Raw genomic sequence first — 56,496 nt, 5'->3', positions numbered from 1 at the left:
TGAAGGTCGTCGGCAAGCAGCGGCTGGACGTGCCGGGCGGTGCCCGTCCGGACGTCGGCGGGCAGATACAGAAGGTCGTGATCTCGGGCGAGCGCTCCGGGATCACCTCACCGGCGTACGTCTACCTGCCGCCGGAGTACTTCCAGGAGCGGTACGCGAAGAAGCGTTTCCCCGCTTCGGTGGTCCTCACCGGCTACCCGGGCACCGCGGAAAACCTGATCAAGGGCCTCAAGTACCCGAAGACCGCCTACCTCCAGGCCAAGGAGGGGAAGATGCAGCCGATGATCCTGGTGATGCTGCGGCCGACCGTGGCGCCGCCGCGGGACACCGAGTGCGTCGACATCCCCGGCGGCCCGCAGACGGAGACCTACTTCGCCGAGGACCTGCCGAAGGCGGTCTCGGAGTCGTACCGCGTCGGGACCGAGGCCCGGAACTGGGGCTTCATGGGCAACTCGACGGGCGCGTACTGCGCGCTGAAGATCGCGCTGCACCACCCGGACCGGTTCGCCGCCGGGGCGGGCTTCTCGGCGTACTACCGGGCGGCCGAGGACGTGACGACCGGCGACCTCTTCCACGGCGACGACTCCCTGCGCAAGCGCGCGGACCTGCTGTGGAGCCTGGACCACCTGCCGCAGGGGAAGTCGTCGTTCCTGGTGACGACGTCGAAGCAGGGCGAGGGGAACCTCAGGGGCACGCTCGACTTCATCAAGAAGGTGAAGAGCCCCGCGCGGGTCTCCTCGATCACCCTGAAGAGCGGCGGCCACAACTTCACCACCTGGAACCGGGAGATCCCGCCGGGGATGGTCTGGATGAGCGGCAAGCTCACCGGGGCGTGACCGCGGGTGGGGGCGTGACCGCGGGTCGGGGCGTGACCGCGGGTCGGGGCGTGGGCCTCACTCCGCGGCGCTCGCCCGGCGCAGCGCGCGGTGGACCCCCTCGGGGGTGAGGACGCCGACGGGCCGGCCGTCCTCGCCGGTGACGGTGAGGCGGCCGTCGTCGTGCTGGAGCAGCGCGGCGAGCGCGTCCTTGAGCGAGGTCCCCAGCGGAACGGGTGCCGGGCCGCCGTCCCCGTCCGCCGTGGCCCGGTCGGGTACGGGGTCGAGGTCCGCGGCCGTGACCGGCGTGACGGCGAGCCGCTTGAGCCCCCGGTCGCTGCCGACGAAGTCCGCCACGTACGGGGTGGCGGGGGAGCCGAGCACGGTGGCCGGGGTGTCGAACTGCTCGATGCGCCCCTGCCCGTACACGGCCATGCGGTCGCCCATGCGGACGGCCTCCTCGATGTCGTGGGTGACGAGGAGGACGGTCTTGCGGACGGTCGCCTGGAGGGCGAGGAACTCGTTCTGGAGCCGCTCGCGGACGACCGGGTCGACGGCGCCGAACGGCTCGTCCATGAGGAGGACCGGCGGGTCGGCGGCGAGCGCGCGGGCCACGCCGACGCGCTGGCGCTGGCCCCCGGAGAGCTGCGCGGGGTAGCGCGAGCCGTACGTGGCCGGGTCCAGGCCCACCAGGTCGAGGAGTTCGGCGGCACGCGCGCGTGCGGCGGCCTTCTTCCAGCCCAGGAGCGCGGGGACGGTCGCCGTGTTGTCGAGGACCGTGCGGTGCGGGAAGAGCCCGACCTGCTGGATGACGTAGCCGATCTTGCGGCGCAGGGCGACCGGGTCGACGCCGGAGACGTCCTCGCCGCCGACGAGGATCCGGCCCGAGGTCGGCTCGACGAGCCGGTTCACCATCATCATCGTGGTCGTCTTGCCGCAGCCCGACGGCCCCACCAGGGTGACGAGTTCGCCCTCGGCGACCTCGAAGGAGAGGTCGTCGACGGCCGTCGTGCCGTCCGCGTACCGCTTGGTCACGTGCTCGAACCGGATCATGGTTCCCCATTCTGGCCCCTGCGCGACGGCGGTGTGTGAAGGGTGTGTTGCCGCATTGTGGCGGGTCCCGGCGATTGTCGGCGGCGGGGGTTAGGGTCGACAGACAAACGTTCGGAGCACGTCGACGACCCGGGGGGAGGGGCTGATGGGCACGCCGAACTGCCTGGTCACGAACGACTGGATCTGCGGGGAGTATCTGCGCACGCGGAGCGAGGAGTTGGCGGACGCCACCCTCCAGCATGTGGGAATCACCGTCGCGTCCGTGCTGCTCGCCCTGCTCGTCGCGGTGCCGCTCGCCCTGCTCGTGCGGGCGCGGCCCCGCTTCAAGGGCCCGGTCCTCGGCCTGACCACGCTGCTCTACACGGTGCCGTCGCTCGCCATGTTCTCGCTGCTCCTGCCCGTCTTCGGCCTCTCCGCCGCGCTCGTCGTCACCGGCCTCGTGCTGTACGCGCTGACGATCCTCGTGCGGAACACGCTGGCGGGGCTCGAAGCGGTCCCCGCCGAGACGCGCGAGGCCGCCCGGGGCATGGGGTACGGCACCTGGCGGCTGCTCTGGGAGGTCGAACTCCCGCTGGCGCTCCCGGTCCTGATGGCCGGCGTCCGGATGGCGACGGTCTCCACGATCGCGCTGACCACGATCGGCTCGGTCGTCGGCCGCGGCGGCCTCGGGAACCTCATCGAGGACGCGCTGCCCACCTTCTTCAAGGCGCAGGTGCTCGCCGCCTCCGTGCTGTGCGTGCTCCTCGCCGTCGTCGCCGACCTGCTGCTCCTGGGCCTCCAGCGGCTCCTGACCCCGTGGGCCCGGGTCCGCAGCGCGCCGGGGGGTGCGTGAGATGGGCATCCTGTCGGGCGCCTGGTCCTGGCTCACCACCGGCGCGCACTGGACCGGCGACGAGGGCATCGGGCAGCGGCTCGCCGAGCACGTGTACGTGAGCGGGGCCGCGCTGCTGATCGCCGCCGCGCTCGCGCTGCCGCTCGGCCTCTGGCTCGGCCACATCGGCCGCGGCGGCGCCCTCGCGGTGAACGTGTCGAACGTGGGCCGGGCGGTCCCCGTCTTCGCGGTGCTCGCCCTCTTCATGGTCTCGCCCCTGCGCAACGCCGGGTACGTCCCGACGGTCGTCGCCCTGGTGCTCTTCGCGATCCCGCCGCTCCTCACCAACGCCTACGTGGGCGTCCGCGAGGTCGACCAGGCCGCCGTGCGGGCGGCGCGCGGCATGGGGATGACGGGCGGTCAGACCTTCCTGCGGGTCGAACTGCCGCTCGCGAGACCGGTGGTGATGACCGGTGTGCGCTCGGCGGCGGTGCAGGTGATCGCGACCGCCACGGTCGCGGCGATGGTCGGCCAGGGCGGTCTCGGCCGGATCATCACGGCCGGATTCGCCCTCTACGACACCGCCCAGGTGGTCGCGGGCGCCGTCCTCGTGGCGCTGCTCGCGCTCCTGGTGGAGGGCGTCCTCGTGGGCGCCGACCGGCTGATGGCGGGCCCGGCGCGGGCCGCCGCGCCGGCCGACTGAACTGTGCACGGCTGACGGTTGACGGTTTTCGACGGAGATGGGTGGTCTTGTGAACAGGGTCTCGCGGATCGCGGGTGCGGTGCTGGGGACGACGGCGCTGGCCGTCGCGCTCGCCGCGTGCGGCGGTGACAGCCTGGAGGCGGGCAAGCAGAAGGACGCCTCCGGCGGGTCGTCCGCGGGCGCCGGGACGGAGAAGGGCTCGCTCGTCGTCGGCGCGGCGGCCTTCACCGAGTCGAAGGTCCTCGCCGAGCTGTACGCGCAGTCACTGCGCGCCGCCGGATACTCCACGTCGATCACGACGGTGAAGAACCGGGAGCTGTACGAACCGTCCCTGGAGAAGGGCGAGATCGACGTCGTGCCGGAATACGCGGCGACGATCGCGGAATTCCTCAACGCGAAGGTGAACGGGCCGAAGGCGCCCGAGGAGAAGCCGGTCGCCTCCGGAGACGCGAACGCGACGGTGGAGGCGCTGCGGAAGCTCGCCGAACCGCGCGGACTGAAGGTGCTCGCGGTCGGCGGGGCGGTCGATCAGAACGCCTTCGCGGTGACGAAGGAATTCGCCGAGAAGAACAAGCTGACGACCCTTTCGGACCTCGGCGCGTCGAAGATCAAGGTGAAGATCGCGGCCGGTGACGAATGCGCGGTGCGGCCGTTCTGCGCCCCCGGTCTGAAGAAGACGTACGGGATCGACGTGACCGGTGTCGACCCCAAGGGCGTCGGGACCCCGCAGGCCAAGCAGGCCGTCAAGGACGGGGTCGACCAGCTGGTCCTGACGACCACGACCGACGCCACGATCGAGAACTTCGGCCTCGTCTTCCTGACCGACGACAAGAAGCTCCAGAACGCGGACAACGTACTGCCGGTGGTGAACGCCAAGGACGCCGGGGCGCCCGAGATCGCGACCGCGCTCGACGCCCTCACCAAGGTGCTGACCACGTCGGATCTCGCCGAACTCAATCGCAAGGTCGACGCCGAGCGGGCCAAGCCGGAGGACGTCGCCAAGGCCTATCTGACGGAGAAGGGGCTGCTCGACAAGTAGGTCGCGGGGGAGGGCACTCGGTACGAAACGGAACCGGAAGGGCTGAGGCCCACTTCCGACGGCGAGAAGTGGCCAAGAGATTGCCGGGCCGGGGCTTCACAGGGCGCCTACGCACGGTAAATTTCAGGCCATGCCACGTGGACGCCACCGCCATTCCCCGCCTTTGCACAAACTGCTGCCGCCGTCCGCGGTCGCCGGCGCCGCGGTCGTGTGCGCCGCGGCCGCCTGGCTGCCCGGCGACCTGCTGTTCGTGAGGCTGCTCGCGGTCGCCGCCGCGGCGGCCGCCGTCACCGGTGCCGTCCTCATGCGCGGCTGGGACCGCAGCGCCGGCGCCCGCGTCGCCGAGCTCAGCCGGGCCAGGACCGCCGACCAGTGGAAGGCCGAGGAGCGGGTCGCCGAGCTGGAGTCCGACCTGGAGGAGTCCCGCGCGCTGCGGATCCGGCTCGACGCCAAGCTCCGCGCCAAGCGCGTCGAGCTCGCCGGGCTGCGCGGCGAGCACGCCGACCTCCTGCGCCGGTACGCCACGGCGGAGACCGAGCGCGCCAGCGCCCTCGAAGGCCGCCGCGTCCTCGCCATGGAGACCGCCGCCACGACCCCCGCGGCCGGCGCCGAGGCCAAGGCGCTGCCGGCCGCCGGCTCCACGCCCACCCCGGAGGCGTACCGCAAGGCCGCCCAGGCCCTGCGCGACCTCCCGCGCAACGCCGCCGCGCAGCACGCCAGGCGCACCGCCGAGGCGGCCCGCGAGCGCGACCTCGCCGAGCGGGCCCGCGAGACGGAGGAGCCGCAGGGGAAGCACGCGGCGGCCGCCGGCACCGAGCAGCACAGCCGTACGGCCGCCCCCGCCCTCGCCCCGGCCGCCACCCCGGCGGCACTGCCCGCCGCGTCCGCGCCGACCGGGTCCACGGCGGCATCCGTGCCCGCGCCGACCGGGTCCACGGCGGCATCCGTGCCCGCGCCCCTCGCGCCGCTGCCGAAGCCCGCGTCGCTCCCGGCCGTCCCGGTCGCCGCGGCGATCGTCCCCTACGCGGCCCGCAGGCCCGCCCCGCGCCCCGAGGGCAACTTCGACTTCTTCGGTACGCAGAAGGTGGCGGCGGCCATCGAGGCCGTGCAGCACACCGACCTCGCCGACGTCGTCGGCGACGAGGTCCTCGAAGAGGCGCTCACCGTCGTGCCCGCGTCGGCGTCCGTGCCCCTGGCGCCGCGCACGGTCGGTCAGGTCATCGACCTGACCGCGCACGACGAGACCGAACAGCTCGACGTCGCCGAACTGCGCGGAGCGGTCAACTCCTGACGCGGCGGCACACGAGTGAGGGCCGGGCCCGAGGAATCGGGCCCGGCCCTCGTTCGTGCGCGGCGGTCCCTACTTGTCGATGTCGCCGACGACGAAGAACAGCGACCCCAGGATCGCCACCATGTCGGCGACCAGCGTCCCCGGCAGCAGCTCCACCAGCGCCTGGATGTTGTTGAACGAGGCCGACCGCAGCTTGAGCCGGTACGGCGTCTTCTCGCCCTTGGACACCAGGTAGTAGCCGTTCACGCCGAGCGGGTTCTCGGTCCAGGCGTACGTGTGCCCCTCCGGCGCCTTCAGCACCTTCGGAAGCCGCTGGTTGACCGGCCCCTGCGGCAGCTCCTCCATCCGGTCGAGGCAGGCGTCCGCGAGGTCGAGGGAGTTGTGCGTCTGTTCGAGCAGGCACTCGAAGCGGGCGAGGCAGTCGCCCTCCTCGCGCACCGCGACCCGCAGCGTGTCCTGGAGCTCCCCGTAGGCGAGGTACGGCTCGTCGCGCCGCAGGTCGAAGTCGACGCCCGAGGCGCGGGCGATCGGCCCGGTCACGCCGTACGCGTGCACGGCCTCCCGGCTCAGGACGCCGACCCCGCGCGTACGGCCCCGGAAGATCTCGTTGCCGAGGACGAGCCGGTCGTACACGTCCATCCGCGAACGCACGTCCGCGACCGCCTGCCGCGCCCGTCCGAGCCAGCCGGCCGGCAGGTCCTCCTTCAGGCCGCCGACCCGGTTGAACATGTAGTGCATCCGGCCGCCGGAGACCTCCTCCATCACGGCCTGGAGCTCCTCGCGCTCCCGGAAGGCGTGGAAGACGGGGGTGATCCCGCCCAGTTCGAGGGGGTACGAGCCGAGGAACATCAGGTGGTTGAGGACCCGGTTCAGCTCGGCGAGGAGCGTACGGCTCCACACGGCCCGCTCCGGGACCTCCATGCCGAGCATCCGCTCGACGGCCATGACGACGCCGAGCTCGTTCGAGAAGGCCGACAGCCAGTCGTGGCGGTTGGCCAGCATGATGATCTGCCGGTAGTCCCGCGCCTCGAAGAGCTTCTCGGCGCCGCGGTGCATGTAGCCGATGACCGGCTCGGCCTCCCGGACGACCTCGCCGTCGAGCACGAGCCGGAGCCGGAGCACGCCGTGGGTCGAAGGGTGCTGCGGGCCGATGTTCAGCACCATGTCGGTGCTCTCCGCCGCGCCGCCGATTCCGACCGTCGTCTCCGTCATGCGGGACAGTATCCCCGACCACGCGCGGCCCTCGGAGCCCCACCCGGAACCGGCTGGATCAGCCACAGGAAGTCGCCGAGGCCGCCGCGCGCGGTCAGCTCCGCCGCCTCCCCGGCGGAGGCGAGGGCACGGACGTACGCGGCCGGGTCGCTCGACGCGAGCGCGAGCGGCGGCCGCCCCCCGGAAACCCCGAGCCGCCCGAGCGCCTCCCGCTGACCGACCAACTCGGGCCGCGGCAGCCCCCGGCCCTCCGGCGCCCGCGCGCCCGCCCCGGTCTCCCCGACGGCCGTGGCTCCCGGGTCCCCGAGCGGCCCGCCGGCGTCCATCCCCCCGCCCGCGTCCAGCCCCCCGCACGCGTCCATCGCCACGTGGGCCGTGATGTCGCAGGTCCCGTCCGGTACCGGCGGGACCTCGCGGCCCGCGCGGAAGCCGGTCAGCGTGCCGAAGGGCGGGCGGCTCTCCCGTACGTGGGCGTAGTCGACCGCCACCGCGCGGCCCGCCGCGAGCGCGGCCACCGCCGCCGCCCAGGCCTCGTCCCGGGGCCGGCCGATCTCCGCCCGCGCGCCCGGCTCCCCCAGCGGCCACCAGCGCGCCAGCCACTCCGCGTCGGCGCCCGTCACGGGCGCGGCGAGCCGCTCCGTACCGTCGGGGCCGACCTCCACGTACCGGGCGACCCCCGCCGCGTCGGCCTCGGCGACGTCCACCGGCACGTTGTCGAGCCACTCGTTCGCGAAGAGGAGCCCGCGGACCCCCTCCGGGATCCGGTCGGTCCACGTCACGCGCGGGTCGAGTCCCTCGGGCCGCGCGGCGCGCTCCACCGCGTACGCCCGCACCACGAGGTCGCCGGAGGCCGCCGCGAGGACCCCCGCGAGCAGCTCCCCGCGGCCCGCCCCCACGTCCACGAGGTCGACCTCGTCCGTCCCCAGCTCCGCCGCGACCTCACGGAGCAGCCGCGCCACCGCCCCCGCGAAGAGCGGCGAGGCGTGCACCGAGGTGCGGAAGTGCCCCGCGGGCCCCTCGGGGCGCAGGTAGAAGCCCCCGGGGCCGTACAGCGCCCGTTCCGTGGCCTCGCGCCACCTCTGCCACCCCTGGTGCTCCCGCCGCTGACACGTCTCATCCGTCACGTGCCCCAGTCTCCACCTCGGGGAGTACGGGCTCCGCGCCAAGGATCGACCCCACGGCTGATCCCCGGGCCCTCCGCTCTTCCCTACTCTGGGTGACGTGCAGCGCGTCTACGACTTCCTCCGCAGACACCCGACGGGCGTCGACACCTTCTGGGCCGTCGTCCTCTTCGGGTTCTCCATGCTGTGGGTGGGCACGGCCGCCGACCGGGGCAACAACCCCTTCGCGCTGGCTGCCGTCGCCGCGCTCTTCTCGGTCGTCGTCGCCCTGCGGCGGCGGATGCCCGAGAAGATGCTGCTGCTCACGGTCGCCCTCGGCGTCGTCCAGCTGGTCTTCGACCTCGAGGTGTTCTCCGCGGACTTCGCCATGTTCGTGATCGTCTACACGGTCGCGGCGCACGACGGCCCGCGCTGGGCGTCCCGGCTGGCGCTGGGCGGCGGGCTCTGCGCCGCGCCGCTCGCGATGCTGAGATGGCCGATGGGCGGCGGCGAGACCACCGCGGCCAACGTCTTCTTCCTGATCGTCATGACCGTGCCGTTCGCCCTCGCCTGGGTCCTCGGCGACTCGCTCCGCACCCGCCGCGCGTACTTCGCGCAGCTGGAGGAGCGGGCCTCCCGCCTGGAGCGGGAGCGCGAGGCACAGGCCAAGGTCGCGGTCGCCGCCGAGCGGGCCCGGATCGCCCGCGAGCTGCACGACGTCGTCGCGCACAACGTGTCGGTGATGGTCGTCCAGGCCGACGGCGCCGCCTACGTCATGGACTCGTCCCCCGAGACCGCCAAGCAGGCCCTGGAGACCATCTCCAGCACCGGCCGCCAGGCGCTCGCCGAGATGCGCCGCCTCCTCGGCATCCTGCGCACCGGTGAGCACCAGGAGGCGGGGGAGTACGTGCCCCAGCCGGACGTCCAGCAGATCGAGGAGCTCGTCGAGCAGGTCCGCGCCGCCGGCCTCGCCGTGGACTTCGCGATCGAGGGCAGCCCGCGCCCGCTGCCCAGCGGCGTCGAGCTCACCGCGTACCGGATCGTGCAGGAGGCCCTCACGAACACGCGCAAGCACGGCGGACCCGAGGCGGGCGCGAGCGTCCGGCTCGTCTACTTCGACGACGGGCTCGGCCTGCTCGTCGAGGACGACGGCCGGGGCGCGCCGCAGGAGATGTACGAGGACGGCGGCGCCGACGGCCGCGGTCATGGTCTGATCGGCATGCGGGAGCGCGTCGGGATGGTCGGCGGCACGCTGGACGCGGGACCGCGGCCCGGCGGCGGTTTCCGGATCAGCGCCCTGCTCCCGCTCAAGACCGCCCACTAGAAGAGGTTCCCGAGATGTCCATTCGCGTGATGCTCGTCGACGACCAGGTGCTGCTGCGCACCGGGTTCCGCATGGTGCTCGCCGCCCAGCCGGACATGGAGGTCGTGGCGGAGGCGGGCGACGGGGTGGAGGCTCTGGAGGTGCTGCGTTCGACGGCGGTGGACGTCGTCCTGATGGACGTGCGCATGCCGAAGCTGGACGGGGTGGAGACGACGCGGCGGATCTGTTCCCAGCCGGATGCCCCGAAGGTGCTGATCCTGACCACCTTCGACCTCGACGAGTACGCGTTCTCGGGCCTGAAGGCGGGCGCGAGCGGCTTCATGCTGAAGGACGTGCCGCCGGGCGAGCTGCTCGCGGCGATCCGCTCGGTGCACAGCGGCGACGCGGTGGTGGCGCCGTCGACGACCCGGCGGCTGCTCGACCGCTTCTCGCCGATGCTGCCGTCGACGGGCAGCGAGACGCGGGCCGCGGACAGCGCGATCCAGCGGCTGACGGACCGGGAGCGCGAGGTGATGATGCTGGTCGCGCAGGGCCTGTCGAACGGCGAGATCGCGGCCCGGCTCGTCCTCTCGGAGGCGACGGTGAAGACCCACGTCGGCCGCATCCTGACCAAGCTGGGCCTGCGCGACCGCGTCCAGGTCGTGGTGCTCGCGTACGAGTCGGGCCTCGTCCGGGCGGGCGGCGGCGCGGCGTAGACGCGGCCGGCGCGGGTCGGGTCGGCACGGGACGGGTCGGGTCGGCACGGGACGGGTCGGGTCGGCGTGAACCCGGCCGGAACCGTCAGGCACCGGCCTGATCGGCGCATCCCCGGCCGGCGCGTCCCCGGCCGCCGCGTCCCCGGTCGGCGCGTCCCCGGCCGGCGCGTCCCCGGCCGGCCGGACCCGGCCTCCCCGGATCCGGCCGGCACCGGCTCGGTCGGCGCGTGTCCGGTCAGCGCAGGACCGACTCCAGGAAGTCGCTGCCGAGCCGGGCGACCACGGCGACGTCGAGCTGGTGGAGCACGTAACGGCCCCGGCGCTGGGTGGTGAGGAGCCCCGCCTTCCGCAGGACCGCGAGGTGGCGGGAGACCTCCGGCGCGGTGATGCCGTGCGCGTCGGCCAGCTCGCCCGTCGTGTACGCGGCGCGGGCGAGGCCGCGGCAGAGCCGCATGCGCATCGGGTGGGCGACGGCCTCCAGCCGCAGGGTGACCTCCGCGGTCGTGGCGGCGCCGCCGAGGTCGCGGGTGGGGACCGGGTACTGGACGACCGGGTGCCAGCCGGGCGCGGACAGTGCCAGGAGGTGCGGCCAGCCGAAGGCCGTCGGCAGAAACGTCACGCCCGAGCCCTCGGCGGTCGTCCGACCCTGGACCAGCTTGTCGACGACGATCCGCGCGCCCCGCTCGTCCTCCTCCAGGACCATCGCGGAGGAGGCGGCGGAGACGGCCTCGCCCAGCCCCTTGCGGCGCATCAGCTCGGTCTTGTGGCGCGCGTCGGCGGCGAGCTGCACGCCGACCCGGCGCCAGGTGTCCGCGAAGAAGGCCTCGTCGCAGTCCTCCAGGAGACGCCGGACCCACGCGCGCGTGGCGGGCGGATCGGCGAGCATCCGCTCGACGAACGCGGCCTGGCGCGGACCGCGCGCGGCGGCCAGGTCGAGGGCGCGGCGGCGCATCCGTTCGTCGACGAGCGGGGAGGGGAGGCCCGTCGTGTAGTACTGCGTCGCGCAGGAGATCTCCAGCGCGGCGCCCACGTACTTCTCGTCGTCCATGCGGTCGAGGTCGTCCAGCTCCTCCCCGAGCGTCTCGCGGGGCCGGGCCGGCAGCAGGATGTCGGAGCGGGTGGAGCGCCACATGAAGTCCGCCTCGTGGAGCCGGTCCGCGAGTCCCGGCTTCAGGGCGGCCGAGGTCGTGGTCGTCCAGGCGTGCAGCCTGGGGTGGTGCGCGGGCTCGGCGAGGGCGTGCAGGGCGGCGCCCAGCTCGGCCAGGGGCGAGGGGCAGAAGACGACGCGCTCCTGCGGCAGTCCGGTGATGTCGATCGTCACGCTCACACCCCCATGGTGCGGGGTGGGGCGGGGGCGGTGTCGCGCCGTTTGACGGGTGCCGTCAATCGGCGCGCCGGGCCGCCCGGGCCCGGCGCACGGTGAGGCCATGAACGCGCTGCACCAGTACCTCTTCGACACGTACCGCGCCGAGCGGCTCGGCGAGCCGATGCCGCCGGCGCCCGGCACCCACGACCTCGCGGTCCTGCGGCGGATCAGGGACCGGCGCCTGGACCGCCGCCGCCTCGAACGGGCCCTGGCGGGCCGCCCCGCGCGCGGCGGCGGGCTCAGGGCCGTCCTGCTCCGGTGGACGCGCCCCGGCTCCTGCTGAGCGGTGCCAGCGGTGCTCAGGGGCCGGTTCCCGCCGCCGCCTCCACCTCCACGCGCGCGAGGAAGTCCCGTACCGCCTCCTTCACGTCCCCGGCCGTCCACTCCAGACCCGGCGCCGTCACCGTCAGCTCCGTCAGGGAGACCCCCGGCGGGCCGCCCGCGCCCGGGGCGAACCAGCGGCGGAAGAGCGCGGTGCCGGTCTCCTCCGTCTGGGCGAGGGCCGCCGCCGTCAGGACGTCGGGGTCGTACGGCAGCCACACCTGGAACTGGTGGGTGTGCGGGACCTCCGGGTGGACCCGGTACCAGCCGGGGCCGGCCTCCGCGAACGCCTCCCGGAGCGCGTCGGCCACCACGCGCGCGTGGGCCACGTACGAGGGCAGCCGGGGCAGCTCGGTCTCCAGGCCCCGGAGCGCGGAGAGCGCCACCGGGTACTGCTGGAAGAGGAGCCCCCCGTACCGGTGGCGCCAGACCCGCGCCTCCTCCATGACGTCCTCGGGCCCGGCGAGCGCGGCCCCGGACAGGCCGCCGAGCGACTTGTAGAACGAGACGTAGACGCTGTCGGCGAGACCGGCGATCTCCGCGAGCGGCCGCCCCATCGGCGTCGGGCACTCCCACAGGCGCGCCCCGTCGAAGTGGACCACCGCGTCCCGCTCCCGGGCCGCCTCGACGGTCTCGACGAGCTCCTCCCAGGACGGCAGGACGAATCCGGCGTCCCGCAGCGGCAGCTCCAGCATGAGCGCCCCGAAGGGCTCGGGGTGGTCGCGCACCTCGTCGGCGGTCGGCAGCCGGGGCTCGTCGGTCGGATGGACCGTGCGGAGCCCGGAGACGGCCCCGAAGGCCCCGCCCTCGTGGAGCTCGGGGTGGGCGAGCGGGTGGAGGGCGACGACCGGGTTGCCGGTGCGCCCGGCCCAGCAGCGCAGGGCGACCTGCTGGGCCATGGTGCCGGTCGGGAAGAAGACGGCCGAGGGGAGTCCGAGCTCCTCGGCGACCCGGCGCTCCAGCTCCGCGACGAGCCCGGAGCCGTACGTCTCCGGTGTCGTCCCGGCGTGCCCCGCCGCCTCCGTCCAGTCGGCCAGCTCGCGCAGCCGCGCGCCGACCGTGCCGTCCACCGAGGTCTCCCACAGCCTGCGCGGGGCGGAGCCCCACACCCGCGCGCGGTGGATCCGGAGGGCTTCCTCGTCGACGGGACTCTCAGGGCTCACAGGTTTCATGGGGCGATCATCACACCGTCACCCACACCCTGTGGACAGCCACGGAGCAGCGCGAAACGCTGGCGTAGCATGACCAGAAATCGTCCGGTACCCACCGAGGACTGGAACGGAAGGCCGTCCCACCGTGAACGCACCAGCAGCGCCAGAGCCCCGGACCGGGGCCTCCAGGGCCCCCGAGCCCCGAGCCGAGGACCGACCCGCCCGGCTCACCGTCGGGGTCGTCGGCGCCGGCCGCGTGGGCCCCGCCCTCGCCGCCTCCCTCCGGCTCGCGGGACACCGTCCCGTCGCCGTCTCGGCCGTCTCCGACGCCTCCCGCCGCCGCGCCGCCGAGCTCCTGCCCGACGTCCCGGTCGTGGAGCCCGCCCGGGTCCTGGCCCTCGCCGACCTGGTCCTCCTGACGGTCCCGGACGACGCCCTGCCGGGCCTCGTCGAGGGCCTCGCCGACACCGGGGCCGTACGGCCGGGGCAGCTGATCGTCCACACCTCCGGGCGGTACGGGACGGGGGTCCTCGACCCCGCCCGCCGGGCCGGCGCGCTGCCGCTCGCCCTGCATCCCGCCATGACCTTCACCGGCACCGCCGTCGACGTCCAGCGGCTGGCCGGCTGCTCCTTCGGCGTCACGGCGCCCGAGGAGCTGCGGCTCGCCGCCGAGGCCCTGGTCATCGAGATGGGCGGCGAGCCCGAGTGGATCGCCGAGGAGGCCCGCCCGCTCTACCACGCGGCCCTGGCGCTCGGCGCGAACCACCTGGTCACCCTCGTGGCCCAGTCGATGGAGCTGCTTCGCAAGGCCGGGGTCGGCGCGCCCGACCGCATGCTCGGCCCGCTGCTCGGCGCCGCCCTGGACAACGCCCTGCGGTCCGGGGACGCGGCCCTGACCGGCCCCGTCGCGCGCGGTGACGCCGGCACGGTCGCCGCCCACGTCGCCGAGCTGCGCAAGCACGCGCCGGGCACCGTCGCCGGCTACCTGGCGATGGCCCGGACGACCGCCGACCGGGCGCTCGCGCACGGCCTGCTCAAGCCCGAACTCGCCGAGGACCTGCTCGGAGTGCTCGCCGCGGACGGCACCGGAACCCCCGGCACCACCGGGACGAACGGCACCGCCGCCGACGGGCCGCAAGGAGACGACCGATGACCCTGTTCTCCCGCAAGGGCGCCGAGGGCGGCCGAGCCGTCCGCCACGAGCCGGCCGAGCTCGTCCCCACCGTCGACGACCTGGCGTACGCCCGCGCCCACCACGGCGCTCCCGGCGGCGGCAACGCCGTCGTCATGACCATGGGCGCCCTCCACGAGGGCCACGCCACCCTGATCCGCGCCGCACGCGCGCGCGTCGGGGCCAAGGGCTTCGTCGTCGTCACCGTCTTCGTGAACCCGCTCCAGTTCGGCGCGGGCGAGGACCTCGACCGCTACCCCCGCACCCTCGACGCCGACCTGGAGCTCGCCTTCGACGCGGGCGCGAGCGTCGTCTTCGCGCCCTCCGTCGACGAGGTCTACCCGGGCGGCGAGCCGCAGGTCCGGATCACCGCCGGCCCCATGGGCGAGCGACTCGAAGGCTCCTCCCGCCCCGGGCACTTCGACGGCATGCTGACCGTCGTCGCCAAGCTCCTCCACCTCACCGCGCCCGACCTGGCCTTCTTCGGCCAGAAGGACGCCCAGCAGCTGGCCCTCATCCGCCGCATGGCCCGCGACCTGAACTTCCCGGTCGAGATCGTCGGCGTGGAGACCGTCCGCGAGCCCGACGGCCTCGCCCTGTCGAGCCGCAACCGCTACCTGTCGGCCGACGAGCGCCGTACGGCCCTGGCGCTCTCCGGCGCGCTGTTCGCCGCCCGGGACCGCCTCGCCGCCCAGGAGGCGCTGCGCGCGCGTGCCACGTCCCTGCCGGGCGAGCCCGGCCGGGCCGGGAACCGCGCCGAGGCGCTCCAGCGGCTCGGCGAGGCCCGGGCCGCCGCCGACGCCCACGCGGTCGCGCAGGCCGCCGAGCCCGGCGGCGCCGACGCCGTGCGGGCCGCCGCCCGGGCCGTCCTCGACGGGGCGGCGAAGGCCGAGCCGCCGATCGTCCTGGACTATCTGGCGCTGGTCGACCCGGCCGACTTCACCGAGGTCGCCGACGACCACGAGGGCGAGGCGGTCCTCGCCGTCGCCGCCCGGGTCGGGACCACGCGGCTCATCGACAACATCCCCCTGACCTTCGGAGCCACCAAGTGACCGGAATACGGCTGGACGCGCCCGCCCCGGGCTGGGCCATCGACGCCGACGTCGTCGTGGTCGGCTCCGGCGTCGCGGGCCTCACCGCCGCCCTGCGCTGCACGGCCGCCGGGCTCCGGGCGGTCGTCGTCACCAAGGCGAACCTCGACGACGGCTCCACCCGCTGGGCCCAGGGCGGCATCGCCGCCGCGCTCGGCGAGGGCGACACCCCCGAGCAGCACCTCGACGACACCCTCGTGGCCGGTGCCGGGCTCTGCGACGAGGAGGCCGTCCGGCTGCTCGTCACCGAGGGCCCCGAGGCCGTCCGCCGGCTCATCGCGACCGGCGCCGACTTCGACAAGACCGCCGACGGCGAGATCGCGCTGACCCGCGAGGGCGGCCACCACCGCCGCCGCATCGCGCACGCGGGCGGCGACGCGACCGGCGCCGAGATCTCCCGTGCCCTCGTCGAGGCGATACGGGACCGGGGCGTCCGCACCGTCGAGCACGCGCTCGTCCTCGACCTCCTCACGGACGCCGAGGGCCGCACGGCGGGCGTGACCCTGCACGTCATGGGCGAGGGCCAGCACGACGGCGTCGGCGCCGTCCACGCCCCCGCCGTGGTCCTCGCGACCGGCGGCATGGGCCAGGTCTACTCCGCCACCACCAACCCGTCGGTCTCCACCGGCGACGGCGTCGCCCTCGCGCTGCGCGCCGGGGCCGAGGTCTCCGACCTGGAGTTCGTCCAGTTCCACCCCACGGTGCTCTTCCTCGGCGCCGGCTCCGAGGGCCAGCAGCCGCTGGTCTCCGAGGCGGTACGGGGCGAGGGCGCCCACCTGGTCGACGCGGACGGGGTCCGCTTCATGCTCGGGCAGCACGAGCTGGCCGAGCTGGCCCCGCGGGACATCGTCGCCAAGGCGATCACCCGCCGCATGCAGGAGCAGGACGCCGAGCACATGTACCTCGACGCCCGCCACTTCGGCGCCGAGATGTGGGCGGAGCGCTTCCCCACGATCCTGGCCGCCTGCCGCTCCCACGGCATCGACCCGGTCACCGAGCCGATCCCGGTCGCGCCCGCCGCGCACTACGCCTCCGGCGGCGTCCGCACGGACCTGCGCGGCCGGACGACCGTCCCCGGCCTGTACGCCTGCGGCGAGGTCGCCTGCACGGGCGTCCACGGCGCCAACCGCCTCGCCTCGAACTCGCTCCTGGAGGGCCTGGTCTTCGCCGAGCGGATCGCCGAGGAGATCACCGCGGCCGCGCCGCGCGTGCCCGGCGCCGCCGTGCCGCACCCGGCGCCCGTGACCCTGCCCCTTCCGGTGGCCGGAGCCCGTACCCGTATCCAGCGGGTCATGACGGCCGGCGCGGGAGTCCTGCGCTCCGAGAGCAGCCTGCGGGAGACCGCCGAGGCCCTCGACGCCCTGCACAGCGACGCGCTCGCCGTCGGCGACCCCGCGCACGAGGCCGACACCAAGGCCGCCGCGCCCGGCGTCGAGTCCTGGGAGACCACCAACCTGCTGTGCGTCGCCCGCGTCCTGGTCGCCGCCGCCCGCCGCCGCGAGGAGACCCGCGGCTGCCACTGGCGCGAGGACCATCCCGACCGGGACGACACCGCCTGGCGGCGCCACCTCGTCGTCCACCTCACCCCGGAGCGGACCCTGGAGGTCCGCACCACCGAGACCTCCGACTTCCCCTCCACCCTCGAAGCACCCGGGAGCCGTAAGTGACCACGCCGAGCACGCCCGAGGAGAGCCGTCCCGAGCCCGTGGACGTCCCTCTGATCCAGATCAGCGCCGCCCCCGCCGACGCGGGCGAAGGCGGCTGCGGCGACGGCTGCGGCTGCGGCGGCGAGGGTGAGGAGTTCGAGTGCGGCCTCGACCCCGCGCTCGCCGAGCTCCTCGCGGACGCCGGTCTCGACCCCGTCCAGGTCGAGGACATCGCCCACCTGGCCATCGCCGAGGACCTCGACGGCGGCGTGGACGTGACGACCGTGGCGACCGTCCCCGAGGATGCCGTCGCGACCGCCGACTTCACCGCCCGCGAGGCCGGCGTCGTGGCCGGCCTGCGGGTCGCCGAGGCCGTCCTGTCGATCGTCTGCACCGACGAGTTCGAGGTCGAGCGGCACGTCGAGGACGGCGAGCGCGTCGAGGCCGGGCAGGTGCTGCTCAGCGTCACCGCCCGCACCCGCGACCTGCTCACCGGCGAGCGCAGCGCCCTCAACATCCTGTGCCGCCTCTCCGGCATCGCCACAGCCACGCGCGCGTGGGCCGACGCCCTGGAGGGCACGAACGCCAAGGTCCGCGACACCCGCAAGACCACTCCGGGCCTGCGCGCCCTGGAGAAGTACGCGGTCCGCTGCGGCGGCGGCGTCAACCACCGCATGTCGCTCTCCGACGCGGCCCTCGTGAAGGACAACCACGTGGTGGCCGCGGGTGGCGTCGCGGAGGCCTTCAAGGCCGTGCGGGAGCTCTTCCCGGACGTCCCGATCGAGGTCGAGGTCGACACCATGCACCAGGTCCGCGAGGTCCTCGACGCCGGCGCCGACCTGATCCTGCTCGACAACTTCACCCCGATCGAGACGGAGGAGGCCGTCGCCCTCGTCGCCGGCCGCGCGGTCCTGGAGTCCTCGGGCCGCCTGACCCTGGAGAACGCGGCGGCGTACGCGGCGACCGGCGTCGACTACCTCGCCGTCGGCGGCCTCACCCACTCCTCCCCGATCCTCGACATCGGACTCGACCTGCGCGAGGTGCGGGCCTGATGCTGCTCACCATCGACGTCGGCAACACGCACACGGTCCTCGGCCTCTTCGACGGCGAGGAGATCGTCGAGCACTGGCGGATCTCCACGGACCCGAGCCGGACGGCCGACGAGATGGCGGTCCTGCTCCAGGGCCTCATGGGCATGCACCCCCTGCTCGGCGTCGAGCTGAGCGACGGCATCGAGGGGATCGCGATCTGCGCGACCGTCCCCTCGGTCCTGCACGAGCTGCGCGAGGTCACCCGCCGGTACTACGGGGACGTGCCGGCGGTCCTGGTGGAGCCGGGCGTCAAGACCGGCGTCCCGATCATCACCGACCACCCCAAGGAGGTCGGCGCCGACCGCGTGATCAACGCGGTCGCGGCGGTCGAGCTGTACGGCGGTCCGGCGATCGTCGTCGACTTCGGCACGGCCACGACCTACGACGCGGTGACCGCGCGCGGCGAGTACGCGGGCGGCGCCATCGCCCCGGGCATCGAGATCTCCGTCGAGGCCCTGGGCGTGAAGGGCGCCATGCTCCGCAAGATCGAGCTGGCCCGCCCGCGGAACGTGATCGGCAAGAACACGGTCGAGGCGATGCAGTCCGGCATCGTCTACGGCTACGCCGGCCAGGTCGACGGCGTCGTGTCCCGGATGAAGCGCGAGCTCGTCGGACCCAAGGGCGACCCCTCCGAGGTCACCGTGATCGCGACGGGCGGCCTCGCCCCGATGGTCCTCGGTGAGGCGAAGGAGATCGACCACCACGAGCCGTGGCTCACCCTGATCGGCCTCCGACTGGTGTACGAAAGGAACGTGTCCCGCAGGTAGGGGGACGGACGATCGCCCGGCGATCATTCCGGCGCGCCGGAATGATCGCTAAGAGAAAATTGTCTGATTAGCGCGTATCGTCGGCCCATGCCCACGCCATACGGATCTCGCGGCGGCATGGCCTTCAGCGCGGACGAGCTGCGTGTGCTCCGCCGCGCCCTTGCCATCGCCCTCCACCCCGCCCCCCTCCAGGTCGAGGACGTCCAGGACTGCCTGCGCCTCGCCGAATCCGTGGACGAGGCGGTACGCGAGGCCGGCCGGCTGCGCGCCTTCCTCCTCGACGACCTGGCCCGCTACCGGCAGGCCCTCCCCGGCTCGCTCACCGGCTACCTGGGGCTCCTCGCGGACGCCCTCGCCGGCGGCTACGACCCCGGTGCCGACGACCTCGCCGCGCTCCGCGCCCTGCGCGCCAACCCGGCCGCCGCCGAGCTCCTGGCGCGCTGCCAGGTCCTCGCCGAGCGTTCCGTGCGCGCCCGCCTCGCCCGGGTCTCCCAGGCGACCGCCTCCGCCGTGGCCGCCGCGCCCGCCGGGGCGGCGATCGGCTCCCGTACGCATCTGCTCGCCCTCCCCGGCGGGCGCGCGGCGGCCGACGGGCCGAAGCCGAACCCGCCGTCCGGTCCGGCCCCCGCCGAGCGCCCGGTGCCCAAGCCCTCCGAGGTGTTCCCGCCGCGCCGACGCCCCGTACCCCCGCCCCCGCCCGAGGAGCGGGTGGCCGGATAGCTACTCTGGACGGCATGGAATACGTATCCGCGCTCGTTCCCCCCGTCGCGATGGCCGCGTTCTTCATCGCCCTCGTCGTCACCATCGTCAAGACCCAGGGCGGCCCGAACAAGGCCAAGGAGGACGCGGTCGTGGACGCCGCCCTCGCCCGCGCCGAGGCCACCCGTCAGGCGGACGGCACCACCCCCTGACACCCCGCGGCCCCCTCGCGCCGGGGCACCCGCACCACCGGGACGTGCGACCTTTCGAGGTTGTGCGTCCTTTTTGTTGCGTTTCCCGAGGTAAATAGCCGCTTATTCACTCTTTGCGAACTATGGTGACAGTGTGCCCCGTCCATTGGGAGAGCTTGAGGACGCCGTCATGACGCGCGTCTGGCAATGGAACCGACCGGTGACCGTCCGGGAAGTTCTGGAGGACCTCCAGCAGGAACGGTCCATCGCCTACACCACCGTCATGACCGTCATGGACAATCTCCATCAGAAGGGCTGGGTGCGCAGGGAAGTCGACGGCCGCGCCTATCGATATACGGCGGTCTCCACCCGCGCCGCTTACTCGGCCGCCCTCATGAACGAGGCCTGGGCCCAGAGCGACAACCCCGCGGCCGCCCTCGTCGCCTTCTTCGGCATGATGTCGCAGGACCAGCGCGAGGCGCTCAACGACGCCATCCGCATCGTCCAGCGCGACCCCGTGCCCGGCGGCGACACCCTCCCCGGAACGGGAACCCCCTAGGGGCGACGGCCGGGGGAGCGATAGCGTCCCCCCATGCCGTCTGAAGCCGTCACCATCCGCAGGGCCCGCACCTCGGACGTTCCCGCCCTGCGCCGCCTCGTCGATCCCTTCATCAAGCGCGGGATCCTTCTCGACAAGGCGACCGTGACCCTTTACGAGGCCATCCAGGAGTTCTGGGTCGCGGAACGCGACGAGGACGCCAGGGTCATCGCCTGCGGCGCTCTCCACGTGATGTGGGAAGACCTCGCGGAAGTCCGTACTCTCGCCGTCGATCCCGAGTTCAAGGGCGCCGGCATCGGTCATCAGGTGCTCGGCAAGTTGTTGCACACTGCACGTTGGCTCGGGGTGCGGCGCGTATTCTGCCTGACCTTCGAAGTCGACTTCTTCGCGAAGCACGGCTTCGTCCAGATCGGCGAGACCCCGGTCGACGGAGATGTCTACAGCGAGCTCCTCCGTTCCTATGACGAGGGAGTCGCCGAGTTCCTCGGTCTCGAACGGGTGAAGCCGAACACCCTGGGCAACAGCCGGATGCTTCTGCACCTCTGACAGGGAACCCGAAGGGGAGCCCTATGTCCGATACGCGCACGTTTCCCGCGTTGCCAGGGTTCTGAACCTCTCCCAGGGGTTTGTGTTTTTCCGGGAAAAGCGGTTTCCTTTCCGCGTACTGCATTTTCGATGAAAGGAAATCCGGTGGCACAGAAGGTTCAGGTCCTTCTTGTCGACGACCTCGACGGCGTCGAGGCGGACGAGACCGTGACGTTCGCGCTGGACGGCAAGACCTACGAGATCGACCTCACCGCCGCCAATGCGGAAAAGCTCCGTGACCTGCTCGAGCCGTACACCAAGAGCGGCCGTCGCACGGGTGGCCGCAGCGCCACCACCCGTGGCAAGAGCCGGGTCTCCGTCGGCGGCAGCGCCGACACCGCGAAGATCCGCGCCTGGGCCAAGGAGAACGGCCACGAGGTCAACGACCGCGGCCGCGTTCCGGCCAAGGTGAAGGCGGCCTACGAGGACGCGAACCGCTGAGGCGAGAGCTGTTGAGGCGCCGGGCCGCAGGCCCGGGCGCTCAGCAGCCGCGCCCGGTGGCACTCCGCCGCGGCGGCGGCCACGAGCCGCACCAGACACGGGGCGTCCGCACGGCCCCAGGGCCCGGAGCGCAGCGCCGGCAGCGAGGACTCGACCTCGCGGCCCGGCTCGGGCGCCCGCAGCCACACAGCGGCACCCGGCGCGCCGGAACCGCCGTGCCCCGGCGGGAGGGGCGCGGTCATCCGGCCGTCGGTGCCGAGGGCCACGAGGTCCAGTGAGATCCCGCCCCACTCGAGCCAGTCGAGCAGCCCCGGCAGCTCCTCCGCGCTCCCCGCGGCCACGAGCAGACGCATCCTGCGCCCCATGAGGGCCACGGGACCCGTCCCCGCGCCGACCCGGCGCAGGACGCCGCGACCGGCGACGGCGGGCAGCTCCAGCACGTCGAACCGCAGCCCGGTGACCAACTGCACCGGGGGCCCCGGAACGGTCGCCCAGCCGAGCCCCCGCTCGTACCACCGCACCAGACCGCCCCCGGCCGCGCCGTCGTCGCCGAACGGCGTGCGGGGGAACGGGACGGTGAAGGCCATGACCGGCCAACTTCGGGCAGGCCTTCTTGGTTACGCCTCCCGATGACGCGGCGCACACGACCCACCGCGTACCGTGTCCGAGATGGGACATTAAGACGCATTCGGCAGCGCAAGGGTGTTCGCTGGTAGCTGAGGGAACCGGGGTGTGCCGCATGGAGTGTCAGTCCCTACGGGTAAGACATTCCTAGTGGAGAGGGGCGACTCGCGGGCTTCGGCGTCTCACGTTCGCCATCGGCGTACTCAAGGCGCGGGTAACTACTTGGCCTGCGGGAACATCGTCTCGCACCATCGGGTTGGAGCATTTGTCGGTTGTTCGGCGGCAGGTCTCCCCGCGGAAGAGGGGTGATCCGGACGGATGTCGGCAGTTGGAATGAGCGGTCCCCGCTTGCGGGACTAAGCTGCGGAAGGACAGGGAGGGGATCGACCCCTAACTGACTGACCGCTCTGAGGAGCGATTAACGATGTTCGAGAGGTTCACCGACCGCGCGCGGCGGGTTGTCGTCCTGGCTCAGGAAGAAGCCCGGATGCTCAACCACAACTACATCGGCACCGAGCACATCCTTCTGGGCCTTATCCACGAGGGTGAGGGTGTCGCCGCTAAGGCCCTGGAGAGCCTCGGGATTTCGCTCGAGGCGGTCCGCCAGCAGGTGGAGGAGATCATCGGTCAGGGCCAGCAGGCCCCGTCCGGGCACATCCCCTTCACCCCTCGTGCCAAGAAGGTCCTGGAGCTCTCGCTCCGCGAGGCCCTCCAGCTCGGCCACAACTACATCGGCACCGAGCACATCCTGCTCGGCCTGATCCGCGAGGGCGAGGGCGTCGCCGCCCAGGTCCTCGTGAAGCTGGGCGCCGACCTCAACCGGGTGCGGCAGCAGGTCATCCAGCTGCTCTCCGGCTACCAGGGCAAGGAAGCCGCCACGGCCGGCGGTCCTGCCGAGGGCACCCCCTCGACGTCCCTGGTCCTCGACCAGTTCGGCCGCAACCTCACCCAGGCGGCCCGCGAATCCAAGCTCGACCCGGTCATCGGGCGCGAGAAGGAGATCGAGCGGGTCATGCAGGTGCTGTCCCGCCGCACCAAGAACAACCCGGTCCTCATCGGCGAGCCCGGCGTCGGCAAGACCGCCGTCGTCGAGGGCCTCGCGCAGGCCATCGTCAAGGGCGAGGTGCCCGAGACCCTCAAGGACAAGCACCTCTACACCCTCGACCTCGGCGCGCTGGTCGCCGGCTCCCGCTACCGCGGTGACTTCGAGGAGCGCCTGAAGAAGGTCCTCAAGGAGATCCGCACCCGCGGCGACATCATCCTGTTCATCGACGAGCTCCACACCCTCGTGGGTGCGGGCGCCGCCGAGGGCGCGATCGACGCCGCCAGCATCCTCAAGCCGATGCTGGCCCGCGGCGAGCTCCAGACCATCGGTGCCACCACGCTCGACGAGTACCGCAAGTACCTGGAGAAGGACGCGGCCCTCGAGCGCCGCTTCCAGCCCATCCAGGTCGCCGAGCCGTCGCTGCCGCACACCATCGAGATCCTCAAGGGTCTGCGCGACCGGTACGAGGCCCACCACCGGGTCTCCATCACCGACGAGGCCCTCGTCCAGGCCGCGACCCTGGCCGACCGGTACATCTCGGACCGCTTCCTCCCGGACAAGGCGATCGACCTGATCGACGAGGCCGGCTCCCGGATGCGCATCCGCCGGATGACCGCGCCGCCGGACCTCCGCGAGTTCGACGAGAAGATCGCCGGCGTCCGCCGCGACAAGGAGTCCGCGATCGACTCGCAGGACTTCGAGAAGGCCGCGTCCCTGCGCGACAAGGAGAAGCAGCTCCTCGCCGCGAAGGCCAAGCGCGAGAAGGAGTGGAAGGCCGGCGACATGGACGTCGTCGCCGAGGTCGACGGCGAGCTCATCGCCGAGGTCCTCGCGACCGCCACCGGCATCCCGGTCTTCAAGCTGACCGAGGAGGAGTCCTCGCGTCTGCTCCGCATGGAGGACGAGCTCCACAAGCGCGTCATCGGCCAGAAGGACGCCGTCATCGGCCTCTCGCGGGCGATCCGCCGTACCCGTGCGGGTCTGAAGGACCCGAAGCGCCCCGGTGGCTCGTTCATCTTCGCCGGCCCGTCCGGTGTCGGTAAGACCGAGCTTTCCAAGGCTCTCGCCGAATTCCTCTTCGGCGACGAGGACGCGATGATCTCCCTCGACATGTCGGAGTTCAGCGAGAAGCACACGGTTTCCCGTCTCTTCGGTTCGCCGCCCGGATACGTCGGCTACGAAGAGGGCGGCCAGCTCACCGAGAAGGTGCGCCGCAAGCCGTTCTCCGTCGTCCTCTTCGACGAGGTCGAGAAGGCCCACCCCGATATCTTCAATTCCCTTCTCCAGATCCTGGAGGACGGTCGCCTGACCGACTCCCAGGGCCGGGTCGTGGACTTCAAGAACACGGTCATCATCATGACCACCAACCTCGGGACCCGGGACATCTCGAAGGGCTTCAACCTCGGCTTCGCGGCCCAGGGCGACACGAAGTCCAACTACGAGCGGATGAAGGCGAAGGTCAGCGACGAGCTGAAGCAGCACTTCCGTCCGGAGTTCCTCAACCGCGTGGACGACATCATCGTCTTCCCGCAGCTGACGCAGGACGACATCCTCCAGATCGTCGACCTGATGATCAGCCGCGTCGACGAGCGCCTCAAGGACCGGGACATGGGCATCGAGCTCTCCCAGTCCGCGAAGGAGCTCCTCGCGAAGAAGGGCTACGACCCCGTGATGGGCGCCCGGCCGCTGCGCCGGACGATCCAGCGCGAGATCGAGGACACGCTCTCCGAGAAGATCCTCTTCGGCGAGGTGCGCCCCGGCCACATCGTGGTCGTGGACACCGAGGGCGAGGGCGAGGAGCGCAAGTTCACCTTCCGCGGCGAGGAGAAGTCGGCCCTGCCGGACGCCCCGCCGATCGAGGCGACGGGCGGCACGGGCCCGAACCTGTCGAAGGACGCGTAAGCCTTAGCGCCTGAGCTGAGTGCGAGGGGCGGCCCCGGGACCTGAGGGTTCCGGGGCCGCCCCTTTCGCGTTCCGCTTCAGGAAAGGTAGGTCTGGACGTCGGGCGGGAGGTGCTCGGCTCCGCGGAAGGCCAGCCCCATGGCGAAGATCTGCCGTAGGGCGGGGAAAGCCGCCGCGACCGGTGCCAGGGAGCGGGACTTCCGGACGCCGGGGAGGAACTGCAGGCTGCGGACTGCGGGGAGCACGACGTCGGCCGGGCAGGAGTCCAGTGCGTCGACGCTGACGACAAGCGTCTCGAGGCGGGGCAGCGCGGCCATTTCCCGCCAGGAGCCGGCGGTCAGGCCACCGGATCCCATCGAGAGGTGGCGGAGGTCCTGATAGCGGGCGAGCCCTTCCAGACCGTCCTCCGGAAGGAAGGTGAAGTACAGCCACTCCAACGGAGCCGCGGGCGGCAGGTCGGTGAGCCGCCAAGGCGTCTCGGCGGAGAGCGCGAGAGACAGCATTTCGAGGTTCCCGAGCGAGGCCACCGCCTCCAGAGCACTGCTCGATGCCGGTCTGAAGAACAGTTCACGCAGGTTGCCGTGGGCCAGGAGCGCCGTCACACGGTCGTCCGAGACGGCATCCCCGAGGTCGAGCCGCTCCGGGCGGAGACCGAGGCGGAGGACCTCCGCCGCGTGCTCGTCCTGGGGCAGGACGAAGCGCAGTTCGGTCACGTCCAGGCGGGCGATGACCGCTTCGGCGTACGGGCGGGCCTCGAAGCGCCTCCACGCCCAGACGAGCTGCGCTCTGACGCCCAGCGCGGGATGGGTCACGAAGCGGGCCAGGTAGGGGATGGCGGCGTCCACGGTGATGTGACTCGCCGCGATCACCACCATCTCCGCCTCCTCGTCGCTCAGACCCTCCGGCCCCGGCAGCAGGTCGAGCACCAGCCGCCCCACCGCGGCGAGCTCACGTGCCTCGTCCGGGTCGCGCGGAGGGATCACCCGGGCCGTGCGGGCCAGGACCTCCTCCCGCACCTCCAGGGGCACCTCCGTCGCGTGTTCCAGCGCCGTCGCCGCGAGGAGAACCAGGCGGAGCTGTTTCTGGCGGTCCCCGGCCCGGTCCGCGGCCGCCAGCAGTTCCCGGAGGATCTCCGCGCACTCCCGAGGGCGGGCGTGGCCCACCGCCATGCGGATGACGTCCTCCCACTGGTCGTCCGTCGCGTGGCTGACGAGGACGCCGATGTCCCAGCGGTCCACCAGGGCCTTGGCCGCCAGGTAGTCCTGGAAGGTGCGGTGGACGAAGTCGACCGTCTCGGCGGTCGGCTCGCGCAGCAGACCGCTGCGGTGGAGGAGGTGGGTGAAGACCGCGCCGGGCGGATGCCCGGCGGCCTCGGCGACGGCGGGGACCGCTTCGGCGATCATCGACTCCGCGTGGGAGCGGTCCATCTGGAGGCGGCCGTTCAGCGTCAGCCAGTACGCCAGCCGCTGGATCAGCTGGATCTGGGGAGCCTCGTCGAGGACGAGGCCGGACGGGGCGCCCATGTCGCGCTCGCGGTCGCGCCGGGAGAGGAGCATCGACAGCGCGGCCTCGTAGAGAGCCTTGCGGCCGCGGGGCAGGAACCCCCGCCTGTCCCGGTGCAGGGCGCACACGAGACCGCACATGAGGGGGTTGGTGGCGAGCTGCGCGACCTGCTCGCTGGTGCGGAGGGCGTCGAGGAGCGGCTTCTCGTACGGCTCCGCCTCCGGTCCGGCGGCCCGGTGCCAGCGGCGTACGAAGGTGGTGACCTCGGCGCCGGTCATGGGGGAGAGGGTCAGCTCGGTGAAGCCCTCCGGGGTCAGCCAGTCGTCCTGGACGGCCGTGGGGCGCGAGGTCACGAGCCAGCGGTTGCCCTCGTACGTGTCGAGGAGGCCGCGGAGCCACTCGCGGGCGCGTCCGCGCTCGGTCTCGGGGATCTCGTCGATGCCGTCGACGAGGACCAGGCCCCGCCCTGCTGCGAGGACCCGGTCGGCCCAGCCCTCCGGCGGGGTGAGCGGGCAGCCGGCGGAGGCGAGGAAGTCGTCGGGGGAGGGGAGTCGCTCGCCGTGCCGGGTGAGCGCCCGCAGGGGGAGGACGAAGGGAATCCGGCCCTGGAGGTAGTCCATGGCGTCCGCCGGCTCCTCCGCGGCGGCGGAGGTCGTCAGCCATTGGACGAGCGTCGTCTTGCCCGCGCCGGCCGGGCCGCGCAGGAGGATCCTGTCGTGCTGGGCCAGTGCGAGATCGGCGCGGGTGACGGCCTGCTCACGGTCCTGGAGACGGTCAGGGTCCCCGGGCCTCGCCACGGGCCCGGCCCCCGTCGCCTCCAGCGACAGGTAGGCCACGTCCAGCGGCCACCTGTCCGGTGAGTCGCGGAGGTCGATGCCGTAGATGGTGAGCCGGCCGTGCTTCTTCGTCAGGTGGGCGAGGTACCGGCGTTCGAACTCCACGTCTCGGCCGTCCGTCCGCGGTGTCCGGCGGATGATCTCGTCGGCCTTGGCGATGAGCTCGGACTGACCGCGGGTCTGCTCCACCAGGCTGCGGGCGACGAAGGTGGAGCGCTGGGTGAAGAACTCCAGGATGTGGAGGCAGGCCCACTCGGTGAGCGTCTCCAGACAGAGGACGGAGTCCGTGGAGAGGCCGTCGGGGGCCGGGGCCGCCGCGCGCAGGAGCCGGGCGAGGGCCTGGTGTCCGAGCCGGACGGCCTGGACGTCGTCCATGTCGAGGTCGCCGAGTGCCAGGAGGGTGATCCCCAGGGCGTGGGCCATGGCCTCGGCCTCGTCGGCGGGGAACGGGGCCTCGCCGTGGCCGTCCCGGGCGCGTTCGACGAGTGTCGTCGCGAGCTTGTGGACGTCCTTCTCCGTGAGGGTGCGCTTCTCCCCGCGGAAGGAGACGAGGCCGGAGAGCCTCACCTTGGGCGCACTGCCGGTGAGGCCGGCGCCGGGAGGATCGGTGGCCAGCAGCTTTTTCAGCAGGGGGCCGATGGCCGCCGAGGCGAGCCGGGTGCCGATGAGTGCCGGTTCCATGTCTGTCCCCCCGAAGATCACCGAAGCGGCCAGCGTAGTGCCGGAGGGCGTTTCGTGGGGCTCGGTCGCGTGACCCAGGTCCCATCCGGGGGGACGGGCTGGTGACAAGGCGCACAGGCGTTTCGAGGGGTACTAGCCGGAATAGTAGGAACCTTTGGCCCCGGTTCGGGACGTTCAGGAGTCAACCGCCGGGACCTTGGTCCCGAAGGTCCCGAAACGGGCGTCGCCCGTCCCTTCCGGCCGTTGCGGGCCCCCGCGACATGGGATTAAACCGGTTTTCTTGTGTTGATATGTCCGTTTTCGGGGAGAGGGGGCGGGAGCGTCAAGGGTCGATCTTCGCCGGAGATCGCTACGACACGATGTCGTAGATGGGGTGTTTTGGCCGAAATGGGGGTCCGGGTTACCAAGGATGAGCAAGCCCGCCGCACGGCGTCGCCGCACAGCGACGCACAGCCGTTCGCGACGGGTTCCGTTCATCCCCTGACCCGGAGGTCTTCCCCCGCATGTCGAAGCGCGTCATGAACCCCGCCACCCGCGTCACCGTCGCCGCCCTCGCCGCCGCGGGTCTCGGAGCGTCGGTGGTCGCCGGAGCCGGTTCTGCCTTCGCCGCCGAGGGCAAGGCCGCTCCCCAGGCCGCCGCGAAGCTCCCCGCCACCGCCGCCGCGGCCGTCGCCGCCCAGGCCGAGGCCCAGGCGCACGCCGCCCAGGTGAAGGCCGCCGCCGCCAAGGCCCAGGCCGCCAAGGTCAAGGCCCAGCAGGCGAAGGCCCTGGAGGCGAAGGCCGCCAAGGCCGCGGCCGTGAAGAAGGCCGCCGTCGCCAAGCAGGCCGCCGCCAAGAAGGCCTCGGCCGCCTGGGTCAAGCCGGTCACGGGTGGCTACACCCTCACCGCCAGCTACAACCAGGGCGGCGCGATGTGGTCCCACAAGCACTCCGGCCAGGACTTCGCCGTCCCGGTCGGCACCCCGGTCAAGGCCGCGGGCGCGGGCACCGTCGTGAAGGCCGGCCCCAACGGCGGCGGCGACGGCCCGGCGTACGGCAACGCGATCGTCGTGAAGCACGCCAACGGCACGTACTCCCAGTACGCCCACCTGTCGAAGATCCAGGTCCACGTCGGCCAGAAGGTCTCCGCCGGCCAGCGCATCGCCCTGTCGGGCAACACCGGCAACTCCTCCGGCCCGCACCTGCACTTCGAGATCCGTACGACCCCGAACTACGGCTCCGCCGTCAACCCGTCCGCCTTCCTGCGGAACCACGGCGTGAGCATCTGAGATCGAGAAGGAGGAGTCAGCGCCCCTCGTGGGCCTGCTCCAGCATGTCGAGGGCGACCTCGAGGATGGCTTCCTGCCGCTCCTCGGGGTCGCCCTCGACGTTGTTCATCATGAAGAACGTCCCCGCGTGCAGCGTGAAGATCGCGCTGAGCGCCCGCACCTGGTCCTTCACCGAGAAGTCCGGGTCCTGGAGCAGTGCCGTCAGCTCGTGCATGCGCTCCTTGAACGTCATGCCGATGCTCAGCTTGCCCACCGCCGCCTGGTTCTCCTGCATGAAGCGGAAGAGCGGGCGGGCGGCGGCCAGCGCCGCCTGGTAGCGGACGAGCGTCTCGCGCCGGGTCTCCAGCGTGCGCGGCTGCTCCTTGGCCCAGGCGATGAGCTCGTCCATGGGCCGGGTCAGGTCGTCGAAGATCCCGACGAGGATGTCTTCCTTCGTCTTGAAGTGGTAGTAGAGCGCGGCCTTGGTGACGTCGAGGCGTTCGGCGATCTCGCGGAGCGAGGTCTTCTCGTAGCCCTGTTCGGCGAAGAGTTCGAGGGCCACGTCCTGGATGCGCTGGCGGGTGTTGCCTCGGGCCATGGCGGTCTCCACTTTCCACAAAACTTACTTGACGCCCGGCTAGTAACCGGCCTACCTTCCTCAGTGTAGTAACTAGCCGGGCGGCAAGTAAGTCCGAAGAGGCAGGCAGGGGACAGGGACATGGCGACGAAACAGAACACACGGGCGGTCGAGGAGGGGGAGACCGCGGGCGGGCCGCAGCCGCGCAGTGTCCGCGTCGTCCTCCTCGCCCTCATGATCGCGATGCTCCTCGCGATGCTGGACAACATGATCATCGGCACCGCCATGCCGACGATCGTCGGCGAGCTCGGCGGCCTGGAGCACCTCTCCTGGGTCGTCACCGCCTACACCCTGGCCACCGCCGCCTCCACCCCCATCTGGGGCAAGGTCGGCGACATGTTCGGCCGCAAGGGCGTCTTCCTCACCTCGATCGTGATCTTCCTGATCGGCTCGGCGCTCAGCGGCATGGCCCAGGACATGGGCCAGCTCATCGGCTTCCGCACGATCCAGGGCCTCGGCGCCGGCGGCCTCATGGTCGGCGTCATGGCGATCATCGGCGACCTGATCCCGCCCCGCGAGCGCGGCAAGTACCAGGGCATGATGGCCGGCGTGATGGCCCTCGCCATGATCGGCGGACCGCTGGTCGGCGGCACCATCACCGACCACTGGGGCTGGCGCTGGTCCTTCTACATCAACCTGCCGCTCGGCATCGTCGCCCTCGCCATGGTCTCCACCGTCCTGCACCTGCCGAAGAAGCAGCGCGCCACGGGCACCCGGATCGACTTCCTCGGTGCCGCGCTGCTGACCGTCGGCATCACCGCGATCGTCCTCGTCACCACCTGGGGCGGTACGGAGTACGCCTGGGGCTCGGCCACCATCGTCGGCCTGACCGCCGGCGGCCTCGCCGCGCTCGCCGCCTTCCTGTACGTGGAGACCCGCGCGAGCGACCCGATCATGCCGCTGCACATCTTCCGCAGCCGCAACTTCACGCTCATGTCGCTGATCGGCTTCCTCACCGGCTTCGTCATGTTCGGTGCGGTCCTCTACCTGCCGATCTTCCAGCAGTCCGTCCAGGGCGCCTCGGCGACCAACTCCGGCCTGCTGCTCCTGCCGATGCTGCTCTCGATGATGGTCGTGTCGCTGCTCGTCGGCCGGTTCACCACCAGCACCGGCAAGTACAAGATCTTCCCCGTGGTCGGCGGCGCCCTCATGACGGTCGGCCTCTTCCTGCTCTCCACCATGGACACCGGCACCTCGCGGCTCGTCTCCGGCGTCTGGATGGCCGTCCTCGGCGCGGGCATGGGCTTCCTGATGCAGATCACGATGCTCGTCGCGCAGAACAGCGTCGAGATGAAGGACATGGGCGTCGCCTCGTCCTCCACCACCCTCTTCCGGACCCTCGGCTCCTCCTTCGGCGTCGCGATCATGGGCGCGCTCTTCACGAACCGCGTCCAGGACGAGATGGCGGCGCGCGGCGGCTCCGGCCTGACCGAGCACACCGCGCAGCTCGACGCCGCGAGCCTGGCCAAGCTGCCGGAGGCGCTGCGCGAGGCCTACCAGCACGCGGTGGCCGTCGGCACGCACTCGGCCTTCCTGGTCGCCGCCTCGGTCTCCGTCCTCGGCTTCGTCCTCGCCCTCTTCGTGAAGGAGGTCGCACTCCGCGGCGCCGGACCGGCTGCCGCGGAGGCGAAGACGGAGTCCGGCGACGGCGCCCCGAAGGTCGCCGAGACCGTCTGATCGCGCTGGGCGAGACCGTCTGATCGCACTCGCACTCGCACTCGCACTCGCGCTCGCCGCGGCAGAGGTACGGGGAAGGGGCCGGGTCCACTCACAGGACCCGGCCCCTTCCCCGTACCGCCGGCTTCCCTCCCCGTGCCCGCGAGAGCGCGTCGTTCAGTCCACCGGCCGCAGCACGGGGAAGCTCCCCGTGGCCGTCGGCGCGTGGTCCGGCAGCCACAGCACCGCGATGGCGCCGCCCACCCCCTCGGGCGCCGTCGCCGAGGCCACGTTCCGGAAGGTCAGCCGGGCGCCGAGCACCCGGGCCTGGCCCGCCGCGATCGTCAGCCCCAGACCGTGGCCCTGGCCTGCGCGGTCGCTCGTCCCCGTACGGAACCGGCTCGGGCCCTCCTTGAGGAGCGCCTCGGGGAACCCGGGGCCGTGGTCGCGGACCCGGACCACCCGGCCCTCGACGGTGACCTCCACCGGCGGTTTGCCGTGCTTCGCCGCGTTCGCGAGCAGGTTGCCGAGGATCCGTTCGAGGCGGCGGGGGTCGGTGTTCACCCACGAGTCGTGGAAGACCCGGACGACCACCTCGGGGTCGAGCGCCCGCACCCGCCGCTCCACGAACTCGCCGAGCGCGATCTCCTGGAGCTCGGCCCGCTCCGAGGCGCTGTCGAGCCGGGCCACCTCGAGGACGTCCTCGACCAGCGTCCGCATCGCCTGCGCCCGGTCCCGTACGAGCTCGGTGGGGCGCCCCGGCGGCAGCAGCTCGGCCGCCGTGAGCAGCCCGGTCACGGGGGTGCGCAGCTCGTGCGCGATGTCCGCGGTGACGCGCCGCTCGGCCTCGATCCGCTCGCCCAGCGCGTCGGTGAGCGCGTCGACCGCGCGCGCCAGCTCGTCGGTCTCGTCGCGCACGACTCCGCCGATCGCTTCCCGCACCCGTACGTCCGTGTTGCCCTGGGCGACCCGGCCGGCCGCGGCGGCGGCCTTCCGCAGCCGCCGCGAGAGCTGGCCGCCGATGAGCACGCCGAGCGCGCAGCCGCCGAAGACCACGGAGACCGAGCCGATGACGAGCGCCCGGTCCAGGTCCTTCATGATCGCCGTGCTGCGGTCGGCGAAGGGGATGTGCATCGACAGGACGTCCCCGTTGGCGAGCGGTACGGCGGCCCACACGTCGGGCGGCCCGCCGTGCGGGTGCTCCTGCACGTAGGTGCCACGCCGCCGGTCCCGCATCAGCTGGTCGAGCTGGGGCGGCAGCGAGGGGTCGTTGATCTTCGTGCCGAACCGGGGCTCCTTCGGCTTCGCGGTCTCGTACATCCGCTGTGCGAAGAGGAGCCGCTCCATCTGCACCTCGCGCGCGTTGTCGAGCATCGAGATGCGGGCGGCGTTGTGCACGACGACGCTCAGCGTGACGGCGATGAGCGCGCCGACCGCCGCGATGGCCACGGCGATCTTCCAGCGGACGCCGGTGCGCAGGGCGGGGGGTCTCACGAGGCGCCTCCCCGGTCGTCGGATCGGCACGCTCAGCCCTTGAGCTTGTAGCCGAAGCCCCGGACCGTCTCGATCCGGTCCTGGCCGATCTTGGCGCGCAGCCGCTGCACGTGGACGTCGACGACCCGGGTGTCGCCGCCCCAGCCGTAGTCCCAGACCCGCTCCAGGAGCTTGTCGCGGGACAGGACGGTGCCGGGCGCGGTCGAGAACTCCAGGAGCAGCCGCATCTCGGTCGGGGTCAGCGCGACCGGCTTGCCGTCCTTGCGGACCTCCATGCCCTCGGTGTCGACCTCCAGGTCGCCGAAGGAGAGCGGCCCGCAGTCGGCCTGCTCGTCGCCCTGCTCGCCGGCTCCGGCGCCGCCGGCATGGCCGAAACGCCGCAGGACGGCCCGGATGCGGGCCATGAGGACGGCGCCGTCGAAGGGCTTGGTGACGTAGTCGTCGGCCCCCGCCTCCAGGCCGAGGACGACGTCGATGGAGTCGGCGCGCGCCGACAGCATGATGACCGGCACGGTCGACTCGTCGCGGATGCGGCGGCAGAGGCTGACGCCGTCCATGCCGGGCAGCATCACGTCGAGGAGGGCGATGTCCGGCCGCCGCGCCCGGAAGGCGTCGAGGCCGGAGAGGCCGTCGGGCATGGCCGTGACCCGGAAGCCGTCCCGTTCCAGGGCGAGCTGGGTGGCCTCACGGATGACGTCGTCGTCCTCGACGAAGAGGACATGGGTTTCGGCCATCGTGCGTGGGTGTCCTTCAAGGTGGGGGGAGGGATCAGTTCTCGGCGGGTTCGCTCGGGGACGGCTCGACGGCGCCGTCGACAGCGCGGCTGAAGTCGTTGTGCACCCAGTCGTGCTGGGTGAACCTGTTCCCCGCCCAGCGGTACGTGATCACGTCCTCGCCCGAGGGGTACGCGACCGGATCGCCCTTCGCGTACACCTGCTTGGTGATGATCAGATCGCCGCGGTCGATCGTGCCGTAGACGGCCGCGTCCTCCGCCATGAAGACATTCTCGTACCGGTCGCCCTCCTTCCGATACACGTACGTCCCGATGCCGACGGCATCACCGCAGGTCATCACGTTGACGACGACATCGGGAGCGACCCCGGCGGTGAGATTGCCGTAGGAGGCGTCCACCGGATACGAGTCGGCGACGCAGGGCTTCAGGTCGTCCTTGAACCGCTCGCCGATCTTCGGGTCGGCCTTCAGGAGCGCGATCGGATCCACCCGCGCGGCGGAGCGCGGATCGCCGGACGAGGACTGTGCGGCGGGGCTCGGCGCGGCGGCCGCGGTCTCGTCGACCCGGGCCGCGCCCTCGTCGCGGGAGCCCGTACCGCCGGTGGAGCAGGCGGCCACGGACAGCCCGATGGCGACGAGCCCGGCCACCGCCGTGATGCTCGCCGCCTTGACCGTCCGCCGGGGCTTCCCCGGTCCCTCGCCGGGATGCCGGGGCTTCCCCGGCTCCCCGCCGGGACCTCTCCCGGCCTCGGACCCGCTGTCGGCGTCTAGGCTGCCGCGCACCGCCCCAGCCCCCTCTCGTCGCCTCGGCCGTCGGTCCGCTCCCCGGCCCGGCCGCCCAGGGCCCGGGCGTCGAGGTCGCGGCTCTCCAGCTCCTGACGGAGCCGGGCCAGCGCGCGGTGGAGCGTGGACTTCACCGTACCCGCCGACATGCCGAGCGCCGCCGCCGTCTCCTCCGTGCTCATCTGCTCCCAGTGGCGCAGGACGACGACGCTGCGCTGCTTCGGCGCGAGGACCTTGAGGACGTCCATGAGGAGGGCCCGGTCGGCGTGCTGCTCGGTCCGGTCGTCGACGCTCGCGTCCGGGAGCTGTTCGGTGGGGACCTCCTCCAGCTTGCGGGAGCGCCACCACTCGGTACGCGTGTTGATCATGACCCGGCGGAGGTAGGCGTCGGCCAGGGACTTGTCGGCGATGCCGTCCCAGCGGCCGTACGTCCGCGCGAGCGCGGTCTGGAGCAGGTCCTGGGCGTCGACGGGGTCCGGGACGAGCCGACGCGCGCTGCGCAGCAGGGCGTCCTGCCGCGTGCGTACGTACTCCTCGAAGTCGAGCACCTCGCCGTGCCTCATCCGAACCGCCTCCGATCCCCGTGACCGCATGTCCCGCGGGCCGTCCCGCGTGATTCCTCGTTGTCGTCGCCGACGCTACGGAGGAGTTGTCACGGCACTGTGCGGGCCAGCCGTCGGCGGACGCACGGCTACCCGTCGGTTGTGTAACAGCGCTGGTGGAGGGCGCCGAGGGCGCGGCGGGCGCAAAACGGGGGAGGAGGGGCGGTACGGAGGGAAGGACCGCGCGGGCCGGGCCGGGGCGGGCAGGCCGGGTCCGGGTCAGCGGGCCGGGCCGGGCGGGCCGGGTCCGGGTCAGCGGGCCGGGCCGGGCGGGCCGGGGAGACGCCCCCCGAGCCCCCCCCCCCCGGCCCGCGCCCACGGCTCACGTCAGCGGCAGGCGGTACCGGCCGCCGTCCAGCGGTTCGACCAGGCCGTCGGAGACCAGGCCGTCCAGCGCCCGGCCCCGCTGGACCGGCTCGTCCCACACGGCGTCCAGGGCGGCCTGCGGGACCGGGTCCGTCGCGTCGCGCAGGACCGCGAGGAGCCGGCCGCGCACCTGCCGGTCCGTGCCCGCGTACGTCTGGCCGCGCCGCGGCGGGCCGTCGTGGGCCGGCTTCCCGGCCAGCTGCCAGGCGCAGCGCTCGGCGATCGGGCAGCGGCCGCAGTCCTCGTTGCGGGCCGTGCAGACCAGCGCGCCGAGCTCCATGGAGGCGGCGGCCCAGCGGGAGGCCGTCGCCTCGTCCTCCGGGAGCAGCGCCCGGGCGAGCCTGCGCTCGGCGGCCGTCGTCGCGTTCGGCGGGTACTGGACGCCGGTCGCGGCCCGCGCGAAGACCCGGCGCACGTTGGTGTCCAGGACCGCGTGCCGCTGCCCGTACGCGAAGGAGGCCACCGCCGCCGCCGTGTACTCGCCGATCCCGGGCAGCGCGAGCAGCTGCCCGTGGTCGCGGGGTACGTCTCCGCCGTGGCGCTCCGTTATGGCCACGGCGGCGGCGTGGAGCCGCAGCGCCCGGCGCGGGTAGCCGAGCCGCCCCCAGGCGCGCACGGCCTCGCCGGGCGCCTCGGCGGCCAGGTCGGCCGGGCGCGGCCAGCGGGCGAGCCACTGCTCGTACACCGGGAGGACCCGGACGACGGGGGTCTGCTGGAGCATGAACTCGCTGACCATCACCCCCCACGCCCCGGCCTCGGGGCGACGCCAGGGGAGGTCGCGGGCGTGCCGGTCGAACCAGGCGAGGACGGGCCCGTGCAGCTCCCGCGGGAGGACGGGGTCCGTGGCGGAGGCGCGGACGGGGATCGGGGAGGGAGTGTCGATGGAAGTCATGGCACCTCCGATCCTGGCACGTCCGCCGCGGGATCAGTACGCGCCGTGGCGTGCGCGCTCACGCCGTTCGGCGTGCGCGGGGGCGTGCGCGGCGGAGTGCGCGCCGACTCCGCGCCCCGCACACCACAGGACGGTCCGGTTCCGGCTGGACCTCGCCGTCTCCACCAGGGTCCGGACCGGCCGCTCGCCGAGCCGCATGACGAGGAAGGCGACCACGGCGCCGACGAGGAGGCCGACGGTCACGTCGTGCGGGTAGTGCACGCCGACGAAGACCCGGGAGAAGGCCATGAGCAGAGCCATCGGCACGGTCAGCCACACCATCCCGCGCCAGGACAGCGCGAGCGCGACGGCCGCGGCGCCCGCGATGGCCGAGTGGTTGCTCGGGAAGGACCAGTCGCCGTACGCCGGGCAGTCCACGAGCGCGGCGGGCGCGCCGACGACCGCGCGGCACGGCCGCTCCTCGTCGATCAGCGACTTCAGCGCCTCGCTCACCACGTAACCGAAGGCGGTGGCGAGCGGCGCGAGGAGCGCGAGCGCCATCATCCGGCTCGAACCCTCGCGGGCACGCCACCAGCCGACGAGGAACAGGACGCCGAAGAGCAGCAGCCCGAGCTCGGTCCACACCTCGGCGATCCACTGGAACCAGTGGGGGGTGGAGTGGGCGAAGTCGGCGACGTCGAGATACAGCCGGTCGGAGAGGTCGAGGAGGGAGTCCATGGTGCACGACGCTAACCGGAATCCGGGGCTCTTCGCCCCGGACCGAAGGCCAGAGGGACCCCCGACGAAAGTAGGGGGGCCGATCCGGACCGGCCGGATCGCCCCGATTCCCTTGCCCCGTAACCGAGTTCCGGGAAAGTTCCCGTCGGGGACGGATGTGATCATCGGTAAAACTTGGGGTCTTGAGCGGCGGGTGGGGCCGGAGTTGGGCCGGATCTCTCGTAAGGTTCGGTCGTGGGATCTTTGCGCAATCCGGTCGGGCCGCTTCCCTCCACCATCTACTGGCGACGGAGGGCGGTGGCGCTGTGCCTGGTCGCGGTCCTCGCCCTGCTCGCCGTCTGGGCCCTCACCTCGGGTGACGGCGGCGGCGGGAAGGCGGGCGGCGCGGCCAACGGCCCCGCCCCCACGCCCCCCTCCATCACACCGGGCCCCGCCGGCACCGGGCCGGCGATCAGCCAACAGCCCGGCGGCCGGGACGAGTCCGGGGACGGCGGAGACTCCGGCGACGGCGACTCCGCCGGCTCCGGTACGGGTACGAGCGCGGGTACGGGGACGGGCGCGGGCTCGGACGCCGGTACGGACGCGGGCGCGGACGCCGGGACCGAGGGCGTCGGCAAGAACGGCGACATCGACGGCGCGGGCGGCGACGGCGGCGCGGGCACCGGCGCGGGACAGCGGGTCCCGGCGAACTCCCCGCTCCCGAACTGCCCGGCGGGGTCCCTGAAGTTGACCCTCCGAAGCGCCAAGCTCAGCTACGAGGCCGGCGAGAAGCCGACGTTCCAGCTGGTCGCCGAGAACACCTCGAACACCGCCTGCAAGGCCGACTTCGGGCCGCGCAGCGCGGTTCTGACGATCAGTGACAAGCAGGACGACCAGGTCTGGGCCTCCGACGACTGCCCGCCCTCCGCCGCCCCCGTCCTGCTGAGCCTCCCCGCGCACGCCACGGTCACCCACACCGTCGAGTGGGACCGCGGTCGCAGCGCTCCCGGGTGCGCCACCCCCCCGGCGGGTCCGGCGGGCCCCGGGACGTACCTGGTGGAGGCGACGATGCCGGGTGCGAAGGTGTCCCCGGCGTCGTTCACGCTGGCGAAGGACTGAGCGGGACCGGACGGGACCGGACGGGACCGGACGGGACAGAACGGACGAGGAACGGCCGGGCGGTTGTCACCGCCCGGCCGTTCCTCGTCTGTGCGGTCTCAGACGTACCGCTCGAGGATCGAGGACTCCGCGAGCCGCGACAGACCCTCGCGGACGCTGCGGGCACGGGCCTCGCCGACGCCGTCGACCGTCTGGAGGTCGTCCACGCTCGCGGCGAGGAGCTTCTGCAGCCCGCCGAAGTGCTCCACGAGCCGCTCGATGATCGCGCCCGGCAGCCGCGGCACCTTCGCGAGGAGCCGGTAGCCGCGCGGCGAGACCGCCGAGTCGAGGGTCTCGGGCGAGCCGCTGTACCCGAGGGCGCGCGCCACGACCGGGAGCTCCAGGAGCTCGGTGTGGGTGAGCGCGTCCAGCTCGGTGAGCGCCTCGGCGACCGTCCGCGCCCGCTTGGCCGTGGGCTCGGGCACGTAGTCCCTGACGACGAGCTCGCGCTCCGGCTCGACGCCCGCGATCAGCTCGTCGAGCTGGAGGGAGAGCAGCCGGCCGTCGGTGCCGAGCTCGACCACGTACTCCGCGATCTCGGTGGCGATCCGGCGGACCATCTCCAGGCGCTGGGCGACGGCCGTCACGTCCCGGACCGTCACGAGGTCCTCGATCTCCAGGGCGGAGAGCGTGCCGGCCACCTCGTCGAGGCGCAGCTTGTACCGCTCCAGGGTCGCGAGGGCCTGGTTGGCGCGGGAGAGGATCGCGGCGGACTCCTCCAGGACCCGGCGTTCGCCGTTCACGTACAGCGCGATCAGGCGCATGGACTGGGAGACGGAGACGACAGGGAAGTTGCACTGCTTGGAGACCCGGTCCGCGGTGCGGTGCCGGGTGCCGGTCTCCTCGGTGGGGATGGAGGCGTCCGGGACCAGCTGCACGCCGGCGCGGTGGATCTTGGTGATGTCCTTGTCGAGGACGAGCGCGCCGTCGAGCTTGCAGAGCTCGCGCAGGCGCGTGGCGGCGAACTCGACGTCCAGCACGAAACCGCCGGTGCACATCGAGTCGACCGTCTTGTCGAGGCCGAGGACGATGAGACCGCCCGTGTTTCCCCGGAGGATCCGCTCCAGGCCGTCGCGCAGCGCGGTGCCCGGGGCGACCGCGCTCAGGGCCGCACGCATCAGCGCTTCGTTGCCGGAGCCCGCGCCGGACTTTCCGGGAGCTGCTGCCCCGTCCTTGGCTGCCACTGCACTCCTCCGGCTCGTACGGATGGGCGAGACCAGGGCAAAGTCTAGCGACACCACCCGGCCGGGGTCGTGGCCATATGTCCCGCGGGGCCGGAACGAGCGGCCCCGGCCTCGGTAGGAAGACGCACCGGAGGCCCTGAGAGTTGCCCGTGGGGTCCGGTCCGGCCCCGCCGGTGACACACCCGGCCCCGCCGGCGGCCGAGGCGCGGGGGCCGGGGCCCGGCCCCGGTTTCGGGAAAGGGCGGTGCGGGGGGAGAAGGCCCACCGCGGGCGCCCACCCACCGGCTCCTGGTACGCCTACGGGCCTTGGGCACCGGCTCCTGGCACGCCCACCGGCCCCGGGCACAGGCTCTCGGCACGCCCACCGGCCCCGGCTCCGCCCACCGAACCCGGCACCGGTCCCCGGCACCGGCCCCCGCCCCTCACCGCCCCGCCGCGTCCTCCGTCGGCTTCGCCCTCCGGCCGCGCGGCAGGACCCGCAGCGCGTCCCCCATGTCCGCCACTTCCGTCACCTTCATGCCCGGCGGGACCTTGCCCGGGTCCGGCGGGACCAGCGCGTGGGTGAAGCCGAGGCGGTGGGCCTCGGCCAGACGGCGCTGGACGCCCGTCACCCGGCGGACCTCGCCCGCGAGGCCGACCTCGCCGATCGCGACGAGGTTCTTCGGCAGCGGCGTGTCGCTCGCCGCCGAGGCGAGGGCGAGCGCGATGGCCAGGTCCGCGGCGGGCTCGGACAGCTTCACGCCGCCGACCGTCGCGCTGTAGATGTCCCGCTTGCCGAGCGCGCTGATCCGGCCCCGCTGCTCCAGGACCGCGAGCATCATCGAGACCCGGGAGGTCTCCAGACCCGAGACGGTCCGCCGCGGGGAGGGGATCTGGGAGTCGACCGTCAGCGACTGCACCTCGGCGACCAGCGGCCGGCGGCCCTCCAGGGTGACCGTCAGGCAGGTGCCGGGCACGGCCACGTCGCGCCGGGTCAGGAAGAGCCCGGACGGGTCGGCGAGGCCCGTGATGCCCTCGTCGTGCAGCTCGAAGCAGCCGACCTCGTCCGTCGCCCCGTACCGGTTCTTCACGCCCCGGACCAGCCGCAGCCGCGCGTGCCGGTCGCCCTCGAAGCTCAGGACGACGTCGACCAGGTGCTCCAGGAGCCGGGGACCGGCGATGGCGCCGTCCTTGGTGACGTGGCCGACGAGGAGCGTGGACATGCCCCGCTCCTTGGAGGCGCGGATGAGCGCGCCCGCGACCTCGCGGACCTGGGCCATGCCGCCCGGCGCGCCGTCGATCTCGGGCGAGGCGACGGTCTGCACCGAGTCCATGATCAGCAGCGAGGGCTTCACGGCGTCGAGGTGCCCGAGGACGGCCGACAGGTCGGTCTCGGCCGCCAGGTACAGGTGGTCGCTGAGCGCGCCGATGCGGTCGGCGCGCAGCCGGACCTGGCTCGCGGACTCCTCGCCCGTCACGTACAGCGTGCGGTGCTCGTCGCTCGCCGCCTTGGCCGCCACGTCGAGCAGCAGCGTGGACTTGCCGACGCCCGGCTCGCCCGCGAGCAGCACGACGGCACCGGGCACGAGCCCTCCGCCGAGGACCCGGTCCAGCTCGTCGACGCCGGTCGAGCGGGCGGTCGCCTGTCGGCCGTCGACCTGGCCGATGGGCAGCGCGGCGGTGGAGACGCGCCCCGCCGCGGTCGTCCGGACGGCGGGCGCGCCGTACTCCTCGACCGTCCCCCAGGCCTGGCATTCGGGGCAGCGGCCGAGCCACTTGGCCGTCTGCCAGCCGCACTCGGTGCAGCGGTAGGACGGCCGGTCCTTGGCGGTTTTCGTACGGGCAGCCATGTCCCACACCGTAGCGGCCCCCACTGACAGCGCCCCGGAGACGGGGGCCCGTCCCGCCACCGACAGCGATGCCCAGGCCCCGGCCGTCCACGATCGGGTGAGGGAACGGGCAGTTCCTGTCCCCTTTCGAGCGATAGCTTCACCCGTACGAATGAGAAGTGTTCAACCGGTACGAAGAACGACCCCCGCGCTGCCTACCGTCGCCCCGTGACGAGCAGCAGGCTGGATCCCCCGACACGCACCACCGGCGCACACCGGGCCCGTCGCGGTGCCGCGGCCCAGGGACCGCGCGCGCTCGGCCGACGGCCCCCGGCCCGCTACGAGGCCGCCCTCGACGGCCTCTACACGTACTGCCTCTCCGTGCTCTGCGACCACGACACGGCCACCGCCGTCCTCGGCGACGTCCTCGCCGTCGCCGACCGCCACCACGGCCGCTGCCCCTCCGACGAGGACGGCCGCACGGCCTGGCTGTACGCGCTCGCGCGCTGGGCCTGCCTGCGCACCCTCGGCGAGCAGCGCCGCAAGCGCCAGGGCGCCCACACCGGCCGCCCCGCCGTCACCGCGCCCGAGCCGCCCCCCGTCTCCGAGGCGACCGCCGAGCGCCGCCGCGCCGAACTCGCCCGACTCGCCTGGCCCGAGGCCGCCGGCACCACCCCCGAGCAGCGCGAGGCCCTCGAACTGGCCGTCCGGCACGGCCTGACCCACCGCCAGGTCGCCGCCGTCCTCGTCCTCGACCCGCTCGCCGCCCGCGAGCTCCTCGCCACCGCCGCCTGCGAGGTCGAGCGGACCCGCGCCGCCCTCGCCGTCGTCGAGACCGGCAGCTGCCCCACCGTCGCCCGGCTCACCGGCGACCAGCGGGTCCTGCTCTCGGCCGCCCTCCGCGCCGAACTCGTCCGGCACGTCGACGACTGCCCGCGCTGCCGCCGGGCCGCCGAGCGCGTCGGCGCCACCGGCCCCTGGCCCGGCGCCGCGCCCCTGCCCCCGGCCCGGCTCCCGCTCGTCGAAGCGCCCAGGGCCGCCGCGTACATGGCGATGCTGCACGTCCCGCGCGCGCGTGCCGGCGCCCCGCGCTTCGCGCCGACCGGCTTCCCCCTGGACCCGAAGGACCATACGGCCCGCCGCGACCGGCTGCGCGCCCGCGCGGTCACGACCACCGTCGTCGCCGCCGTCGTGGCCGCCCCGGTCCTCGCCCTGTGGACCTCGTACCGCGGCGCCCCGGCCTCCGACACGGGCCCGCGGGACCGGTCACGGATCAGCGCGCGGGAGGCGGGCGAGTCGACCGGCCCGGACGGCGGCCCGTACGACCGCTACGAGAACGCGGGCAACGCCCACACCAGCCCCGACCCCCGCTTCACCCAGGGCAGCCGCGCCCCCGACGTCTCGGTCGAGGTGGTCAGCCCCGGCGGCCCCACGGGCCCCACGGCCCCCGCACGCCCCGGCGAACCGGCCCCCGGCTGGCTGACCGTCGGCGCGCGCGGCAGCGGCGACCTGACCCTGCTCACCCTCACCGCCGGCGGCGGAACCTCCGTCGACTGGATCCTCTGGACGGACGCCCCCTGGCTGTACGTGAGCCAGGCCTCCGGCACCCTCCGCCCCGGCGAGACGGTCACCGTGGTCGTCCGCGTCGACCACGGCCGCGAACCCACGCGCGCGTGGAGCGCCCGGATCGGCGTGAACCCCTCGGGCGCGGTGGTCAGGATCAGCGGTCAGGGCCGTCCGCAGTCGCGGGCCGTGCCCCCGGCCGGACCACCGCCGACCACGACCGCCCCGACCACCCCGCCGACCGCGCCCCCGACGACGCCGACGGACCCGCCGACCTCCCCGCCGAGCACAGATCCGACGACCCCGCCGACGACCGATCCGACCACGCCCCCGCCGACGACCGACCCGACGACCCCGCCGCCGACGGAACCGCCCACGTCACCCCCGACGACGGACCCGACCACGCCCCCGCCGACCACCGACCCGCCCCCGACGACGGACCCGGGCACGACGGACCCCGGGACGCCCGACCCGGGCCCCACGGACCCCGGAACGACGGACCCGGGAACGACACCCCCGCCGTCGTCCTCCTAGAAAAGGCCCGGAGGAACCTCCGCGGGACCGGCCGGCTTCGGGTCCGCCGGCCACGCGCCCGCCGACTACGCGTCCTCCGGCTACGCGACCTACGGCTTCGGGTCCGCCGGATGCGGAGCCACCAGCGGCAGCGCCGAAGCGAGCCGCGCCTCGCAGAGCCCGGCGAGGACCTCGTACGCCTCCTTGCCCATCATCTCGGTGAGCTCGGGCCGGTACGAGACGTAGACCGGTTCCCCGGCGCCGTGCGCCGAGGTCGCCGAGGTGCACCACCAGTGCAGGTCGTGACCGCCGGGACCCCAGCCCCTGCGGTCGTACTCGCCGATCGACACCTGGAGGACCCGCGTGTCGTCGGGCCGGTCGATCCAGTCGTACGTCCTGCGGACCGGCAGCTGCCAGCAGACGTCCGGCTTCGTCTCCAGCGGCTCCCGGCCCTCCTTCAGGGCCAGGATGTGCAGCGAGCAGCCCGCGCCGCCCGCGAAACCGGGACGGTTCTGGAAGATGCAGGACCCCTCCCAGCGGCGGGTCTGCCGGTCGCCGTCCTCGTCGAGCTGCGTCCAGCCCGAGTCCGTGCCGACGTCGTGGAACTGCCACAGCTCCGGCGTCAGGCGCGCCACGTGCGACGCGACCCGCTTCTCGTCGTCCTCGTCGGAGAAGTGCGCGCCCAGCGTGCAGCAGCCGTCGTCCGCCCGGCCCGCCTGGATGCCCTGGCAGCCGCTCCCGAAGACGCAGGTCCACCGCGAGGTCAGCCACGTCAGGTCGCAGCGGAAGACCTGCTCGTCATCGGCCGGGTCCGGGAACTCGACCCACGCGCGCGCGAAGTCGAGGCCCTTCTCGTCGGGTTCCGCGCCCTTGCCCCGCTTCTTGGCACTCTTCACGACGGCGCTCTTCACGACGGCGCTCTTCACGACGGCGCTCTTCACGACGGCGCTCTTCACGACGGCGCTCTTCATGTCGCCGTTCTTCGCGTCCGCACTCTTCGCGTCGGCGTTCTTCGCGGCCTTACCGACCTTGTCGGCCTTCTTCGTCTTTGGCACAAAGTCCAGCCTATGCGGGCGGGCGCAGTAGCGTTCCGCCCATGAGACTCGGAGTCCTCGACGTCGGTTCGAACACAGTGCACCTGCTCGTGGTGGACGCCCATCCAGGCGCCCGCCCGCTGCCCGCCCACTCCCACAAGGCGGAGCTGCGCCTCGCCGAGCTCCTCGACGAGCACGGTGCCATCGCGCCGAGCGGCGTCGAGCGGCTGATCGCGACCGTCCGCGACGCGCTCCAGGCGGCCGAGGACAAGGGCTGCGAAGAGGTCCTGCCGTTCGCGACCTCGGCGGTGCGGGAGGCGACCAACGCCGACGAGGTCCTCGCCCGCGTCAAGGCGGAGACCGGCGTCGACCTCCAGGTCCTCACCGGCGGGGAGGAGGCCCGGCTCACCTTCCTCGCCGCCCGCCGCTGGTTCGGCTGGTCCGCCGGCAAGCTCCTCCTCCTCGACATCGGCGGCGGCTCCCTCGAAGTCGCGTACGGCATCGACGAGGACCCGGACACGGCCGTCTCCCTGCCGCTCGGCGCCGGCCGCCTCACCGCCGGCTGGCTGCCCGGCGACCCGGCCGACAGTGCTGACGTGAAGGCCCTGCGCCGCCACGTCCGCGCCCAGATCGCCCGTACGGTCGGCGAGTTCAGCCGCTTCGGACGCCCCGACCACGTCGTGGCCACCTCAAAGACCTTCAAGCAGCTCGCCCGGATCGCCGGAGCACCCGGATCGAGCGACGGCCTCTACGTCCAGCGCGTCCTGTCCCGCAAGGCCCTGGAGGAGTGGGTCCCGCGCCTCGCCGAGATGACCGTCGCCGAGCGCTCCGCCCTGCCCGGCGTCTCCGAGGGCCGCGCCCCGCAGCTCCTCGCGGGCGCGCTCGTCGCCGAGGCCGCGATGGACCTGCTGGGCGTGGAGGACCTGGAGATCTGCCCGTGGGCCCTGCGCGAGGGCGTGATTCTGCGCCGCCTGGACCACCTGCCGGAGGAGTAGGGGGCCGCCCGGCGCCCGGCCCCGCGTGACCGGAACCACTCCGGGGCCGCCGCCCCGCCCCGTACCCTGTCCAGATGGCAGAAGCAGTGGTGCGCATCCCGGATGCGAAGGTCGCCCTGTCGACGGCCTCGGTCTATCCGGAGTCGACGGCGACGGCCTTCGAGATCGCCGCGCGCCTGGGCTACGACGGCGTCGAGGTCATGGTCTGGACCGACCCGGTCAGCCAGGACGTCGAGGCGCTCCGCCGCCTCTCCGACTACCACCAGGTCCCGATCCTCGCCGTCCACGCCCCCTGCCTCCTCATCACCCAGCGCGTCTGGTCCACCGACCCGTGGGTCAAGCTCCAGCGCGCGCGGGCCGCCGCCGAGCGGCTCGGCGCGTCGACGGTGGTCGTCCACCCGCCCTTCCGCTGGCAGCGCCAGTACGCCAGGGACTTCGTCTCCGGCATCTGGCGGATGGCCGACGAGACCGACGTGCGGTTCGCCGTCGAGAACATGTACCCGTGGCGGTACAAGGACCGCGAGATGCTCGCGTACGCCCCCGAGTGGGACGTCACGAAGGACGACTACCGGCACTTCACCGTCGACCTCTCGCACACCGCGACCGCCCGCACGGACGCCCTCGCGATGATCGACCGCATGGGCGACCGCCTCGGCCACGTCCACCTCGCCGACGGCAAGGGCTCCGCCAAGGACGAGCACCTGGTCCCGGGCCGCGGCACGCAGCCCTGTGCCGAGCTCCTGGAGCGGCTCGCCCTCACCGGCTTCGACGGGCACGTCGTCATCGAGGTCAACACCCGCCGCGCGATGTCAGCCGCCGAACGCGAGGCCGACCTCGCCGAGGCCCTCGCCTTCACCCGGCTCCACCTCGCCTCGGCCGCGGCCCGCGCCGCCGGCCCGGCGGGCGCTCGGACCGCCTCCCCGGCCGCCGACCGCACCACCGAGCGGACCGAAGGGGCGCCGCGCCCATGACCGACCCGGCCCCGCGCCGGCGCGGCCGCCCCTCCCGTACGGCGGAGGAGAGCGGACCGGACGCGCGGACCCGCATCCTCGAAGCGGCCCGTGCGCAGTTCGCCGAGCGCGGGTACGACAAGGCCTCCGTGCGCGGCATCGCCAAGGCCGCCGGGGTCGACCCGGCGCTCGTGCACCACTACTTCGGCACGAAGGACGAGGTCTTCGCCGCCGCGATCGAGGTCTCCTTCGAACCGGCGCTCGTCGTCCCGTCGATCATCGGCGGCCCCCGCGAGGCCATCGGGGAGCGGCTGGCGCGCTTCTTCGTCGGCGTCTGGGAGAACCCGGTCAGCCGGGCCCCGCTGCTCGCGATCGTCCGCTCCGCGCTGACCCACGAGGCGGCGGCCAAGGTGCTGCGGGGCTTCGTGCTCCGCCGGCTCCTGGAGCGGATCGCCGCCGAGCTCGACGTACCGGACCCCGAGCTGCGCGCGGAGCTCGCCGCCTCGCACATGATCGGGATCGTGATCCTGCGGTACGTGATCGAGGTCGAGCCGCTGGCCTCGGTGGACCCGGAGGAGATCGTGGCCCAGGTGGCCCCGACCCTCCAGCGGTACCTGACCGAAGCCTGAACAGGACGTCCGCATCCCGGACACCCTGTCCAGATCTTGGAGCGTCGGCGTACGCTCGTAAGCAAGCACACCCATCACGAGGAGCGAGCGACGATGCCCGAGCTGAGGTCCCGCACAGTCACCCACGGCCGCAACATGGCGGGCGCCCGCGCCCTTATGCGCGCCTCCGGTGTACCCGGCGCGGACATCGGCCGGAAGCCCGTCATCGCGGTCGCCAACTCCTTCACGGAGTTCGTCCCCGGCCACACCCACCTCCAGCCGGTCGGCCGGATCGTCTCCGACGCCATCACGGCGGCCGGCGGCATCGCCCGCGAGTTCAACACGATCGCCGTCGACGACGGCATCGCGATGGGCCACGGCGGCATGCTCTACTCCCTGCCCTCCCGCGACCTGATCGCGGACAGCGTGGAGTACATGGTCGAGGCGCACTGCGCCGACGCCCTGATCTGCATCTCCAACTGCGACAAGATCACCCCCGGCATGCTGATGGCCGCCCTGCGCCTCAACATCCCGACGGTCTTCGTCTCCGGCGGCCCGATGGAGGCCGGCCGCGCGGTCCTCGTCGACGGCACGGTCCGCACGCTCGACCTGGTCGACGCGATGTCCGACGCCGTGAACCCCAAGATCTCGGACGAGGACATGCTCCGGATCGAGGAGAACGCCTGTCCGACCTGCGGCTCCTGTTCCGGCATGTTCACGGCCAACTCGATGAACTGCCTGACCGAGGCCATCGGCCTCTCCCTCCCCGGCAACGGCTCGCTCCTCGCCACCCACACCGCCCGCAAGGGGCTGTACGAGGCCGCGGCGCGCACGGTCGTCGACATCACCCGCCGGTACTACGACGAGGACGACGCCTCCGTCCTGCCCCGCTCGATCGCGACCCGCGCGGCCTTCGAGAACGCCATGGCGCTCGACATCGCCATGGGCGGCTCGACCAACACGATCCTGCACCTGCTCGCCGCCGCCCAGGAGGCAGAGGTCGCCTACGGCCTGCCGGACATGGACGAGGTCTCGCGCCGGGTGCCCTGCCTGTCGAAGGTCGCCCCGAACGTCGCCAAGGACCGCACGTACTACATGGAGGACGTGCACCGGGCCGGCGGCATCCCGGCCATCCTCGGCGAGCTCTACCGCGGCGGCCTGCTCAACGAGGACGTCCACTCCGTCCACTCCCGCTCCATCAAGGAGTGGCTCGACACCTGGGACGTCCGCGGCGGCGCCGCGTCCGAGGAGGCCGTCGAGCTGTTCCACGCGGGCCCCGGCTGCGTCCGCTCCGCGACCGCCTTCTCCCAGTCCGAGCGCTGGGAGGCCCTCGACGTGGACGCGGCCGGCGGCTGCATCCGCGACGTCGCGCACGCCTACTCCAAGGACGGCGGCCTCGCCGTCCTGCACGGCAACCTCGCCGTCGACGGCTGTGTCGTGAAGACCGCCGGCGTCGACGAGTCGATCTGGACCTTCGAGGGCCCGGCCGTCGTCTGCGAGTCGCAGGACGAGGCCGTCCAGAAGATCCTCCTCAAGGAGGTCAAGGAGGGCGACGTCGTCGTCATCCGCTACGAGGGCCCCAAGGGCGGCCCCGGCATGCAGGAGATGCTCTACCCGACCTCGTACCTGAAGGGCCGCGGCCTGGGCAAGGCGTGCGCCCTGGTCACCGACGGCCGCTTCTCCGGCGGCACCTCGGGCCTCTCCATCGGCCACGCCTCCCCCGAGGCCGCGTCCGGCGGCACGATCGCCCTCGTGGAGGACGGCGACCGCATCCGCATCGACATCCCGAACCGCTCCATCGAGCTCCTCGTCGACGAGGCCACCCTCGCGGCCCGCCGCGAGGCGCTGAACGGGGAGTACGCGCCGAAGAACCGCGAGCGCAAGGTCTCCGCGGCCCTCCGGGCGTACGCGGCGATGGCGACGAGCGCCGACAAGGGCGCGGTCAGGGACGTGACGAAGCTGGGCTGAGCCCGGCGCGGCTTTCGCGAGAGAGAGGGGGGTACGGGCACGAGGCCCGTACCCCCCTCTCGCCTACCAGGCCGCGGGCTCGCGCGCGTCGACCGCGAAGACGGATCCGTCGGGCGCGGTCCCGAAGATCCGGTCCCCGGCGACCAGCGGCTCGGGCACGCGGGGCGCGTAGCCGAGCCGGCCGTTCCGCAGCCGGGGCCGCGTCTGGCCGATCAGGGCGCCGCGCGCGGTGTCGACGGCGAGGAGACGCCCGTCCTGGACGGAGAAGTAGAGCCGGTCGCCGGGGCCGACGACCGGCACGGACGTGTTCCCGGCGCCGGTCTCCAGCTCCCAGACGACCCTCCCCTTGGGCGCGGCGGTGTCGAAGGCGGTGAGGTGTCCGTACGTGTCGAGGAGGTGGACGACCGCGCCGCGCACGGCGGCGCCCCGCACGTCGATCCGGTGGGGGAGGGCGAGGCGGCGCGCGGACCCGGCGGTGTCACCGGCGGCGACGAGCACGAGCGCGTCGATCAGCGGGTTCTCGTAGGTGTCGCCGAGGACGAGGCTCCCGTCGCCGGTGTGGCCCAGCGGGGCGAGCTCGCCGTCCAGGGTCAGGTCGCGGACGAGTTCGCCGGTCGCGGGCCGGACGGAGCCGACCCGCGTGGCGGTGCCGTCGGCGGAGACCTCGGAGATCGCCAGCAGCCCGGAGACGGGGTCGTACGGTCCGAGGCGCGGGGTCGTGAACCCGGCGATCCCGTGCCGCCACAGCTCCTTGCCGTCGGTGCCGCCGATCGCCCGCAGGCCGCCGTACCCGTCGCTCAGGACGACGGCGTCACCGGCCGGCAGGTACGACTCCGGGGCCTGGCCCGGCTTCTCCTCCGCCGAGCTCCAGGCGAGGGACCCGCCCCTGGCGGCGTACGCCTTGAGCGGCCCGGTCGGGTCGGCGGCGCCGACGAGGCCCTCGCCGAGGAAGACGGGCGCGGCCGGGGTCTCCTCCTCGACGGGGACGGTCCGCGACCAGAGGGTCCGGCCGGTGACCGGGTCGAGCCGGGCGAGGCCGATGCCCCGGGCGGCGCAGTACAGCCCGCCGACGCCGTGCGCGCAGGCGGGGGCTGCCGTGGAGCCGGTGGTCTGGAGCGGGGTCCGCCAGCCGGTGAAGACCGTGGCGACCTCGTCCGGGCGCGCGGGCGTCTCGGGTCCGCCGTCCGCCGGGGTGCGCAGCGCCCCGTACAGCCCGGCGCCGGTGAGGGCGAGCACGGCGACGAGCGCGAGGGTCAGACGCGGCCGCACGCGCGCGCGGGTGCGCGTTCTCCGTCGGCGGCCGGGAACGGTGGCAGCGTGGGAGGTGCCGGGGGCGGTGGTCGTCGCCGGTCCCGCGGACCCCGCCGACCTGACCCGGGTGTCCACGTCCCACGAGGGGGAGGCGCCGGGCACGCCGCCGTCCTCCGCCCCGGGCGCGGGCACCGGCAGGGTGGGCCGCCTCCGCTGTGTCGGTATGAAGGCCTCCGCCTCGTACGAGGGAGGCAGCAGCCCCGACATGATCTCGGCGGGTGTCGGGCGGTCGGCCGGCTCCTTGGCGAGGCAGCGCGCGACGAGCGGCGCCAGCTCCTCCGGTACGCCGGCGAGGTCGGGCTCGTCGTGGACGACCTGGTAGGCCACGATGTAGGGGCTGTCGGAGTCGAACGGGCCGTGCCCGGTCGCCGCGTGCACGAGGACGGAGCCCAGTGCGAAGACGTCCGCCGCCGGCCCGACCTCCTTCGGCCGCTGGAACTGCTCGGGCGCCATGAACGGCGGCGAACCGATGAGCTTGCCGGTCTCCGTGTGCAGGTCGCTGTCGACGGGCCGGGAGATGCCGAAGTCGATGACCTTCGGCCCGGTGTCCGTCAGCAGGACGTTGCTGGGCTTGAGGTCCCGGTGGACGACGCCGGCGCGGTGGATGTCCCGCAGTGCCTCCGCGAGCCCGGCGGTGAGCCGCCGGAGTTCGGCGGGGGACAGGGGCCCGTTCCGCTTCACCTGGTCGGCGAGGGTCGGGCCGGGGACGTGGAGGGTCGCCATCCAGGGGCGCACGGCGTCGGGGTCGGCGTCCACGACCGGCGCGGTGAAGGCGCCGCTGACCCTGCGGGCCGCGGCGACCTCCTGGCGGAAACGCGCCCTGAACTCGGGGTCCTCCGCGTACCTGGCGTGGACGACCTTGACCGCGAGGCGCAGGCCTGACGCCGAGGCCGCGAGATGGACGACGCCCATGCCGCCCGACCCCAGACAGGCCTGGAGCCGGTACTCACCCGCGTACTCCGGCTCTTCCGCGTCCCGGTCGGCGCCGGTCCCGCGCAACGGTGGCATGCCCCACCCCCGTGTGATTCCCCGTCACATCGCGCGCGTGCGCGACCCGTCGGAGCCTAGTCCATGGTGCCCGTGATGTCGGAGGAGCTTGCTAGCCTGCGCGTCGCAGAGAGTGAAACTGGGCGCAGTGCTTTTCGCGCCATGGGGGAGGACACCGAAGATGACCGTGAAGCGCTATGCCACCGCCCCGGGCTACCGGGTGAACGTCCGCTCGGGCCCGAGCACGCAGTACCCGATCGTCCGCACCCTCGCCGCGGGCGCCACCGTGCCGATCTACTGCCAGAAGCCGGGCGAATGGGTCAGCGGCCCGTACGGCACCACCAGCCTCTGGGACAACATCGCCACCGGCGAGTACGTCTCCGACGCGTACGTGCACACGGGCAGCGACAGCTACGTCGCCCCGCGCTGCGTCTGAGCCCTTCGTCGTCGCTCCGGGGATAATCGACCTCGTGAGCGACGACGAGCAGACCCCCCACCCCACCCCGGCGAAGACCGGCGGCCCGCAGCCCGAGGAGATCCGTTTCTTCGGGACGACCTGGGTCGACCACAGCGGCAACTACGCGCTCCGCCGCGTCGGCATGGCCGCCGGCTCGCTCGCCGCCGCCGTCGCGGCCTGCTTCGTCCTGCGCTTCGCCTACGAGGGCCTTCAGATCGCGGACATCGGCTCCTTCGTGAACCTGCTGGTCGTCGTGATGTTCGCGGTCTGCAGCGCCATCGCCTTCGCCAAGACCTGGGAGGGCTTCGGCCGCCGCCCCGCCGACCCGGCCCGCGAGGAGTCCCTCCGCAGCCTCAAGGCGATCGGCTTCATCGGCTCGCTCCTGGCCTACTTCCTCCGCTGCCTCACCGAGGCCCCCGGCGAGAAGCTCCGCCGCGCGGAGTACGAGACCGCCCTCGTCCAGTACGAGAAGCGCCGCGGCGCCCGCACCGGCAACCCGGCCGCCCGTAAGAAGCCCAAGCGCAAGTAGGCGCGAGCGGCCGTCCGCATGCTTGACGGAGGGCACCCCCAGGTCCAGAATTCATCACATGATGAATTCCCCCACGGGGACGGCCCCGGCCGCCATCACCGCCCAGGCCCTCACCGCCGTCCGCGGCGACCGCACGGTCCTGCGCGGCCTCGACTTCACCGTCCCCGCCGGCCGCATCACCGGCCTCCTCGGCCCCTCCGGCTGCGGCAAGACCACCCTCATGCGCGCGATCGTCGGCACCCAGGCCCAGGTCGGCGGGACCCTCCAGGTCCTCGGCCACCCCGCCGGCGACCCGGCCCTCCGCTCCCGCATCGGCTACGTCACCCAGGCCCCCTCCGTCTACGACGACCTCACCGTCCGACAGAACCTCGACTACTTCGCCGCCGTCCTCCTTCCCGGCCGCGCCCACCGCCACGACCGCCGCGCCGCTGTCGACCGCGCCATCGCCGACGTCGACCTCACCTCGCACGCCGACTCCCTCGCCGGCCGCCTCTCCGGCGGCCAGCGCAGCCGCGTCTCCCTCGCCGTCGCCCTCCTCGGCACCCCCGACCTCCTCGTCCTCGACGAACCCACCGTCGGCCTCGACCCCGTCCTCCGCCGCGACCTCTGGGACCTCTTCCACCGCATCGCCGCCGACCGCGGCACCACGCTCCTCGTCTCCTCCCACGTCATGGACGAGGCCGAGCGCTGCCACCGGCTCCTCCTCATGCGCGAGGGCGAGATCCTCGCCGAGGACACCCCGGAAGCCCTCCGTCGCCGCAACGACACCGCCACCGTCGAAGAGGCCTTCCTCCACCTGGTCGACGCGGCCGCCGCCCGCGCGGCCCAGGCCGCCCAGGCCCCCACGCCCGCCCCCGCGCACCAGGAGCCCCGCTCATGAACGGCGCCCGCACCCTCGCCACCGCCGCCCGCGTCCTGCGCCAGCTGCGCCACGACCCCCGCTCGATCGCGCTGATGCTCCTCGTCCCCTGCGTGATGCTCTTCCTGCTCCGCTACGTCTTCGACGGAAGCCCCGGCACCTTCGACAACATCGGCGCCTCCCTGCTCGGCATCTTCCCGCTCATCACGATGTTCCTGGTCACCTCCATCGCCACCCTCAGGGAACGCACCTCCGGCACCCTCGAACGCCTCCTGGCCATGCCCCTCGGCAAGGGCGACCTCATCGCCGGCTACGCCCTCGCCTTCGGCCTCCTCGCCGTCGTCCAGTCCGCCCTGGCCACCGGCCTCGCCGTCTGGTTCCTCGGCCTCGACGTCGTCGGCTCCCCCTGGCTCCTCCTCCTGGTCGCCCTCCTCGACGCCCTCCTCGGCACCGCCCTCGGCCTCTTCGTCTCCGCCTTCGCCGCCTCGGAGTTCCAGGCCGTCCAGTTCATGCCGGCCGTGATCTTCCCCCAGCTCCTCCTCTGCGGCCTCTTCACCCCGCGCGACAAGATGGCCCCCGCCCTCGAAGCGATCTCGAACGTGCTGCCCATGTCGTACGCCGTCGACGGCATGAACGAGGTCCTCCGCCACCCCGACATGACCGCCGCCTTCGTCCGCGACGCCCTGATCGTCGCCGGCTGCGCCGTCCTCGTCCTCGGCCTCGGCGCGGCCACCCTCCGCCGCCGCACCGCGTGACCGCCCCTCGGACACCCACGCGCGCCCGGCACCCCCGATGCGAGGATGGCCGGACATACCCCCTCCGGCGAGGTGAAAGACCATGACCCAGACCGTCGCAGTCCTCGGCACCGGCAAGATCGGCGAAGCGCTCCTCAGCGGCATGATCCGCGCCGGCTGGCGCCCCGGAAACCTCCTCGTCACCGCCCGCCGCAGCGAACGCGCCGAGGAGCTCCACGCCCGCTACGGCGTCGAGGCCGTCACCAACGCCGAGGCCGCCAAGCGCGCCGACACCCTCATCCTGGCCGTCAAGCCGCAGGACATGGGCCGCCTCCTCGACGAGCTCGCCCCGCACGTCGCCGCCGACCGCCTCGTCATCAGCGCCGCCGCGGGCATCCCCACCTCCTTCATCGAGGAACGACTCACCACCGGCACCCCCGTCGTCCGCGTCATGCCCAACACCCCCGTCCTCGTCGACGAGGGCATGTCCGTCATCTCCGGAGGCAGCCACGCCACCCCCGCCCACCTCGCCCACACCGAGGAGATCTTCGGCGGCGTCGGCAAGACCCTCCGCGTCCCCGAGTCCCAGCAGGACGCGGCCACCGCCCTCTCCGGCTCCGGCCCGGCCTACTTCTACTTCCTCGTCGAGGCCATGACCGACGCCGGCATCCTCCTCGGCCTGCCCCGCGCCCAGGCCCACGACCTCATCGTCCAGGCCGCCATCGGCGCCGCCGTGATGCTCCGCGACAGCGGCGAGCACCCCGTCAAGCTCCGCGAGGCCGTCACCTCCCCGGCCGGCACCACCATCAGCGCCATCCGCGAGCTGGAGAACCACGGCGTACGGGCCGCCCTCATCGCCGCCCTGGAAGCGGCCCGCGACCGCAGCCGCGAACTCGCCTCAGGCAACAGCTGACACCACGTCCTCCGTGGCCACGACCCGGGCGAAACCGCCACCGTGCAGCGACACCGCCGTCGCCCGGGTGAGCTCCTCCGCCGTCTGCGACCAGCCGAACGGCCCCTCCAGATCGAACGTGTGCATCGCGTCCAGCACGAACAGCACGTCGTACCCGAGGTTCCCGCCCATCCGGGCCGTCGTCTCGTTGCACATGTTCGTCTGGATCCCGACGACCACGATCTGCTCGACGCCCGCCCCCTTCAGCCAGGCGTCGAGATCCGGCTCTCCGTAGAACGCCGAGTTCACGCTCTTCGCGACCAGCAGCTCGGGCCCGACCCCCTTCCCCCGCCGCTCCTCGACGACGTCCTTGAAGCCGTTCCCCTCTGTCCCCGCCTCCAGCGGCGACCCCGGCTCGACCGAGTCGTGCCGTACGAAGACGACGGGCCGCCCGCTCTCCTGCCACACGTCGATCAGCGCCGCGATGTTCTCCTCGGCCCCCGGATTGTTCCGCCGCCCCCAGAAGTCCGACCTGTCGAACCCCTTCTGCACGTCGACGACCACCAGCGCTGCGTTCTCGTAGATCTCCATGACCACGATCCTGTCGCCGCCGGGCCGGCATCCCCAGAGGGGGAAAAGCCAGCGATCGATGCTTTACTGCCAAGTGTGCCGACCACACCCCCACCCCGCCCCCAGCGCATCGCCCTCCTCACCTTCCCCGGCATCCGCGCCTTCGACGTCTCCGTCGTCACCGAGGTCTGGGGCACCGACCGCACCGACCGAGGAGCCCCGCCCTTCGCACTCCACCGGACGGCCGCGGACCCGCACACCCCCATCCCCCTCTCCGGCGGCCTCAGCCTCACCCCCGACCGCCCCCTGACCTGGCTCGACGACCTCACCCCCACGGACCTCGTCCTCGTCCCCGGCATCGAGGACCCCGACACCGAGCTCCCCACCCCCGTCCTCGACGCCCTCCGCCGCGCCCACTCCGCCGGCATCCCCGTCGCCTCGCTCTGCGCCGGGGCCTTCGTCCTCGCCCGCGCCGGACTCCTCGACGGCCGCAGGGCCGTCACCCACTGGCACCTGGCCCCGGCCCTCGCCGCCCGCCACCCCGAGGTCCGCGTCGAACCCGACGCCCTCTTCGTCGAGGACTCCGGCATCTGGACCTCCGCCGGCACCGCCGCCGGCATCGACCTCTGCCTCCACCTCGTCCGTACGGCCCACGGCGCCGAGGCAGCCGCCGCCATCGCCCGCTCCATGGTCACCGCCCCCTTCCGCACGGGCACCCAGGCCCAGTTCATCGAGCACCCCACCCCCAGGGCCGACCGCGACGCCGACGCCCTCGCGGCGGTACGCGCCCACGCCCTGGCCCACCTGTCCGAACCGCACACGGTCGCGACCCTGGCCGCCCTGGCCGGCATGTCCCCCCGCTCCTTCGCCCGCCACTTCCAGGCCACCACCGGAACGACGCCCCTGCACTGGCTCATCGCCCAGCGCGTCGCCGCAGCCCAGAAGCTCCTGGAACGCACCGACCACCCCCTCCCCGAGGTGGCCCGCCGCGCGGGCTTCGGCAGCGAGGTCACCATGCGCCAGCACTTCGCGACGCACCTCGCCACCAGCCCACGCGACTACCGCAACGCCTTCCGTCACCCGGGAGCGCACGCGTAGTCATACGCAGAGGGGACACCTGAGGCCCGGGGTTGACACGGGATTGCCCGGTGCGTAGTGTTCTCCGAGTTGTCCGACGTGAGCACCGACCCCGGTCGGCCCCGGACAGCCATTCCGCAAGACCTACTGAAGCTGATGGCGCTTTGTCGCGCCATCCGGTTTTCCGTGCGTTTTTGCGAAATGAGGAATCCGCGTTCGAAAGACTGAACGCAGCCGCCCGATTAGCGTCGGAGGCAGGAATTCGCTAAAGTCTCACTCGTCGGAACGGCCCAACAGCCGGAAAGACAAGCCCCGCTGACTGGGGGTCAGGCACTGAAAAGGTCTGATAGAGTCGGAACCGCCGAAAGGCCCGGAGCGAAAGCGAAGGACCGGAAAGCACCGAGGAAATCGGATCGAAAAGATCTGATAGAGTCGGAAACGAAGGAAGCGCCCGGAGGGCCTGGAAACAGGAACGAAGGAA

General features: G+C 73.1%; 51 protein-coding genes and 1 pseudogene (1 of these 52 only partly in view). 33 read left to right on the top strand and 19 right to left on the bottom strand.

From position 1 onward, the window contains the following. On the top strand, nt 1–836 hold the 3' portion of the coding sequence (locus AB0G79_RS28940) for an alpha/beta hydrolase-fold protein (RefSeq protein WP_360811540.1). It extends 277 nt beyond the left edge of the window; 836 of the gene's 1,113 nt are visible here — the last part of the coding sequence; its start codon lies off the left edge, out of view; the stop codon is at nt 834–836. A gap of 57 nt (nt 837–893) precedes the next feature. On the opposite strand, the gene AB0G79_RS28935 is transcribed toward AB0G79_RS28940, so the two are convergent. Beyond that, a complete protein-coding gene (locus tag AB0G79_RS28935; RefSeq protein ID WP_360811538.1) occupies nt 894–1,868 on the bottom strand; it encodes an ATP-binding cassette domain-containing protein in 975 nt (324 codons plus the stop codon). A 145-nt stretch (nt 1,869–2,013) separates the two neighbouring features. On the opposite strand from AB0G79_RS28935, the gene AB0G79_RS28930 reads away from it, so the two are divergent. The 4 genes from AB0G79_RS28930 to AB0G79_RS28915 all read left to right on the top strand — a co-directional run bounded on the left by AB0G79_RS28930 (nt 2,014) and on the right by AB0G79_RS28915 (nt 5,712). Continuing rightward, complete coding sequence (locus AB0G79_RS28930) at nt 2,014–2,700, top strand: ABC transporter permease (protein ID WP_360811536.1); 687 nt, start codon at nt 2,014–2,016, stop codon at nt 2,698–2,700. Nucleotide 2,701: 1 nt separating this feature from the next. Beyond that, nucleotides 2,702–3,382 (top strand): ABC transporter permease, encoded by a 681-nt coding sequence (locus tag AB0G79_RS28925; protein WP_360811534.1) that lies wholly within the window; start codon nt 2,702–2,704, stop codon nt 3,380–3,382. 37 nt (nt 3,383–3,419) lie between these two features. Further along, nucleotides 3,420–4,421: an ABC transporter substrate-binding protein gene (locus tag AB0G79_RS28920; protein ID WP_360811532.1), complete on the top strand. Its 1,002-nt coding sequence runs from the start codon at nt 3,420–3,422 to the stop codon at nt 4,419–4,421. Nucleotides 4,422–4,551: 130 nt separating this feature from the next. Next, on the top strand, nt 4,552–5,712 hold the full coding sequence (locus AB0G79_RS28915) for a hypothetical protein (RefSeq protein WP_360811530.1): 1,161 nt from the start codon (nt 4,552–4,554) through the stop codon (nt 5,710–5,712). A 69-nt stretch (nt 5,713–5,781) separates the two neighbouring features. Here the strand turns inward: AB0G79_RS28915 and AB0G79_RS28910 are convergent, their stop codons facing one another. Next, nucleotides 5,782–6,924, bottom strand: a complete 1,143-nt coding sequence (locus AB0G79_RS28910; RefSeq protein ID WP_360811528.1) for an NADH-quinone oxidoreductase subunit D — start codon at nt 6,922–6,924, stop codon at nt 5,782–5,784. After that, entirely contained in the window at nt 6,921–8,048 is a 1,128-nt protein-coding gene (locus tag AB0G79_RS28905) for an SAM-dependent methyltransferase (protein WP_360811526.1), read from the bottom strand. Before AB0G79_RS28905 ends, AB0G79_RS28910 begins: the two co-directional genes overlap by 4 nt. A gap of 97 nt (nt 8,049–8,145) precedes the next feature. Between AB0G79_RS28905 and AB0G79_RS28900 the strand changes: the two genes are divergently transcribed. Both AB0G79_RS28900 and AB0G79_RS28895 read left to right on the top strand, forming a co-directional pair. Beyond that, nucleotides 8,146–9,348, top strand: coding sequence for a sensor histidine kinase (locus AB0G79_RS28900; protein ID WP_360811524.1), 1,203 nt, complete (start codon nt 8,146–8,148; stop codon nt 9,346–9,348). Between the two features lie 14 nt (nt 9,349–9,362). Then, nucleotides 9,363–10,043: a response regulator transcription factor gene (locus AB0G79_RS28895; RefSeq protein WP_360811522.1), complete on the top strand. Its 681-nt coding sequence runs from the start codon at nt 9,363–9,365 to the stop codon at nt 10,041–10,043. 235 nt (nt 10,044–10,278) lie between these two features. Here the strand turns inward: AB0G79_RS28895 and AB0G79_RS28890 are convergent, their stop codons facing one another. Beyond that, nucleotides 10,279–11,364, bottom strand: coding sequence for a DUF5937 family protein (locus AB0G79_RS28890; RefSeq protein ID WP_360811613.1), 1,086 nt, complete (start codon nt 11,362–11,364; stop codon nt 10,279–10,281). A 106-nt stretch (nt 11,365–11,470) separates the two neighbouring features. Here AB0G79_RS28890 and AB0G79_RS28885 point away from each other — a divergent pair, with 106 nt between their 5' ends. After that, nucleotides 11,471–11,692 (top strand): hypothetical protein, encoded by a 222-nt coding sequence (locus tag AB0G79_RS28885; protein ID WP_360811520.1) that lies wholly within the window; start codon nt 11,471–11,473, stop codon nt 11,690–11,692. A gap of 16 nt (nt 11,693–11,708) precedes the next feature. Here AB0G79_RS28885 and AB0G79_RS28880 read toward each other — a convergent pair whose 3' ends face one another. After that, nucleotides 11,709–12,902: a beta-eliminating lyase-related protein gene (locus AB0G79_RS28880; RefSeq protein WP_360811518.1), complete on the bottom strand. Its 1,194-nt coding sequence runs from the start codon at nt 12,900–12,902 to the stop codon at nt 11,709–11,711. 124 nt (nt 12,903–13,026) lie between these two features. Between AB0G79_RS28880 and AB0G79_RS28875 the strand changes: the two genes are divergently transcribed. The 10 genes from AB0G79_RS28875 (at nt 13,027) to AB0G79_RS28830 (ending at nt 21,122) form a co-directional block, all read left to right on the top strand. After that, nucleotides 13,027–14,034, top strand: a complete 1,008-nt coding sequence (locus AB0G79_RS28875) for a DUF2520 domain-containing protein (protein ID WP_360811516.1) — start codon at nt 13,027–13,029, stop codon at nt 14,032–14,034. After that, nucleotides 14,031–15,104 carry a pantoate--beta-alanine ligase gene (panC, locus tag AB0G79_RS28870; RefSeq protein ID WP_360811513.1) on the top strand — a complete coding sequence of 358 codons (1,074 nt, stop codon included), beginning with the start codon at nt 14,031–14,033 and terminating at the stop codon, nt 15,102–15,104. The genes AB0G79_RS28875 and panC overlap by 4 nt, the downstream gene beginning before the upstream one ends. Beyond that, complete coding sequence (locus AB0G79_RS28865; RefSeq protein ID WP_360811511.1) at nt 15,101–16,810, top strand: L-aspartate oxidase; 1,710 nt, start codon at nt 15,101–15,103, stop codon at nt 16,808–16,810. The genes panC and AB0G79_RS28865 overlap by 4 nt, the downstream gene beginning before the upstream one ends. Then, the gene (gene nadC / locus AB0G79_RS28860) at nt 16,807–17,841 is read left to right on the top strand and encodes a carboxylating nicotinate-nucleotide diphosphorylase (RefSeq protein ID WP_360811509.1); all 1,035 of its coding nucleotides are present in this window, start codon (nt 16,807–16,809) and stop codon (nt 17,839–17,841) included. Before AB0G79_RS28865 ends, nadC begins: the two co-directional genes overlap by 4 nt. Next, nucleotides 17,841–18,647 (top strand): type III pantothenate kinase, encoded by an 807-nt coding sequence (locus AB0G79_RS28855; RefSeq protein ID WP_360811507.1) that lies wholly within the window; start codon nt 17,841–17,843, stop codon nt 18,645–18,647. The genes nadC and AB0G79_RS28855 overlap by 1 nt, the downstream gene beginning before the upstream one ends. A gap of 117 nt (nt 18,648–18,764) precedes the next feature. After that, nucleotides 18,765–19,367 (top strand): hypothetical protein, encoded by a 603-nt coding sequence (locus tag AB0G79_RS28850; RefSeq protein ID WP_360811611.1) that lies wholly within the window; start codon nt 18,765–18,767, stop codon nt 19,365–19,367. Nucleotides 19,368–19,381: 14 nt separating this feature from the next. Next, nucleotides 19,382–19,558: a hypothetical protein gene (locus tag AB0G79_RS28845; RefSeq protein ID WP_360811505.1), complete on the top strand. Its 177-nt coding sequence runs from the start codon at nt 19,382–19,384 to the stop codon at nt 19,556–19,558. 133 nt (nt 19,559–19,691) lie between these two features. Further along, a complete protein-coding gene (locus AB0G79_RS28840; protein WP_360811503.1) occupies nt 19,692–20,096 on the top strand; it encodes a BlaI/MecI/CopY family transcriptional regulator in 405 nt (134 codons plus the stop codon). 33 nt (nt 20,097–20,129) lie between these two features. Then, the gene (locus tag AB0G79_RS28835) at nt 20,130–20,642 is read left to right on the top strand and encodes an amino-acid N-acetyltransferase (protein WP_360811501.1); all 513 of its coding nucleotides are present in this window, start codon (nt 20,130–20,132) and stop codon (nt 20,640–20,642) included. A 144-nt stretch (nt 20,643–20,786) separates the two neighbouring features. Further along, the gene (locus tag AB0G79_RS28830) at nt 20,787–21,122 is read left to right on the top strand and encodes an Lsr2 family protein (RefSeq protein WP_360811499.1); all 336 of its coding nucleotides are present in this window, start codon (nt 20,787–20,789) and stop codon (nt 21,120–21,122) included. On the opposite strand, the gene AB0G79_RS28825 is transcribed toward AB0G79_RS28830, so the two are convergent. Then, a complete protein-coding gene (locus tag AB0G79_RS28825; RefSeq protein WP_360811497.1) occupies nt 21,101–21,709 on the bottom strand; it encodes an SCO3374 family protein in 609 nt (202 codons plus the stop codon). The two genes, AB0G79_RS28830 and AB0G79_RS28825, sit on opposite strands and share 22 nt — an antisense overlap. Before the next feature lie 461 nt (nt 21,710–22,170). On the opposite strand from AB0G79_RS28825, the gene AB0G79_RS28820 reads away from it, so the two are divergent. Further along, entirely contained in the window at nt 22,171–24,693 is a 2,523-nt protein-coding gene (locus AB0G79_RS28820; RefSeq protein WP_360811495.1) for an ATP-dependent Clp protease ATP-binding subunit, read from the top strand. A gap of 77 nt (nt 24,694–24,770) precedes the next feature. Here the strand turns inward: AB0G79_RS28820 and AB0G79_RS28815 are convergent, their stop codons facing one another. Then, nucleotides 24,771–27,713 carry an NACHT domain-containing protein gene (locus AB0G79_RS28815; protein ID WP_360811493.1) on the bottom strand — a complete coding sequence of 981 codons (2,943 nt, stop codon included), beginning with the start codon at nt 27,711–27,713 and terminating at the stop codon, nt 24,771–24,773. Between the two features lie 503 nt (nt 27,714–28,216). Here AB0G79_RS28815 and AB0G79_RS28810 point away from each other — a divergent pair. Further along, a complete protein-coding gene (locus AB0G79_RS28810) occupies nt 28,217–28,981 on the top strand; it encodes a M23 family metallopeptidase (RefSeq protein WP_360811491.1) in 765 nt (254 codons plus the stop codon). Nucleotides 28,982–28,997: 16 nt separating this feature from the next. Here the strand turns inward: AB0G79_RS28810 and AB0G79_RS28805 are convergent, their stop codons facing one another. After that, nucleotides 28,998–29,558, bottom strand: coding sequence for a helix-turn-helix domain-containing protein (locus AB0G79_RS28805; RefSeq protein WP_360811489.1), 561 nt, complete (start codon nt 29,556–29,558; stop codon nt 28,998–29,000). A 120-nt stretch (nt 29,559–29,678) separates the two neighbouring features. Here AB0G79_RS28805 and AB0G79_RS28800 point away from each other — a divergent pair, with 120 nt between their 5' ends. Continuing rightward, nucleotides 29,679–31,274: an MDR family MFS transporter gene (locus tag AB0G79_RS28800; RefSeq protein ID WP_360811487.1), complete on the top strand. Its 1,596-nt coding sequence runs from the start codon at nt 29,679–29,681 to the stop codon at nt 31,272–31,274. 156 nt (nt 31,275–31,430) lie between these two features. Here the strand turns inward: AB0G79_RS28800 and cseC are convergent, their stop codons facing one another. From cseC to AB0G79_RS28770, 6 genes are all read right to left on the bottom strand, one after another. Further along, complete coding sequence (cseC, locus tag AB0G79_RS28795; protein ID WP_360811485.1) at nt 31,431–32,747, bottom strand: two-component system sensor histidine kinase CseC; 1,317 nt, start codon at nt 32,745–32,747, stop codon at nt 31,431–31,433. 32 nt (nt 32,748–32,779) lie between these two features. After that, on the bottom strand, nt 32,780–33,481 hold the full coding sequence (gene cseB / locus AB0G79_RS28790) for a two-component system response regulator CseB (protein ID WP_360811483.1): 702 nt from the start codon (nt 33,479–33,481) through the stop codon (nt 32,780–32,782). A gap of 34 nt (nt 33,482–33,515) precedes the next feature. After that, nucleotides 33,516–34,136, bottom strand: coding sequence for a hypothetical protein (locus AB0G79_RS28785; RefSeq protein WP_360811609.1), 621 nt, complete (start codon nt 34,134–34,136; stop codon nt 33,516–33,518). 110 nt (nt 34,137–34,246) lie between these two features. Next, nucleotides 34,247–34,825 carry a SigE family RNA polymerase sigma factor gene (locus AB0G79_RS28780; RefSeq protein ID WP_360811481.1) on the bottom strand — a complete coding sequence of 193 codons (579 nt, stop codon included), beginning with the start codon at nt 34,823–34,825 and terminating at the stop codon, nt 34,247–34,249. A gap of 361 nt (nt 34,826–35,186) precedes the next feature. Then, nucleotides 35,187–36,122 (bottom strand): A/G-specific adenine glycosylase, encoded by a 936-nt coding sequence (locus AB0G79_RS28775; protein WP_360811479.1) that lies wholly within the window; start codon nt 36,120–36,122, stop codon nt 35,187–35,189. A gap of 33 nt (nt 36,123–36,155) precedes the next feature. After that, nucleotides 36,156–36,839 (bottom strand): phosphatase PAP2 family protein, encoded by a 684-nt coding sequence (locus AB0G79_RS28770; RefSeq protein WP_360811477.1) that lies wholly within the window; start codon nt 36,837–36,839, stop codon nt 36,156–36,158. Between the two features lie 234 nt (nt 36,840–37,073). Between AB0G79_RS28770 and AB0G79_RS28765 the strand changes: the two genes are divergently transcribed. Then, entirely contained in the window at nt 37,074–37,937 is an 864-nt protein-coding gene (locus tag AB0G79_RS28765) for a hypothetical protein (protein WP_360811475.1), read from the top strand. Between the two features lie 98 nt (nt 37,938–38,035). Here AB0G79_RS28765 and disA read toward each other — a convergent pair whose 3' ends face one another. After that, nucleotides 38,036–39,160, bottom strand: a complete 1,125-nt coding sequence (disA, locus tag AB0G79_RS28760; RefSeq protein WP_360811473.1) for a DNA integrity scanning diadenylate cyclase DisA — start codon at nt 39,158–39,160, stop codon at nt 38,036–38,038. 422 nt (nt 39,161–39,582) lie between these two features. Beyond that, nucleotides 39,583–40,989: a DNA repair protein RadA gene (radA, locus tag AB0G79_RS28755; RefSeq protein WP_360811471.1), complete on the bottom strand. Its 1,407-nt coding sequence runs from the start codon at nt 40,987–40,989 to the stop codon at nt 39,583–39,585. A gap of 207 nt (nt 40,990–41,196) precedes the next feature. On the opposite strand from radA, the gene AB0G79_RS28750 reads away from it, so the two are divergent. Continuing rightward, a complete protein-coding gene (locus AB0G79_RS28750) occupies nt 41,197–43,065 on the top strand; it encodes a hypothetical protein (protein ID WP_360811468.1) in 1,869 nt (622 codons plus the stop codon). A gap of 89 nt (nt 43,066–43,154) precedes the next feature. Here the strand turns inward: AB0G79_RS28750 and AB0G79_RS28745 are convergent, their stop codons facing one another. After that, the gene (locus AB0G79_RS28745) at nt 43,155–44,099 is read right to left on the bottom strand and encodes a hypothetical protein (protein ID WP_360811466.1); all 945 of its coding nucleotides are present in this window, start codon (nt 44,097–44,099) and stop codon (nt 43,155–43,157) included. Between the two features lie 41 nt (nt 44,100–44,140). Between AB0G79_RS28745 and AB0G79_RS28740 the strand changes: the two genes are divergently transcribed. The 4 genes from AB0G79_RS28740 (at nt 44,141) to ilvD (ending at nt 48,599) form a co-directional block, all read left to right on the top strand. Continuing rightward, on the top strand, nt 44,141–45,073 hold the full coding sequence (locus AB0G79_RS28740) for a Ppx/GppA phosphatase family protein (RefSeq protein ID WP_360811464.1): 933 nt from the start codon (nt 44,141–44,143) through the stop codon (nt 45,071–45,073). A gap of 74 nt (nt 45,074–45,147) precedes the next feature. Next, nucleotides 45,148–46,044: a sugar phosphate isomerase/epimerase gene (locus AB0G79_RS28735; RefSeq protein WP_360811462.1), complete on the top strand. Its 897-nt coding sequence runs from the start codon at nt 45,148–45,150 to the stop codon at nt 46,042–46,044. Further along, complete coding sequence (locus AB0G79_RS28730) at nt 46,041–46,652, top strand: TetR family transcriptional regulator (protein WP_360811460.1); 612 nt, start codon at nt 46,041–46,043, stop codon at nt 46,650–46,652. Before AB0G79_RS28735 ends, AB0G79_RS28730 begins: the two co-directional genes overlap by 4 nt. Nucleotides 46,653–46,745: 93 nt before the next feature. After that, nucleotides 46,746–48,599: a dihydroxy-acid dehydratase gene (gene ilvD / locus AB0G79_RS28725; RefSeq protein ID WP_360811458.1), complete on the top strand. Its 1,854-nt coding sequence runs from the start codon at nt 46,746–46,748 to the stop codon at nt 48,597–48,599. A gap of 63 nt (nt 48,600–48,662) precedes the next feature. On the opposite strand, the gene AB0G79_RS28720 is transcribed toward ilvD, so the two are convergent. Further along, complete coding sequence (locus AB0G79_RS28720; RefSeq protein WP_360811456.1) at nt 48,663–50,918, bottom strand: serine/threonine-protein kinase; 2,256 nt, start codon at nt 50,916–50,918, stop codon at nt 48,663–48,665. 172 nt (nt 50,919–51,090) lie between these two features. Between AB0G79_RS28720 and AB0G79_RS28715 the strand changes: the two are divergent. The 5 genes and pseudogenes from AB0G79_RS28715 to proC form a co-directional block, all read left to right on the top strand. After that, nucleotides 51,091–51,333, top strand: a pseudogene (locus AB0G79_RS28715) (SH3 domain-containing protein); the annotation flags it as partial. Nucleotides 51,334–51,367: 34 nt separating this feature from the next. Continuing rightward, complete coding sequence (locus AB0G79_RS28710) at nt 51,368–51,883, top strand: hypothetical protein (protein WP_360811454.1); 516 nt, start codon at nt 51,368–51,370, stop codon at nt 51,881–51,883. Between the two features lie 58 nt (nt 51,884–51,941). Then, nucleotides 51,942–52,763, top strand: a complete 822-nt coding sequence (locus AB0G79_RS28705) for an ABC transporter ATP-binding protein (RefSeq protein ID WP_360811452.1) — start codon at nt 51,942–51,944, stop codon at nt 52,761–52,763. Next, complete coding sequence (locus AB0G79_RS28700; protein WP_360811449.1) at nt 52,760–53,497, top strand: ABC transporter permease; 738 nt, start codon at nt 52,760–52,762, stop codon at nt 53,495–53,497. Before AB0G79_RS28705 ends, AB0G79_RS28700 begins: the two co-directional genes overlap by 4 nt. Nucleotides 53,498–53,579: 82 nt before the next feature. Continuing rightward, nucleotides 53,580–54,389, top strand: coding sequence for a pyrroline-5-carboxylate reductase (gene proC / locus AB0G79_RS28695; RefSeq protein WP_360811447.1), 810 nt, complete (start codon nt 53,580–53,582; stop codon nt 54,387–54,389). Here proC and AB0G79_RS28690 read toward each other — a convergent pair. Further along, complete coding sequence (locus tag AB0G79_RS28690) at nt 54,375–54,959, bottom strand: cysteine hydrolase family protein (RefSeq protein WP_360811445.1); 585 nt, start codon at nt 54,957–54,959, stop codon at nt 54,375–54,377. The genes proC and AB0G79_RS28690 overlap by 15 nt on opposite strands. A 75-nt stretch (nt 54,960–55,034) precedes the next feature. Here AB0G79_RS28690 and AB0G79_RS28685 point away from each other — a divergent pair, with 75 nt between their 5' ends. Next, nucleotides 55,035–56,036 carry a helix-turn-helix domain-containing protein gene (locus AB0G79_RS28685; protein WP_360811443.1) on the top strand — a complete coding sequence of 334 codons (1,002 nt, stop codon included), beginning with the start codon at nt 55,035–55,037 and terminating at the stop codon, nt 56,034–56,036. The last annotated feature ends 460 nt before the right edge of the window (nt 56,037–56,496 follow it).

The sequence above is a fragment of the Streptomyces sp. NPDC020807 genome (assembly GCF_040641575.1).
Lineage (GTDB): Bacteria > Actinomycetota > Actinomycetes > Streptomycetales > Streptomycetaceae > Streptomyces.
The sequence above is the reverse complement of the archived record's forward strand: the minus strand, read 5'-3'. Positions and strand labels throughout refer to the sequence as shown.

Excerpts from the sequence above, each read along its gene's own strand:
- AB0G79_RS28700 (WP_360811449.1), top strand. The coding sequence starts at position 52,760 with ATGAACGGCGCCCGCACCCTCGCCACCGCCGCCCGCGTCCTGCGCCAG.
- AB0G79_RS28805 (WP_360811489.1), bottom strand. The coding sequence starts at position 29,558 with ATGGCCCGAGGCAACACCCGCCAGCGCATCCAGGACGTGGCCCTCGAA.
- AB0G79_RS28735 (WP_360811462.1), top strand. The coding sequence starts at position 45,148 with ATGGCAGAAGCAGTGGTGCGCATCCCGGATGCGAAGGTCGCCCTGTCG.
- AB0G79_RS28740 (WP_360811464.1), top strand. The coding sequence starts at position 44,141 with ATGAGACTCGGAGTCCTCGACGTCGGTTCGAACACAGTGCACCTGCTC.
- AB0G79_RS28820 (WP_360811495.1), top strand. The coding sequence starts at position 22,171 with ATGTTCGAGAGGTTCACCGACCGCGCGCGGCGGGTTGTCGTCCTGGCT.
- AB0G79_RS28825 (WP_360811497.1), bottom strand. The coding sequence starts at position 21,709 with ATGGCCTTCACCGTCCCGTTCCCCCGCACGCCGTTCGGCGACGACGGC.
- AB0G79_RS28850 (WP_360811611.1), top strand. The coding sequence starts at position 18,765 with ATGGCCTTCAGCGCGGACGAGCTGCGTGTGCTCCGCCGCGCCCTTGCC.
- AB0G79_RS28690 (WP_360811445.1), bottom strand. The coding sequence starts at position 54,959 with ATGGAGATCTACGAGAACGCAGCGCTGGTGGTCGTCGACGTGCAGAAG.
- proC (WP_360811447.1), top strand. The coding sequence starts at position 53,580 with ATGACCCAGACCGTCGCAGTCCTCGGCACCGGCAAGATCGGCGAAGCG.
- AB0G79_RS28915 (WP_360811530.1), top strand. The coding sequence starts at position 4,552 with ATGCCACGTGGACGCCACCGCCATTCCCCGCCTTTGCACAAACTGCTG.
- AB0G79_RS28895 (WP_360811522.1), top strand. The coding sequence starts at position 9,363 with ATGTCCATTCGCGTGATGCTCGTCGACGACCAGGTGCTGCTGCGCACC.
- AB0G79_RS28880 (WP_360811518.1), bottom strand. The coding sequence starts at position 12,902 with ATGAAACCTGTGAGCCCTGAGAGTCCCGTCGACGAGGAAGCCCTCCGG.
- AB0G79_RS28810 (WP_360811491.1), top strand. The coding sequence starts at position 28,217 with ATGTCGAAGCGCGTCATGAACCCCGCCACCCGCGTCACCGTCGCCGCC.
- AB0G79_RS28705 (WP_360811452.1), top strand. The coding sequence starts at position 51,942 with ATGATGAATTCCCCCACGGGGACGGCCCCGGCCGCCATCACCGCCCAG.
- AB0G79_RS28720 (WP_360811456.1), bottom strand. The coding sequence starts at position 50,918 with ATGCCACCGTTGCGCGGGACCGGCGCCGACCGGGACGCGGAAGAGCCG.
- AB0G79_RS28855 (WP_360811507.1), top strand. The coding sequence starts at position 17,841 with ATGCTGCTCACCATCGACGTCGGCAACACGCACACGGTCCTCGGCCTC.
- AB0G79_RS28930 (WP_360811536.1), top strand. The coding sequence starts at position 2,014 with ATGGGCACGCCGAACTGCCTGGTCACGAACGACTGGATCTGCGGGGAG.
- radA (WP_360811471.1), bottom strand. The coding sequence starts at position 40,989 with ATGGCTGCCCGTACGAAAACCGCCAAGGACCGGCCGTCCTACCGCTGC.
- AB0G79_RS28910 (WP_360811528.1), bottom strand. The coding sequence starts at position 6,924 with ATGACGGAGACGACGGTCGGAATCGGCGGCGCGGCGGAGAGCACCGAC.
- AB0G79_RS28800 (WP_360811487.1), top strand. The coding sequence starts at position 29,679 with ATGGCGACGAAACAGAACACACGGGCGGTCGAGGAGGGGGAGACCGCG.
- ilvD (WP_360811458.1), top strand. The coding sequence starts at position 46,746 with ATGCCCGAGCTGAGGTCCCGCACAGTCACCCACGGCCGCAACATGGCG.
- AB0G79_RS28775 (WP_360811479.1), bottom strand. The coding sequence starts at position 36,122 with ATGACTTCCATCGACACTCCCTCCCCGATCCCCGTCCGCGCCTCCGCC.
- cseB (WP_360811483.1), bottom strand. The coding sequence starts at position 33,481 with ATGGCCGAAACCCATGTCCTCTTCGTCGAGGACGACGACGTCATCCGT.
- AB0G79_RS28815 (WP_360811493.1), bottom strand. The coding sequence starts at position 27,713 with ATGGAACCGGCACTCATCGGCACCCGGCTCGCCTCGGCGGCCATCGGC.
- AB0G79_RS28835 (WP_360811501.1), top strand. The coding sequence starts at position 20,130 with ATGCCGTCTGAAGCCGTCACCATCCGCAGGGCCCGCACCTCGGACGTT.
- AB0G79_RS28885 (WP_360811520.1), top strand. The coding sequence starts at position 11,471 with ATGAACGCGCTGCACCAGTACCTCTTCGACACGTACCGCGCCGAGCGG.
- AB0G79_RS28920 (WP_360811532.1), top strand. The coding sequence starts at position 3,420 with ATGGGTGGTCTTGTGAACAGGGTCTCGCGGATCGCGGGTGCGGTGCTG.
- panC (WP_360811513.1), top strand. The coding sequence starts at position 14,031 with ATGACCCTGTTCTCCCGCAAGGGCGCCGAGGGCGGCCGAGCCGTCCGC.
- AB0G79_RS28730 (WP_360811460.1), top strand. The coding sequence starts at position 46,041 with ATGACCGACCCGGCCCCGCGCCGGCGCGGCCGCCCCTCCCGTACGGCG.
- AB0G79_RS28770 (WP_360811477.1), bottom strand. The coding sequence starts at position 36,839 with ATGGACTCCCTCCTCGACCTCTCCGACCGGCTGTATCTCGACGTCGCC.
- AB0G79_RS28935 (WP_360811538.1), bottom strand. The coding sequence starts at position 1,868 with ATGATCCGGTTCGAGCACGTGACCAAGCGGTACGCGGACGGCACGACG.
- AB0G79_RS28780 (WP_360811481.1), bottom strand. The coding sequence starts at position 34,825 with ATGAGGCACGGCGAGGTGCTCGACTTCGAGGAGTACGTACGCACGCGG.
- AB0G79_RS28925 (WP_360811534.1), top strand. The coding sequence starts at position 2,702 with ATGGGCATCCTGTCGGGCGCCTGGTCCTGGCTCACCACCGGCGCGCAC.
- AB0G79_RS28845 (WP_360811505.1), top strand. The coding sequence starts at position 19,382 with ATGGAATACGTATCCGCGCTCGTTCCCCCCGTCGCGATGGCCGCGTTC.